General features: G+C 33.7%; 51 protein-coding genes, 2 tRNA genes and 5 pseudogenes (1 of these 58 running past the window's edge). 35 read left to right on the top strand and 23 right to left on the bottom strand.

All coding sequences use genetic code 11. The features are described 5' to 3' along the window. From BBB02_RS02365 to BBB02_RS02375, 3 genes are all read right to left on the bottom strand, one after another. Positions 1 to 614, bottom strand: a 614-nt coding sequence (locus BBB02_RS02365; protein ID WP_127464294.1) for an Rpn family recombination-promoting nuclease/putative transposase, incomplete at its 3' end; no start/stop codon positions are given. Next, positions 611 to 1,345, bottom strand: a complete 735-nt coding sequence (locus BBB02_RS02370; protein WP_245970175.1) for a group II intron maturase-specific domain-containing protein — start codon at positions 1,343 to 1,345, stop codon at positions 611 to 613. The genes BBB02_RS02365 and BBB02_RS02370, both read right to left, overlap by 4 nt. Positions 1,346 to 1,398: 53 nt before the next feature. Beyond that, on the bottom strand, positions 1,399 to 1,683 hold the full coding sequence (locus BBB02_RS02375) for a group II intron maturase-specific domain-containing protein (protein WP_245970176.1): 285 nt from the start codon (positions 1,681 to 1,683) through the stop codon (positions 1,399 to 1,401). Here BBB02_RS02375 and BBB02_RS02380 point away from each other — a divergent pair. Continuing rightward, positions 1,660 to 3,192, top strand: coding sequence for an ankyrin repeat domain-containing protein (locus BBB02_RS02380; protein ID WP_245970177.1), 1,533 nt, complete (start codon positions 1,660 to 1,662; stop codon positions 3,190 to 3,192). The genes BBB02_RS02375 and BBB02_RS02380 overlap by 24 nt on opposite strands. A 64-nt stretch (positions 3,193 to 3,256) precedes the next feature. After that, positions 3,257 to 4,456, top strand: coding sequence for a 5-aminolevulinate synthase (gene hemA, locus BBB02_RS02385; protein WP_179948522.1), 1,200 nt, complete (start codon positions 3,257 to 3,259; stop codon positions 4,454 to 4,456). Between the two features lie 281 nt (positions 4,457 to 4,737). On the opposite strand, the gene BBB02_RS02390 is transcribed toward hemA, so the two are convergent. The 3 genes from BBB02_RS02390 to rimM are packed head-to-tail and all read right to left on the bottom strand — an operon-like array spanning position 4,738 to position 6,557. Then, on the bottom strand, positions 4,738 to 5,430 hold the full coding sequence (locus BBB02_RS02390) for an inositol monophosphatase family protein (protein WP_127463858.1): 693 nt from the start codon (positions 5,428 to 5,430) through the stop codon (positions 4,738 to 4,740). Then, the gene (gene efp / locus BBB02_RS02395; RefSeq protein ID WP_127463859.1) at positions 5,431 to 5,997 is read right to left on the bottom strand and encodes an elongation factor P; all 567 of its coding nucleotides are present in this window, start codon (positions 5,995 to 5,997) and stop codon (positions 5,431 to 5,433) included. A gap of 59 nt (positions 5,998 to 6,056) precedes the next feature. Beyond that, positions 6,057 to 6,557, bottom strand: coding sequence for a ribosome maturation factor RimM (gene rimM, locus BBB02_RS02400; RefSeq protein WP_108784258.1), 501 nt, complete (start codon positions 6,555 to 6,557; stop codon positions 6,057 to 6,059). A gap of 97 nt (positions 6,558 to 6,654) precedes the next feature. Here rimM and BBB02_RS02405 point away from each other — a divergent pair, with 97 nt between their 5' ends. Then, on the top strand, positions 6,655 to 9,054 hold the full coding sequence (locus BBB02_RS02405) for a DEAD/DEAH box helicase (protein WP_245970178.1): 2,400 nt from the start codon (positions 6,655 to 6,657) through the stop codon (positions 9,052 to 9,054). 72 nt (positions 9,055 to 9,126) lie between these two features. After that, entirely contained in the window at positions 9,127 to 10,311 is a 1,185-nt protein-coding gene (locus BBB02_RS06375) for an ECF transporter S component family protein (RefSeq protein WP_245970179.1), read from the top strand. On the opposite strand, the gene BBB02_RS02410 is transcribed toward BBB02_RS06375, so the two are convergent. Beyond that, positions 10,308 to 11,477, bottom strand: a complete 1,170-nt coding sequence (locus BBB02_RS02410) for an aspartate aminotransferase family protein (protein WP_127463860.1) — start codon at positions 11,475 to 11,477, stop codon at positions 10,308 to 10,310. The two genes, BBB02_RS06375 and BBB02_RS02410, sit on opposite strands and share 4 nt — an antisense overlap. Before the next feature lie 64 nt (positions 11,478 to 11,541). On the opposite strand from BBB02_RS02410, the gene BBB02_RS02415 reads away from it, so the two are divergent. The 5 genes and pseudogenes from BBB02_RS02415 to BBB02_RS02435 all read left to right on the top strand — a co-directional run bounded on the left by BBB02_RS02415 (position 11,542) and on the right by BBB02_RS02435 (position 20,728). After that, the gene (locus tag BBB02_RS02415) at positions 11,542 to 12,969 is read left to right on the top strand and encodes a sensor histidine kinase (RefSeq protein WP_127463861.1); all 1,428 of its coding nucleotides are present in this window, start codon (positions 11,542 to 11,544) and stop codon (positions 12,967 to 12,969) included. Between the two features lie 176 nt (positions 12,970 to 13,145). Further along, entirely contained in the window at positions 13,146 to 13,889 is a 744-nt protein-coding gene (locus tag BBB02_RS02420; RefSeq protein WP_127463862.1) for a WD_0702 family putative metalloprotease, read from the top strand. A 71-nt stretch (positions 13,890 to 13,960) separates the two neighbouring features. Beyond that, on the top strand, positions 13,961 to 14,971 hold the full coding sequence (gene tsaD / locus BBB02_RS02425; protein WP_127463863.1) for a tRNA (adenosine(37)-N6)-threonylcarbamoyltransferase complex transferase subunit TsaD: 1,011 nt from the start codon (positions 13,961 to 13,963) through the stop codon (positions 14,969 to 14,971). 110 nt (positions 14,972 to 15,081) lie between these two features. Next, positions 15,082 to 18,701: pseudogene (locus BBB02_RS02430) on the top strand (ankyrin repeat domain-containing protein). Between the two features lie 281 nt (positions 18,702 to 18,982). After that, positions 18,983 to 20,728: a type I secretion system permease/ATPase gene (locus BBB02_RS02435; RefSeq protein WP_015588031.1), complete on the top strand. Its 1,746-nt coding sequence runs from the start codon at positions 18,983 to 18,985 to the stop codon at positions 20,726 to 20,728. A gap of 99 nt (positions 20,729 to 20,827) precedes the next feature. On the opposite strand, the gene BBB02_RS02440 is transcribed toward BBB02_RS02435, so the two are convergent. From BBB02_RS02440 to BBB02_RS02450, 3 genes are all read right to left on the bottom strand, one after another. Next, entirely contained in the window at positions 20,828 to 21,589 is a 762-nt protein-coding gene (locus BBB02_RS02440) for a hypothetical protein (RefSeq protein WP_127463864.1), read from the bottom strand. Positions 21,590 to 21,646: 57 nt separating this feature from the next. Next, positions 21,647 to 22,909 carry a pyruvate dehydrogenase complex dihydrolipoamide acetyltransferase gene (locus BBB02_RS02445; protein ID WP_127463865.1) on the bottom strand — a complete coding sequence of 421 codons (1,263 nt, stop codon included), beginning with the start codon at positions 22,907 to 22,909 and terminating at the stop codon, positions 21,647 to 21,649. 276 nt (positions 22,910 to 23,185) lie between these two features. Then, positions 23,186 to 23,680, bottom strand: a complete 495-nt coding sequence (locus tag BBB02_RS02450) for a WBM0748 family T4SS-associated protein (RefSeq protein WP_127463866.1) — start codon at positions 23,678 to 23,680, stop codon at positions 23,186 to 23,188. Between the two features lie 236 nt (positions 23,681 to 23,916). Here BBB02_RS02450 and BBB02_RS02455 point away from each other — a divergent pair. Further along, positions 23,917 to 24,922 (top strand): annotated as a pseudogene (locus BBB02_RS02455) (hypothetical protein). A 124-nt stretch (positions 24,923 to 25,046) separates the two neighbouring features. On the opposite strand, the gene ftsH reads toward BBB02_RS02455, so the two are convergent. The 4 genes and pseudogenes from ftsH to BBB02_RS02475 form a co-directional block, all read right to left on the bottom strand. Further along, on the bottom strand, positions 25,047 to 26,876 hold the full coding sequence (gene ftsH / locus BBB02_RS02460; RefSeq protein WP_127463867.1) for an ATP-dependent zinc metalloprotease FtsH: 1,830 nt from the start codon (positions 26,874 to 26,876) through the stop codon (positions 25,047 to 25,049). A gap of 12 nt (positions 26,877 to 26,888) precedes the next feature. Then, a pseudogene (locus tag BBB02_RS02465) lies at positions 26,889 to 27,389 on the bottom strand (tRNA lysidine(34) synthetase TilS); the annotation flags it as partial. Continuing rightward, a pseudogene (gene tilS / locus BBB02_RS02470) lies at positions 27,383 to 28,393 on the bottom strand (tRNA lysidine(34) synthetase TilS); the annotation flags it as partial. The pseudogenes BBB02_RS02465 and tilS, both read right to left, overlap by 7 nt. 138 nt (positions 28,394 to 28,531) lie before the next feature. Then, entirely contained in the window at positions 28,532 to 29,011 is a 480-nt protein-coding gene (locus BBB02_RS02475) for an OmpA family protein (RefSeq protein WP_127463869.1), read from the bottom strand. A 273-nt stretch (positions 29,012 to 29,284) separates the two neighbouring features. On the opposite strand from BBB02_RS02475, the gene BBB02_RS02480 reads away from it, so the two are divergent. The 9 genes from BBB02_RS02480 to BBB02_RS02520 all read left to right on the top strand — a co-directional run bounded on the left by BBB02_RS02480 (position 29,285) and on the right by BBB02_RS02520 (position 37,891). Further along, positions 29,285 to 30,703, top strand: a complete 1,419-nt coding sequence (locus tag BBB02_RS02480; protein ID WP_127463870.1) for a gluzincin family metallopeptidase — start codon at positions 29,285 to 29,287, stop codon at positions 30,701 to 30,703. A gap of 20 nt (positions 30,704 to 30,723) precedes the next feature. Beyond that, entirely contained in the window at positions 30,724 to 31,794 is a 1,071-nt protein-coding gene (locus tag BBB02_RS02485; protein WP_127463871.1) for a rod shape-determining protein, read from the top strand. A 240-nt stretch (positions 31,795 to 32,034) separates the two neighbouring features. Next, entirely contained in the window at positions 32,035 to 33,147 is a 1,113-nt protein-coding gene (gene mnmA / locus BBB02_RS02490; RefSeq protein ID WP_127463872.1) for a tRNA 2-thiouridine(34) synthase MnmA, read from the top strand. A 107-nt stretch (positions 33,148 to 33,254) separates the two neighbouring features. Further along, positions 33,255 to 34,445 (top strand): WD1261 family protein, encoded by a 1,191-nt coding sequence (locus tag BBB02_RS02495; RefSeq protein ID WP_127463873.1) that lies wholly within the window; start codon positions 33,255 to 33,257, stop codon positions 34,443 to 34,445. Positions 34,446 to 34,525: 80 nt separating this feature from the next. Beyond that, the gene (ppa, locus tag BBB02_RS02500; protein WP_127463874.1) at positions 34,526 to 35,032 is read left to right on the top strand and encodes an inorganic diphosphatase; all 507 of its coding nucleotides are present in this window, start codon (positions 34,526 to 34,528) and stop codon (positions 35,030 to 35,032) included. Positions 35,033 to 35,371: 339 nt separating this feature from the next. After that, positions 35,372 to 35,462: transfer RNA gene (locus BBB02_RS02505), tRNA-Ser, on the top strand. A gap of 118 nt (positions 35,463 to 35,580) precedes the next feature. Next, positions 35,581 to 36,708, top strand: a complete 1,128-nt coding sequence (locus BBB02_RS02510; RefSeq protein ID WP_127463875.1) for a SurA N-terminal domain-containing protein — start codon at positions 35,581 to 35,583, stop codon at positions 36,706 to 36,708. Between the two features lie 33 nt (positions 36,709 to 36,741). Continuing rightward, positions 36,742 to 37,362: a ferredoxin reductase domain-containing protein gene (locus tag BBB02_RS02515; protein WP_127463876.1), complete on the top strand. Its 621-nt coding sequence runs from the start codon at positions 36,742 to 36,744 to the stop codon at positions 37,360 to 37,362. Continuing rightward, positions 37,346 to 37,891 (top strand): 5-formyltetrahydrofolate cyclo-ligase, encoded by a 546-nt coding sequence (locus BBB02_RS02520; protein WP_127463877.1) that lies wholly within the window; start codon positions 37,346 to 37,348, stop codon positions 37,889 to 37,891. The genes BBB02_RS02515 and BBB02_RS02520 overlap by 17 nt, the downstream gene beginning before the upstream one ends. 580 nt (positions 37,892 to 38,471) lie before the next feature. Here BBB02_RS02520 and BBB02_RS06385 read toward each other — a convergent pair. Beyond that, complete coding sequence (locus BBB02_RS06385) at positions 38,472 to 38,651, bottom strand: hypothetical protein (protein WP_245970182.1); 180 nt, start codon at positions 38,649 to 38,651, stop codon at positions 38,472 to 38,474. Positions 38,652 to 38,753: 102 nt separating this feature from the next. Then, the gene (locus tag BBB02_RS02530) at positions 38,754 to 39,503 is read right to left on the bottom strand and encodes a hypothetical protein (RefSeq protein WP_245970183.1); all 750 of its coding nucleotides are present in this window, start codon (positions 39,501 to 39,503) and stop codon (positions 38,754 to 38,756) included. Positions 39,504 to 39,643: 140 nt separating this feature from the next. Here BBB02_RS02530 and elbB point away from each other — a divergent pair, with 140 nt between their 5' ends. The 9 genes from elbB (at position 39,644) to dapA (ending at position 46,430) form a co-directional block, all read left to right on the top strand. Next, positions 39,644 to 40,342: an isoprenoid biosynthesis glyoxalase ElbB gene (elbB, locus tag BBB02_RS02535; protein ID WP_127463878.1), complete on the top strand. Its 699-nt coding sequence runs from the start codon at positions 39,644 to 39,646 to the stop codon at positions 40,340 to 40,342. A 137-nt stretch (positions 40,343 to 40,479) separates the two neighbouring features. Next, positions 40,480 to 40,800, top strand: a complete 321-nt coding sequence (locus BBB02_RS02540; protein WP_127463879.1) for a hypothetical protein — start codon at positions 40,480 to 40,482, stop codon at positions 40,798 to 40,800. Positions 40,801 to 40,854: 54 nt separating this feature from the next. Beyond that, complete coding sequence (gene ispH / locus BBB02_RS02545) at positions 40,855 to 41,784, top strand: 4-hydroxy-3-methylbut-2-enyl diphosphate reductase (protein ID WP_127463880.1); 930 nt, start codon at positions 40,855 to 40,857, stop codon at positions 41,782 to 41,784. Between the two features lie 280 nt (positions 41,785 to 42,064). Continuing rightward, positions 42,065 to 43,504, top strand: coding sequence for a hypothetical protein (locus BBB02_RS02550; protein WP_179948515.1), 1,440 nt, complete (start codon positions 42,065 to 42,067; stop codon positions 43,502 to 43,504). 4 nt (positions 43,505 to 43,508) lie between these two features. Further along, a complete protein-coding gene (locus tag BBB02_RS02555; RefSeq protein ID WP_127463882.1) occupies positions 43,509 to 44,117 on the top strand; it encodes a hypothetical protein in 609 nt (202 codons plus the stop codon). Continuing rightward, positions 44,114 to 44,902: a hypothetical protein gene (locus BBB02_RS02560; protein WP_127463883.1), complete on the top strand. Its 789-nt coding sequence runs from the start codon at positions 44,114 to 44,116 to the stop codon at positions 44,900 to 44,902. Before BBB02_RS02555 ends, BBB02_RS02560 begins: the two co-directional genes overlap by 4 nt. Before the next feature lie 12 nt (positions 44,903 to 44,914). After that, positions 44,915 to 44,988 (top strand) — tRNA-Arg (locus BBB02_RS02565). Positions 44,989 to 45,056: 68 nt separating this feature from the next. Next, positions 45,057 to 45,539: a single-stranded DNA-binding protein gene (gene ssb / locus BBB02_RS02570; protein WP_006014313.1), complete on the top strand. Its 483-nt coding sequence runs from the start codon at positions 45,057 to 45,059 to the stop codon at positions 45,537 to 45,539. Positions 45,540 to 45,548: 9 nt separating this feature from the next. Continuing rightward, the gene (dapA, locus tag BBB02_RS02575) at positions 45,549 to 46,430 is read left to right on the top strand and encodes a 4-hydroxy-tetrahydrodipicolinate synthase (protein WP_127463884.1); all 882 of its coding nucleotides are present in this window, start codon (positions 45,549 to 45,551) and stop codon (positions 46,428 to 46,430) included. A 127-nt stretch (positions 46,431 to 46,557) separates the two neighbouring features. Here dapA and BBB02_RS02580 read toward each other — a convergent pair whose 3' ends face one another. Continuing rightward, a complete protein-coding gene (locus BBB02_RS02580) occupies positions 46,558 to 47,535 on the bottom strand; it encodes a quinone oxidoreductase family protein (RefSeq protein ID WP_127463885.1) in 978 nt (325 codons plus the stop codon). Between the two features lie 274 nt (positions 47,536 to 47,809). On the opposite strand from BBB02_RS02580, the gene BBB02_RS02585 reads away from it, so the two are divergent. After that, the gene (locus BBB02_RS02585) at positions 47,810 to 48,340 is read left to right on the top strand and encodes an ankyrin repeat domain-containing protein (protein ID WP_127463886.1); all 531 of its coding nucleotides are present in this window, start codon (positions 47,810 to 47,812) and stop codon (positions 48,338 to 48,340) included. A 44-nt stretch (positions 48,341 to 48,384) separates the two neighbouring features. Here BBB02_RS02585 and BBB02_RS02590 read toward each other — a convergent pair whose 3' ends face one another. The 3 genes from BBB02_RS02590 to BBB02_RS02600 form a co-directional block, all read right to left on the bottom strand. Further along, a complete protein-coding gene (locus BBB02_RS02590; protein WP_410543503.1) occupies positions 48,385 to 48,852 on the bottom strand; it encodes a cytochrome c oxidase assembly protein in 468 nt (155 codons plus the stop codon). 69 nt (positions 48,853 to 48,921) lie between these two features. After that, positions 48,922 to 49,644 carry a Bax inhibitor-1/YccA family protein gene (locus tag BBB02_RS02595; RefSeq protein WP_127463888.1) on the bottom strand — a complete coding sequence of 241 codons (723 nt, stop codon included), beginning with the start codon at positions 49,642 to 49,644 and terminating at the stop codon, positions 48,922 to 48,924. Positions 49,645 to 49,845: 201 nt separating this feature from the next. Beyond that, complete coding sequence (locus BBB02_RS02600; protein WP_127463889.1) at positions 49,846 to 51,033, bottom strand: cysteine desulfurase family protein; 1,188 nt, start codon at positions 51,031 to 51,033, stop codon at positions 49,846 to 49,848. 134 nt (positions 51,034 to 51,167) lie between these two features. Between BBB02_RS02600 and BBB02_RS02605 the strand changes: the two genes are divergently transcribed. After that, the gene (locus BBB02_RS02605) at positions 51,168 to 51,866 is read left to right on the top strand and encodes an alpha/beta hydrolase (RefSeq protein ID WP_127463890.1); all 699 of its coding nucleotides are present in this window, start codon (positions 51,168 to 51,170) and stop codon (positions 51,864 to 51,866) included. A 246-nt stretch (positions 51,867 to 52,112) separates the two neighbouring features. On the opposite strand, the gene BBB02_RS02615 is transcribed toward BBB02_RS02605, so the two are convergent. Together BBB02_RS02615 and BBB02_RS02620 are read right to left on the bottom strand one after the other, a co-directional pair. Further along, the gene (locus BBB02_RS02615) at positions 52,113 to 52,787 is read right to left on the bottom strand and encodes an ABC transporter ATP-binding protein (protein WP_127463891.1); all 675 of its coding nucleotides are present in this window, start codon (positions 52,785 to 52,787) and stop codon (positions 52,113 to 52,115) included. A gap of 26 nt (positions 52,788 to 52,813) precedes the next feature. Further along, positions 52,814 to 53,263, bottom strand: coding sequence for a HesB/IscA family protein (locus BBB02_RS02620; RefSeq protein WP_127463892.1), 450 nt, complete (start codon positions 53,261 to 53,263; stop codon positions 52,814 to 52,816). Between the two features lie 47 nt (positions 53,264 to 53,310). Here BBB02_RS02620 and BBB02_RS02625 point away from each other — a divergent pair. Then, positions 53,311 to 54,495, top strand: a pseudogene (locus BBB02_RS02625) (deoxyguanosinetriphosphate triphosphohydrolase). Then, positions 54,495 to 55,736 carry a bifunctional diaminohydroxyphosphoribosylaminopyrimidine deaminase/5-amino-6-(5-phosphoribosylamino)uracil reductase RibD gene (ribD, locus tag BBB02_RS02630; RefSeq protein WP_127463893.1) on the top strand — a complete coding sequence of 414 codons (1,242 nt, stop codon included), beginning with the start codon at positions 54,495 to 54,497 and terminating at the stop codon, positions 55,734 to 55,736. The pseudogene BBB02_RS02625 and the gene ribD overlap by 1 nt, the downstream one beginning before the upstream one ends. A 63-nt stretch (positions 55,737 to 55,799) precedes the next feature. Here the strand turns inward: ribD and BBB02_RS02635 are convergent, their stop codons facing one another. Further along, the gene (locus BBB02_RS02635) at positions 55,800 to 56,219 is read right to left on the bottom strand and encodes a collagen-like triple helix repeat-containing protein (RefSeq protein ID WP_127463894.1); all 420 of its coding nucleotides are present in this window, start codon (positions 56,217 to 56,219) and stop codon (positions 55,800 to 55,802) included. A gap of 134 nt (positions 56,220 to 56,353) precedes the next feature. Between BBB02_RS02635 and truB the strand changes: the two genes are divergently transcribed. The 3 genes in view from truB to pnp are tightly spaced (at most 14 nt apart) and all read left to right on the top strand, a layout consistent with a single transcriptional unit that may run on beyond the window. Beyond that, a complete protein-coding gene (truB, locus tag BBB02_RS02640; protein WP_063630827.1) occupies positions 56,354 to 57,358 on the top strand; it encodes a tRNA pseudouridine(55) synthase TruB in 1,005 nt (334 codons plus the stop codon). Between the two features lie 7 nt (positions 57,359 to 57,365). Further along, positions 57,366 to 57,638, top strand: a complete 273-nt coding sequence (gene rpsO, locus BBB02_RS02645; RefSeq protein WP_015588069.1) for a 30S ribosomal protein S15 — start codon at positions 57,366 to 57,368, stop codon at positions 57,636 to 57,638. A gap of 14 nt (positions 57,639 to 57,652) precedes the next feature. Next, a protein-coding gene (pnp, locus tag BBB02_RS02650; protein ID WP_179948516.1) for a polyribonucleotide nucleotidyltransferase crosses the window boundary here: on the top strand, positions 57,653 to 57,671 show its start. Its footprint extends 2,258 nt past the window's final position; the window shows 19 of its 2,277 coding nt (coding positions 1-19); the start codon lies at positions 57,653 to 57,655; the stop codon falls past the right edge of the window.

Consider the following 57,671-nt stretch of genomic DNA (forward strand, 5'->3'; position numbering starts at 1 on the left):
GTAGCATTATCGAGTTTTTGAGCAAGGACAGCCTGTTCATCACGAATACGTTTGATCTCTTGTTCGTAGGCTATAAATTCTTTTTCTGACCAGTTGAACCTATTTAGTTCTTCATATGCTCTTTCAATTATTAGATCACTTCCTATTATTCTCTCTAGCTCTTCTTCACTAGTTTCATCTGCATATCTAAAGAAGTAGACCCATTTTTCAACTATACTTGAAAGCTGATCTTCTTTGGTTTTTGGAAATTTAGGTAACTCAATAAATATAAAGTAAAAATCTTTTAGATCATGCTCATTAGTATCTTCATCGCGAATAGTATGCTTTGATTTGTACTCAGACTTATCAGGAAATAAAATACAGTCTGCTATAGCAATAAAGATAATTTCCTTAAGGTCATGATATTGATCGCCTTTATCAGCCTGTCTTGAATAGGCTTTAGCAGCATAGTATTGAGCACGTTTTTCAAAGCCCTTAGTTTTAGCGACCTGGTCAGGTAAGGAAGCAGTATTACTACTACCCCCTCCCTTAGAAACGCAGCATGCAGGTTTCCCCACACTACGCTTGAGCCCCTTATCTAAGTTCTTCTTTTCTAGAACCGGCTTGTCCTTCATGATTCCTCAGGAAACATCATTCTTAATGGTGACACCAACAGTAGAGAACCTTCTCTTGAGAAAGAGCTTGCTAACATTCTTGTTCGTTTCACTCTCTCATCAAAATACTTTTTCCATTTTAAGTCAAGGGGATTTGCATCCGCTCTGATTTTAACATGTCGTCTGATAGGTATATCAATCAGCTTAAGCAGTCTTAAATACCGTATCTCTTTTGGTTTGTTCTTGCATATGGGTGCAGCAAAGACCCATTGGCGTTGACCCATTACTTTGAAGTAACGATTCTTTATCCAACGTAATCCTTTACGAGGATGTCTTTTCTTTGCCCATTTCCATAAACTATGCCAAATTTCATTGTCGATTTTTCTAAACGCTTTTTTAGCACACACATGGTGATAGTAATTTCCCCATCCTCTCAGTAGAGAGTTAAGTGACTTAATTACTATAGCCTGAGTGTTTGCTATATTTGCTTTTATCAATGTACGTGCTTTATTAAGAAGTCTTTTAATACTTTCTTTCGAAGGTTTAATAATTAACTTCTTATTATATCTACGTACATTACAACCAAGAAAGTCAAACCCTGTTGTAATAAATGTAATCTTTGTCTTCTCTTCTGACAGAGCTAAACCTCTCTCATGAAGGAAAGATGATACTAATGGCTTAACTTCATTTTCCAGTAGTTCACATGTAAAACCTGAAATAATAAGGAGAGTAGACCAGCGGAACTTCCCCACCAGTCTCTCGCAGAACTGTACGGAAACCTCTCGGTTTATACAGCTCCCATTATTTAGCCCTTTGATCCTAACCCAAGTGTCCAATGATAGAAAATATTTGGAGACCTCTTTCTCACTTTTCCTAGAAATTGCTTTGCTAGTCTTCCATGATCTCGAAGTTTCTTATATTTGGTTCTGACCCATCTTATGAGGTATCTCTCTATATTTCTGAGAGATGTATACATCTCCGATTTATAAAACCTGCCATAGTACTGAAACCAGCCTCTGACTATTGGATCTATTTTCTTCGATATTTCCTCTAATGTGTACCTAGAATGGATTTTGTAATCAATGGTCAAGAGATAGATCAGAATTTTATCAACAAATTATATATTAAAAATGATAAAGACAAAAAAAACTATCGCCTGTTTGCTAAGCAAATTTTCGCAGGAATGTTTGAACATGCTAAAGCAGAGGTTCCGAATGATTCCCTCATAGAGGAATTAACCACAAGTTGTAATCAAGCGGGGTATATGGCTTTCTTTGCTATCCGAATACATAGTATATTAATAAAATATCAGGTACTTTCTAGCGATTCTGACAAGAAGATCATGTACATCGATTGTTCTGATGAGAATTATGTACGCATTAACTATAAGTCATCAATGGTGGCACGCAATCCTGATGAACCAGAGAAGGAGATATGTGAATTAGACAGTTTACTTAGATTCACACTTAAATTTCATAACGGTGAAGTAGAGTATGAAAATGGTAAAGTAACACTTATCATTCCTGAGGAATTAAAAGCTGGTAGGGAAAGTTTACTAGACGATATTAATGAACGTTTCACAGATTATGATAATGATGGATTTATTCGTTTACACGTTGCAGCACAAAAAGGTAATGTTGAGCTTGGCAGGCGTTTACTAGAATGTGGTGCAAATATTGAGATTAAATCAAAAACAAAAGTAGGTGGTGACACTGCACTTCATTTAGCTGCTAGAAATGGTCATAAAGATTTTGTGAAGCTTTTACTTGATAATGACGCAAATGTTAACTCGGTGAGCAGTACAGGCAGCAGAGTAACTCCTTTACATGAAGCAGCATATAGTGGACATTTAGATGTTGCAGAATTGCTAATAGAGTGTAGTGCAACAGTTGATGCTAAAGATCGGCATAACTTTACTCCTTTGATGTACGCTTCTGCAGAAGGTAATTCGGCAATGGTGGAATTACTTTTACAAAAAAAGGCAGATCTTTATTTACAGGATAATAATGGTGAAACTGCATTGCATAGCGCTGCTGATAATGGTCTTTCTGATGTAGTTGCCATTTTGATAGGTGCAGCAGAAGATAAAGAAAAGTATGTTAATACACAAAGTAGGGGTATTGGTACTGCATTACACGTTATAGCTTATAATCGAAAAATAAACGAAGGGCATAAAAAAGTTGCAAAACTGCTAATAGACAACGGTGCAAGTCCATATTTAGAAAATGATCCAATTATTAATAATCCACTAGATGCTTTTTGGAAAGGAAGCTCTTTAGATATGGCAAAAAAACGAGGAAATAAGGGATTTTTGGAATTTATGTCATCTTTAGGCTATTCAGTAACCGTACCAAGCAATTCAAAGAATGATCCACAAAACACAAAAAAGTATGTCGTAGCTGCTTCTGCGCTTGCAATAACTGGTATTGCCTTAGGAGTAGCTGTTGCAGTTTACTTAGAGATGTTAGCAGTAGGAGTAGCAGTTGCAGTTTGTTGTCTTATTGCAGCTACAATTACGTACTGCTATAGGCCTAAAAGCTTAGTTGAGGATAATCAGGTCAAAAAGGTTATGCAGACAGAAGAATGTCAGTCTAAGTAATAAATATAGTAGTCTATCATTTAATAATTTATTATAATTATATTGGTTGTTAATAGATAAAAACTTGGTAAACTACGAAGAAATATTCTTAAATAAAATCAAAGATATAAAAGATGAGGGGCGCTACCGTGAATTTACGCATTTTGCGTCATTGCCAGGTAGGCTCCCCCACATTATGGACTATGAAAGAAATAGGGAAGTTATTGTCTGGTGCAGTAATAATTATCTGGGAATGTCACAAAACGATAGTGTTATTGCTGCTATTCAAAATTCATCTGTTGGTGCTGGAGGAACAAGAAATATATCCGGCACAACAAAAGAAGTTGTTGAGCTTGAGAAGTCTTTAGCTGATCTGCATCAAAAAGAAGCTGCTTTAACTTTTGCTTGTGGCTACCTTGCTAACCAAACTACACTTAGCACTTTATCATCTGTTATTCCGAATGTGGTAATTTTTTCAGATGAGAAAAATCACTCTTCAATGATAGAAGGTATAAAGTCAGGCAAAAGACCGAAGCACATATTTAGGCATAATGACACTGATCACTTAGAGCAGTTGCTAAAGTCTATAGATATAAAAACGCCGAAAATAATAGCACTTGAATCTGTATACTCAATGGATGGTGATGTAGCACCGCTTGAAGCGATATGTGATCTAGCAGGTCAGTATAATGCAATTACCTATTTGGATGAGGTACACGCAGTTGGCATGTATGGACCGCGCGGTGGCGGAATTGCAGAAAGAGAAGGTTTGATGGATAGAATAACTGTTATTCAGGGTACATTATCAAAGGCTTTTGGAGTGATGGGTGGATATATAGCGTCTTCAAAGAGCTTGGTGGATGTAATAAGAAGTTCAGCCCCAGGATTTATTTTTACTACTGCTATGTCACCCGTTTTAGCAGCAGCAGCAAAGGCAAGCGTTGAGCATTTAAAATCGAGCAATGTTGAAAGAGAGAAGCAAAAACAGTCTGTTGAAAAGGTAAAAGACTCACTGAGAAACGCAGGAGTGAATTTTATGCAAACAGAAACTCATATAATTCCAATCATAATTGGCGATCCTGAGTTGTCCAAAAAAGCATCAAAATTGTTATTTGATAAGTATGGAATATATGTACAACATATAAATTACCCAACAGTTTCAAAGGGGACTGAGCGCTTCCGTATTACCCCTACACCTTACCATACAAATGAAATGATAGAGCATTTATTAACAGAGTCTCTTGTGAAAGTTTTTGAGAAATTGTCTGTTTGTGTCTGTTGTTGAGTTTAAAGTTGCCAAGAATAAGGTATCTATTTAAAAGCATGGTTAATGTACAAAATCAGTGCTTTATTTCTTGTCATGAAAGTAGCTAACACTGGGTATCCAACTAAGTTACTTTACAACGTTTTTTGTGCAAAAGGACTAGATGCCATTGTCACACACTGACTATTTGTTCCTATAGTTGTCTTTTCTCGTCTATCTTATTTTGCCACCCTGCTGCAATGAGGGGTAGGTAAGACCATTTATTATTTTCACTACGTGACTTTTGCTCTTTTGAATGAACTTTAGTTTATATCTCCAGCAATGACAAGCGCGTTATCTTCTTTTAATCTCCCACCGCTTTCTTGCAGAAAAAGCCTACCGAGTGAAGTTTTATATTTATTAATTCCAGAGTAAATTATTCCATTGTATCTTCCGGCAGCAAGATATGCAAAACCTAGTACCGTTGAGCCAAGGGAGCGCAGATTATTATTGTCAAGTGGTAATTTATTTAACAAATTACCACTTATGTCTATTATTCCCCCTTCACGAGCTTTCATCCGCATTTTTACATGGCGAGATTTGAAATCTTCAAGAAAAGCTCCTTTCTTTTCCTCTGCCCAGAAAGTTTCTCTAAGTGCTGGAGCATCAATCACAGCTGCTACAACTCTGTTTTTATGAATGAGACAAACTGATACTGCAAAATAAACCATACAACTAAAAAGGTTTTCCTTGCCTTCTATAGGCATAATAAACCAAGTATAACCGCCGTCTTTTAGATTTTGGCCCACATCGTCTTCAAAAATAAAGTCATAGTTCTGGTTGTAGTTTTTTAAGCAATCGTATATAAGTTGCTTGGATTTTGAATAAGTTTTATTGATAAAGTCTGCTGACTTAACGCTTGAAATTTGCAATTCATTAAAATCACGTATAAGCTGCTTGGAGGCACTGCGTACAGAATCAAGCATCACATTGATTCGTGGTGATGAAATGGCCATTTACTCTTTTACTCTTTCGTAATAGCTGTTATCAGGAGTATGTACTACAATTTTATCCCCTTCTTTTATAAATTGAGGCACGTTAACACGTATTCCGTTTTCCAAAATTGCAGGCTTATAAGAAGCAGTAACAGTCTGCCCTTTGATAACAGACTCTGTTTCTTTTATAGTTAGTGTAACGTGATCAGGCACATGTGCAGAAATTATTTTATCTTGATAAGTTACTACTTTAATTTTCATATTATCTTGCAAATAAGCCTTCTTTTCCCCTAATAAGTCTAAATTTATAACAATCTGCTCGTAACTACTTGGATGCATAAGATTTACGATATTCCCTTCAGTAAAAAGATAAACATATTCCTCTTCATCTAAAATTGCCCTTCTGATTGTTGCATCAGAGCGAAACCTCTCATAGTACTTTGCTCCTGTTTGGATATTTTTCATTTCAGCTTGTATATATGCACCACCTTTACCAGGTTGAGTATGCATAATATTTACAACCAAAAACAATCCACCGTTATGTTCTAGTACCTGACCTGGCCTGATATCATTAGCCCTTTCTGCCATAATTACACTTTTAATTTGGTCTGGTTATTATAAATAACTTTATACAAATATCAAAATTTTTATTGGCCAATGAATTCTGGCATGTTGATTACTATATACCTTTCCTTCATGTTAATGTATGGAAATACTTCTTTAGTAAAAGATAACATAATGTTTTTTTTTGTGCTGATAACCAAAATTTCTAATATATCCCCCGAGCCGAAATTATGCACAGACTTCACATAGCCATATAATTCATTACTCTCTAGTCTTACTTCCATATTCACAAGATCATCTTGGTAAAATTCATCCTCATCATTTAACTGTGGTAGCTTATCTCTTTCTATATATAACTTTTTATTTCTTAAAAGTTCTGCTTCATTACGGGAATTCACACCGCTAATTGTTGCTATTACTAAATTATTACTGACAACAGACACCAAGCTTATTTTATAATTTTCACTTCCGATTATTAGTTCACCATATAGGAAAATATTTTCGGGCTTTTCAGTAAAGGTTTTTATTTTGACAGCTCCTTTGATTCCATGAGGAGAAGTAATTATTCCGAGGCATATATTCATATTAATATGATAGTTGAAATCAGCTTTTTGTCCATAGAATTGACAATTTACTGAATTAACATACAATTAATATTGTGATAATTATAGTGGGTAATGTGTGAGTTCTATCAGTAATCAAGAAAAGCAAAGTATTATAAGTAGCTTAGAAGAAATCAACTGCAAGCTAAAAGGTGAATCTATAAAACTTGATGATACAAAGGAATCTATAATAGTAGCACGTCGTAAACCTGTTGTTGAAGAGGTATTAGAACATCTACGCAACTCTTGCACTACTAACTGTAATGTTATGATCGATGCAGAAACTGGATTTGGTAAGACTTACGACATTGGAATACTGAGTTATGTACTAGCCCAAGCAGGGTTTCATCATCTGGTTGCAGTACCAAGCAGTGACCTAGTGAATCAAGCTAAAAAAATGATGAGTAGTGCATTTACTGTAAACATTAGGACACCTAAAACTGCTGAGGAAATTAAAAATGCACTGAAGGCAACTAAACCTACAACAATTATAGTGACACATGACCTGTTATTGCAGCAAGAAAATAATCGTAAATTTAAAGACCAAAATACCAAGTTGTGGATTAGTGTTGATGAAGCAGACAGTATTAACAAGCAGCAGGATTTTGAGAATATGTGCAAGCTTGATGAGGAGTATCCTACAACTTACCTAACTGCAACACCAAAGAGAAGGATTTTAAATAGATGCGGAAAAGTTATCAGCCCGACAAGATTGAGTAGACGTTGTATTGGAAACGCCATCGAAACAGCAAGTGTTATTACAAAAACCAATAGGATAACAAATTTCACTCTAGCATTAGTCGTGAATATTGCTACCTCCATAATATCTTTAGCTATATTGTTTCCTATTATAAATAGTAACGTTGCTGCTGTAATTGGTCTAACTTCAGATTATTGGCTGTATTCTGCTTTGATTGGAAACTTATATTATACAATTTCTATGTTTATATTTGGTATAGTAATGTTGCCAATTTGGTGGGTACTAACTAAAGCAACTGGTGTAGAGTCAAAAGAACTGCTTTCTAGATTTCTTGCTAACGTGCGTAGCTTATTTACTAGAGAAAAATCGAGCCCAGCTCATGAGTATGTTGAAGAGAGCGAAGAAGTTTTTAATTACAATAAGCTTGTTGATACCGATGATTTATTAACTTCTATAAGATGGAATGTGCAAAGCCCAATTGGAGAAAGTGCTCTGCTTTTAGCTGATGATGTAAATAGTATAGTTAATCTTAACTTTGCGTTGCAGGGTAAGGATAATCTAGTAGTATATGAAGGTAGTACACGTTATGAAGTGTATAATAAATTTCAGCCTGAAGGGATATCTTATCAAGACTATAGGCTCAAGTTACGCGAAGCGAACTTTATAAACTGCGTTAAAAAGCAACATCCTAGTCTGACAGAAGAGCAGATATCTGAATTAAAAGAAAAGGTGGATTTCAGTAGTACTGCTGAATATCTAAAATATAGAGTAATGCATTCAATGATCGATCTTACTCTCTCATATTTAATGAAGTGTGATAATATTACTTTAGATAAAAAAAGAAGAGAAGGTTTGAGTGAATTGATAGAAGATGTTAAAAAGAATGTTAGCACCACTAATGATAACAATATTATAAGCTACCTAGAGAGAAAAGGCTTTAGTGAGCAATTTGCTAGAGATGAGCTCTTACTGCAAATAAAGACAGTAATTGAAGCACTGAGTAAAAGTGATAATGAGCAATGCAGCTTAATAGTTGATAATTGGCGCTTAAGCAAAGAGCTCCATGACCTCATGGAAAGAGAGGAAGGTATACTACATAGTCTCATTGATTTCTGCAAACAAAATAAATGTATCTTTGCAGGAATTGGGAAAAATGATCTTGGTATTGGAGAAAACAGACTCTTTTCAGCGATAATACGTAATCAGATAGGTGGATATCGAACTCTTTATTGTGATTATGAAAAAAGAGATTTTGATTCATTGGCTAAATATGCGTTGACAACGGTTATAGATGGATCGAAAGGTCGTGGATTTGATAGTGAATATAATCATGTTGCATCAATATTTGCAGATTCGGTTAGTCAGTTCAATAATCCATCTGAAGCCCTACAGAATCTTGGAAGAAATAGAGAGCGTAATGAGAGCAGACAATCATGGTTTTTCGCTGCTGCAGGTGAAGAAGTTGAGCTATTTGTGAATAAGATCTTAGCAAATTTTAAAAACGAACCACAGAAATTTTGTCAGAAAGTTTTGTTTCCAGCTACTAATAAATACAATAAGTTGCTAAAAAATAGAATGGGAGAAGAACTTGGAAGAAAAATAGAAATCTATATTAGTAAAAATATTGATGCATTAGGAAATATTGATGATTCAGCTCTGAAGAAGTTTTCTAGTGATTTGATAAAAGAAACGTATGAAAAAGTTCATGATATAAATGATTTTGATGTCAAAAAGACAGAACAAGATTTACATAGGATTTTAAAAAGTACAGAGGCATAATACCTTCGTTCATATGAAGATAGAATTAAAAACAACGGTAAATTATCTTGCACACGCTCAGCTTTATTTTCTGTGGGGAGTGCTATAACAAAGGTAATGTATTATCTTTGGGCAGGGTTTGACTATTTAGTCTTTTTGGCTAAAGCGTACAATATAGATAAATCTGGAGATACCAGTGCAAGAGCGTATGTACACATAATCAGAAACTGTCACTGTGAAAGTAGTGTGAAGGCGCAAAATGTATTGGTTCATGCATTAGAAATTGCCAAAGAACATGACAGCAGTTTCAAAAGAAATAGTTTGTACGAAGGCAATGAGGATAGATGTAAAGAAAAAATCATCTCATATTTTCAATCCAAGCAATATATACGTGCATTAGATAGAACAATTGCTCAAATTGAAAATAAACACTTGGTAACAATTTTGAAAGCTGTAGGCTACAAAGATGATGCTAATAAAATGGCACAAGAAATTAAAGATTTTTTATGTGATTTAAAGAATTTAAACTGCGTGGAATTTAGAGAAAAGTATTATCAAGGCAACTTATATCAAGAAAGCAAATTATACAAAATCAATAATCAAGTTAGTACTATAATTGATGAAATTGTAAGGTGTCATAAATGGCATCATGGAATAGAGGACTTAGAGCTAAAATTAAAAATCAACCATAATATTTTTGAAGTCAGAGTTAACAATGATTTTTCTAAGTTACGTGAGAAAAACTTTAACAAACGCTCTAAAGAAAGGACATATCTAGGTAGATCTATGTTACTTATTGGGTTTATAATTTCAATTGAGCTTATAGGTAGAATATCATCAGGTCAGACCATGCCATTGCCTTTACTTTGCGGTTTTATAGTATTTGGACCATTGGCACTCTTGTGTGGTGCATTGTTATATGAAATAACAACCTATTTAGTGAGAGGAGCATTTTTTACTTTTGGAGTGCCAATTCTTTTAGGAGAACTGTCTAAATGTGTTTTGAGAAACGGCTTAATGAAAAGTTTGTTAGATATGACATTATCGCTTGGTAACTCGGCTTTTTTCAATATTCCGAAAGACATCGTGCAATCGTTTATATTTGAGGATATAACAAAATTTGACTCACTAAGTGATATAAATGAGCTTACACTGATAAGAGAACAGAAAAAGGCAAAGTGTACAAATGAAGTAGCTGATAAAGTTGTAGCTACTGCTTTATCTGCAATTTTGATACAGCCAACAACTAGTGAGCAGGAAGGTTTAGTTTTTAACTAGAACTTTTCAGATAAATATTGAGTGAGGATTTCAATGCCTTCATCAATCTCTTTTTCAGTGATAATGAGTGGAGGCAAGATTCTTACAACGTTATCTGATGTTACTCCAATAGTGAGTAAACCACGGTGACTTAGCTCTTCTGCAAATTTTTGGTTATTCATTTTTACTTTTATTCCTAGCATCAACCCTTTTCCTCTCACTTCTTCTATCATTGGAAACTTGCTTGCTAAGTCCTCTAGTTTGTTTTTTAAAGACTTACCTCTAACTTCAACATTTTCTAAGAAGCCAGGGCTGAGCAATTCATCCAATACAGCATTACCTACTGAAGTTGCAAGTGGATTACCACCAAAAGTAGAACCATGCATACCGACCGCCATGTACTTAGCAACCTTTTCAGTTGCAAGACAAGCCCCCAGAGGGAAACCTCCTCCTATTCCTTTTGCAAGAGCACATATGTCAGGCTTAACTCCTATGTGTTCGTACGCAAATAATTTTCCCGTTCTGCCAGCACCGCACTGAACGCAATCAAAAAATAGCAGTATGTCGTTTTCGTTACATAGTTCTCTTAGCTCTTTCATGAAGACTTCACTCATTACTTTAATACCACCTTGTCCCTGTATTGGTTCTATTAATATAACACCTATGCCATTAGAAATTGCTTTCTTTACACTCTCAATATTGGGCTTTATGTTATCACACCAGTCAATATAAGGATTCAGTAATTCAGAAAATTTCTGTCTATCGTTTGTTGCACAAGTTAAAAATGTCCTTCCATGAAATGCACCATGAAATGTTAGAATTCTATAGCGATTTTTATTACCTTTTCCATTTTGATAGGCCCTAGCGATTTTAAGTCCACATTCCACTGCTTCTGATCCAGAATTTGCAAAAAATACAGTATTAGCAAAGCTGTTGTTTATTAAATTTTCTGCAAATTTATTGGCAGTAGATATATTATAGGTATTTGATATATGCCATAGTTTTTCTCCTTGTAATTTTAGGACATTAGTTAATCGTGGGTTGGAATGACCTAAACTGCTAACTCCTATTCCAGAGTGAAAATCTATATAGCGCTTATTATCGATATCATACAAGTAAATACCTTTGCCATAAGAAAAATTTATGTTAATAGGAGAATAAACTGGCAAGATAGGAGAAATTGTCATAAAAGTATGATATGCTAATTTTTTATTAATATCATAAAAGACGTTATTTCACAATGAGAAGAATATGTATAAATTAAGTAAATTAATGTTTACTACACTAAAAACAAATAGATATACAAAAATTATCTCGCTATTCTTATTAATTTGTATGGTTTTATTGGGCACAATATACCGCAATTATTCATTAAAGAATAATTTTCTTTCTTTTTACCGTAATTCAAATGCAAACTTAAAAGATCTATTGGAAAATAGTATAATAAAAAAATATCATTATTTACTAATAGAAAAACATCATATTAAATATAACAGTTTTGATTACATAAACCAGTTGGTAAAATTGCGTGCTGAATTGTTACAATCAGTAAGCAAAGTAAGAAATTTTAGCTTAATACTGTATGATCAAAATGCCAGAGTAATTTTCAGTAATTTTAATACTCAAGGTCATGACTATGAGCAGTTGCTTACAAATGATGAAATTGATAAATTGCTAAGCAATCAAGAAATATTTTACGCTACAGGAAATACATTAACTTCTACTTTCCCTATATTTCATGAAGATGACATTAAGCCTTCATTTTTTTTGAAGATCATTCAAAGCTATAATGACTCTTATATTATGGTATATAGTCTATTTTCAATATTAATAGGCTTATTACTAGTTATCTTAATACTAATAATGCTTTATTTGCACCTTTCCAACACCCAAATGCTAGCCAAGCAGCATAAAACTAATATTGAATTACAAAGGGTTAAAGAGGCATTAGAGCAAGAAAATGCAAATAAGATAAAATTTTTTGCAAGTGTTACACATGAGTTGCGTACACCTCTTAATGCTATTATTGGATTTGCAAAGTTGATCAAAAATGAAACTTTAGGTTCGGTAGATCACTCTGAATACAAGGAATACGTAGACGATATATATAATGCTGGTACACATTTACTTGCTTTGATTAATGATGTGCTCGATTTTTCTAAAGCTGAATCAAGTAGTTTAACAGTAGAGAAAGTGAAGTTTAATCTGAATAAGATAATAGATTCGTGCTTAAAAATGTTATCACCTAAACTAAAAGAAACAGGCATTAGTTTAAAGAAAGAGATATCTGATAAACAATTATTAGTTATCGCCGATCCCAAAAGAATGAAGCAAGTTATAATAAATTTGTTATCAAATGCAATCAAGTTCACTCCTCAAGGTGGTTTAATAAGAATGATTATTAAAGAGAATATAGAAAAAAATTTATTAACTATTGAGTTTCATGATAATGGAATAGGGATAATGCAGCAGGACATATATAAAGTTATGTCCGTTTTTGGCCAAGCAGATTCGGGATATAGAAACGAAGGCACAGGTATCGGATTACCTCTAAGCAAGAAATTAGTAGAGTTAATGGGTGGGACTTTCAACATTCAAAGTGAAGCAAAACTTGGTACTACGATAATATTGAGCTTCTTTTATGAAGAGCAAACATGTGAAAAGTTGATAGATTTTTAGTAAAATATATTTGATATTGCACTTTTATATCTAGTACATTCCTAAGTCATACTGACGTGATACCTCTTGGCTAATAATAAGTAGCGGAATGTAAGTAAATTAAACTTTTTTAGCTATACTTCCTGAAAACACTTTATAATTCTTGAGCATAAAGAAAATTCCTTTAATAATGAAGCATGCTAATCAGGAACTTAATAAAACAAGCAACTCAAGTAGGAAATAGTGAAAACGTAATACAATATGTCAAATATCTCTATCAATTTGAGAAGTTTAGAAATACATTAAACCTCACTTTGTCACTAATAAAGCAAAATAGACTCTCGTTTGAAATATATCAAGAAGGATTAGTGGATATGGAAGAGGGAGTGTGTAAGACAATTCGTTCTTCTGGTTTAAATAAGTATGTTATTGTGCTAAGAAGGTCAAATCCTTACATCATAGTACATGAACTTTCACATATGGTTGAAAATGAACTGAACTTAAGCTTAGAGCAAGAGTTTCTCTATAAAGTTTATCAGGATATTGAGCAGAACTTAAAGCAGTCAAATATTCTTGTACAGAAAATTATCGGTCAAATTATATTTGAAGAGATACAAGCAGCTTATCAAACTGCAAAATCACGCGCATCTGAATTATTTGCACGCTATTTTGAGCTGTTTGCTTGGGCTCAGGAAGTTTATCCTAAAGATAAAGAATATCTAATTCGCACTCAAGATTTAAACAAAGTATTTCTTGCTACTAACCAATGGAAAAAGAGATGCCTGGATCCACAAATAATGGAGAGAATAGTAGATAAAGAAGTAAAGGAATATAGCGATAAAACTGCTTTTAAAGATATAAACAAAGTACAAAGCAGTTGGACTAATAAATTTTCCTCTGGGAGTAAAAAAATTGGTTCTATATTTGGAGATGATAATTAGCTTAACAGAACAAAGTTCACTTCTTCAACATTTCAAGTTATAGTTCTCACAATTAAAGAGTTCAAATATATATGAAAACTATATTAGCTGTTGAAACAAGCTGTGATGAAACTGCAGCAGCAATTGTAAATAGTAATAAGCAAGTTCTTGCTCACGAAATTCTTTCTCAGGCAGAGCATAAAAAGCGCGGTGGAGTGATTCCTGAAATAGCATCACGTGCTCATATGAAGCATTTAAGTGATCTAATAAAAAGTGCTATGGAAAAATCTAACCTTAACTTTTGTGATCTAGATGCAATTGCAGCAACATCAGGACCAGGACTCATAGGTGGATTAATAGTTGGTACAATGATGGCTAAAGCAATTGCACACGTAACACAAAAGCCGTTTATTGCAGTTAATCACTTAGAAGCACATGCGTTAGTTGTTAGGCTACTGTATGAGGTTGAATTTCCGTTTTTAGTCCTGCTGATATCAGGTGGTCACTGCCAATTTTTAATTGCACAGGATGTAGGTAAATACATCAAACTTGGAGAAACGCTTGATGACTCATTAGGAGAAGCATTTGACAAAGTCGCTAAGACACTGGGTCTAAGCTATCCGGGAGGTCCATTAATTGAAGAGTTAGCTAAAAAAGGTGATGGTATGAGATTTAAGCTGCCAAGAGCAATGATAAAACGTTCTGGATGTGACTTTTCATTTTCTGGAATTAAAACAGCAGTAAAAAACTTAGTGCGAGAACTTATAATGAGCAAGCAAGATATTTGTGATGTTTGCGCTTCATTTCAAGAGTGTATTAGTGACATATTGCTCGATAGGGTCAAAAATGCGATCATTATATCTAAATCTTTAAATATTAAAATCAATGATTTTGTTATTACCGGTGGAGTTGCAGCAAATAATTTTCTGAAAGAGCAGTTGAAAAAGCACATAGACTTGAACGTGCTTTCTCCTCCAAGCAATTTATGTACAGACAATGCAGTGATGGTTGGATGGACAGGAATTGAAAGGTTACAGAGACACTATGTAGACTCTCTTGACTTTGCACCAAGGCCAAAGTGGGAATTAGAAAAATATTACTAGCACAAAAAATTATCTACTATATAATGCGGCCGCTGGTGAATTTTTGTAGGCTTAAAAATTACAGTGGAAAGCCTTATTCACTACCGGCATTATTATTTATGAGGTATAATATGTTAAATAAACTTAACAATGTTATTAGTTGTATTAAATCTAAATCCAGCGCAAGTCCAAATATAATAAGTGAAGTTTTGTTAGATGCAGGGAGCATTGGTATAGCCAGGGCATTTAGTAAAGTAAATATTTCTGAGTTAAAAAGCTCACAAGGCAATTCAGAAGATGGGATAAGTGAGCAAGACCTAATAATCATATATGATTGTATTAATAAAGTAATTCAAGAAAAAAACTATAATATATGTACTAATAATCTTGATTATATAAAAAGCAGGATTTTAGAAGAAAATATAAGTGATTCATTAGCTGAAAAATTTCGTCAAGATGGATGGAATATAATAAGTGATGATGGTTTTTCGCTATTAACAGTGGCTATTGAAAGAATTGGGAAAGAACAAGAGGAAAATAGGAATTATGATATTCATGTTGAAATAGCTGTATCTCTAATTCTTAGTATGAGCAGAGAATTGATTATAAAATTGGAGAATTTTGCAGATAGTAATGATAAAACACTTCTACATTATTTAGCTGAGTTGGGTAAAGAAGATATTTTACGTTTTGTGATAGAAAATTCTAATTTTGACATTGAAAAAGCATTAAGGAATAAAGATAGAGATGGCAAAACACTACTACACTATGCGGCTAAATCTGGCAATAAAGAATGCTTGAAAATTCTCATAGAAAATGAAGCAGATTTTAGTTGCACTACCAATAATAAAACTGAGTTACACTATGCTGCCAGAAGCGGAAGTCCTAACCTCCTAGAGTATTTAAAAGGAATATTGACAGCAAAAGGAATTTTTGATAAGGAGAAAATTAAAACAGATAAATATGGAAATAACGCATTACACTATGCTGCGCAATCTGGAAATGCTGAGTGCATGAAATTCTTCATTGATAATCAAGTACAATTTTAAAAAAATAAATATAATGAGAATCCCCTTCATAAGATTGCAGGTACTCAAAAACTCAATATAATGCTACAAATCTTCTTATAGAGTATCTAAAATCGTTAGGTAAACTAAAAAGTGAAATTAATCGAGAAGATGTAGATGGTAACACCCCATTGCATATAGCTGCAAAACATGGAAATAAACAGCTAATAAAATTGTTTATTAAATCAGGTGCAAAAATTGTTCAGAATAAACAAGGTAACACCCCCTTACATATTGCTATTATACATGGTAATGCATATTGTATAGAGCTATTTTATGAAAATATAGGAAATAGCATACTTCAATCCAAAGGTGAGTATGGAAGAGATCTTGTACATTTAGCTGCAATGTACGGGAAGTATGATTGTCTAATATTTCTACTCAATAAATTTCCTGATTACGATTTAAGCACAAAAACAAGCAAAGGAAATACAGCACTACACTTAGTTTTATCGAAAAGTACAGAGCTAGAGTCAAGAAAAAAATGTGTAAACCTGTTAATAGATAGAGGCATGCAAATAAATGAGAGCAATAACGAAAAAAACACCCCTTTACATTTTGCTGCCCAACTTGATTTATCGTTTTTAAGCATGATAGAAAAAAAGTTGGAAGAGAAGAAATTTGACGTTTATCAAGAGGTTTTGCGTAAGAATAGCAACGATGACACCGTCTTTCATATGGCAGCACGTGTTGGTAATAAATCATGCCTTGAGCACCTTTTTAAAAAAGAGAGAGTGGGAGAAATATTAAGTAAGAAAAATAAGGATGGACAAACTTTACTACACTTATCTATTCTCAGTGGAAGAGTAGAATGCGTTAAGTATTTGGTAAAAAAAATCCCAATTAGTATTTTTTCAGAAGAAAATACACAAAAAAAGTTGTTATTTGCAGCTATTTTGAGCGGCAATAAGGAATGTCTTGAATTTGTGTCAAAAGAACTTGTAGATAAAAAGGTGGCTGCTAGCATCAAAGTGTTATATGATGAAGATGACAATACACCGTTACACATGGCTGCTCTTGCCGACGGCATAGGATGCTCTCAGTATGTTATTGAAAGTACTGCTAAGTCAACTATTAGGAACACAGCATCACTTTTTCACACAAACAGTCAAGGGCTTATACCTCTACATTTAGCTGCCATGATCCTTAATGCCGAGGTAATAGAATATTTTATGACAGATCATCATGATCCCTATACTGAGGAAATGTTTAATGTTGTATCTCAATCTGGAAGAACACCATTACACTATCTTGTAATGAATGATAATGATTTTGCAAGAATTGTAAATGAAGATTTTAAGCAAGATCAATTCTTGAAAAGTTTAGTTTTAGAAAAGCGTAAACAAAATGAACACTTAAGGGAAAAAGCTACTAAAGCCTTATTATATCCAAGAATCAGCAACGGAAAGAAAATTGTAAATAAGAAACTAAATTTTGACATAAAAGACAATGAAGGAAAAACATCTTTAGACTATGCTCTTGAACATAGTGATGCAAATATCTTAAGGTTATTTTTAGATGCTTTTTATGAAATAAAGGAAGACAGAAAAAGGAAATATGATAAATTTGAAATAGATTATCAAGAAAAAAGGGAAATAGTTTTATGTATCACTAATGTGCTTACACCAATAGTAGGCATCATTACTTCATCTTACATGCTATCTGATCAATCAGGATCTACAGTGGAGAAAATTTTTACCTTTATCTCCATTTTCTGTTCTTTAATATCACTTATATCTTTCTTGTCTAATTTTTTGGTTGGCCTTCGAAAAAAACCACTTAAAAGTGAAATAGAAAACTATACTGAGAAAATAAAAACAATTGAAAAGATAACAGGCAAATCAATCGAGGCAGAAGTAGAAGTTCATAATTTGGAAGAATACAACACAATGTTGGAACTAGTAGTAAAGAGTGAAAGAGATATTGCACGATTGAAAAATGAACTTTACAAATTTATGCATGAAACTAGATTAGAGAGTAAAGACAAACTCAATATTTCTCCTCAGAGAATGAGTAGGCGTGGTAGTACAGTGTTAGCAGAAAGAAGAAGTTCTTCTTTTTGGGGCAATTTAGGAGAAAAGCTTGATCAGCATGTAAGACCCACCATTAGAGCACAAGATACAATGGACAAGTTAGACAATGAATCATGTTTTATAACTATAAATGAGCATTCAGAAAGTAACCCAAAAGCTCCGAAAAACAAATTCAAGAATGTTGTAACCAAGCTAAAAATAGTCAATATCTTTAGTAAGACAAAAGAAGATTTTATTGCTTCATCAAGCTCATCAGAAGGTGCTAATTACGAGAATATTACAAAAATGAATGAAGAAAACTGTGGATTGATAAAACGATTTGGTGATACCAATAGGTATTCAATATTTTCGACTCCTTTTAATCCAGGCGGTTCAACCTCAAGAGAAGAGTGTGGTAACAATCATAGTGCAGCGAGTCATGTGAGTTATGATAGTGCAAATAACCCTGTGAGTGATAAGGAAGTTAGTGAATCTCCATCTCTAATACTTTCTAACTTTGAGGAGGGAATTACTGTTGACTGTTTTAAATTCGAAAGATATAGACCAAGGGTATATTCAAGTCCATCTTGTTTGAGAAAAAGAGCAATTACAGCTAGATCATTGGAATATGTAATACTTCCTGATCATATAGAAAGAGGAAAAGAGATGTAGATTGTAGTCACTGACTCTGATAACATCAACTTTCAGAGGAGTGATAGTAAGCATTCTACTAAACTGTCATTGAGTAGTAGATAAGAAAAACGTAGAACAATTGGCAAGGCTATCGTATAAGGTTATAGTAGAGAAGAAATTAGATAGCCTTGCTATGAAAAAGTTTATATTCACATATCATTAATATTTTATTACATTAATGATATGGTAAGGCAATAACTGTTAATACTTTTGAAATAAAAACTATATATGGTACATGTAATTAAATAAAAAGGAAGATTGTGGAAATCACTCCGTCAATAAAAAAGGAATTAAAGCAAAGTATACTATATACTTGTCTAGAGAAGTGCAAGAGTGCGTTTTGGTTCATTTTCTGGTTTAGCTCAGGGATTAATGCGTTAATGTTATTCTTGCCACTTTATACTTCTCAGGTACTTGATCGAGTGATATCGAGCGAGAGTGTGTCAACACTAGTTATGCTGACGATTATTACTTTATCTGCGTTTGCATGTTCTGCAATGCTTGAAACTTGCCGATATTTAGCCATGGCAAAAATTGGCGACTGGATTGATAAAACTGCAACACCAGATCTAATAGTAAGGTCAATCAGGTTAACATCAGTGCAGAGCTCAACTTCAAGTGGTGAAGCAATACGAGATCTTGGAGTAATAAAAAATTTCATTACAGGAAATGGTATATTTTCACTGTTCGATACTCCATGGTCGCTAATTTACCTTGTTGTGATCTTTATGATACATACCTCTACAGGGTTTATAGCTATTGCCGGGATCATTATATTAGTTTCAATGGCAGTATGGAATGAACTTGCCACTAAGCGTATATTGCGAGAAACCAATGAAGAAACTATACGTAATATTAATGCTATAGATGTTGCAACAAGAAATGCAGAGGTGGTTGAAGCTATGGGCATGTCAGAATTTATAGTTTCTGATTGGTGTAAACGGAATGATCAAAATCGTGCAATGCAAGTTACAGCGCAGAATCGTTCTAATGTGATTACTGGGATTACTAAGTTTCTACGCTCAACTCTGCAAATATCAGTAATTGGAACAGGCGCATTACTTGCAATTACAGCTCACAAAACTGCCGGTAGTATCATTGCTGCCTCGATTTTGATGGGTAGAGTATTGGCTCCATTTGATGCAGCAGTTCATACTTGGAAATTTTTAAATCAAGCCAGAATGTCATATGAGAGGCTGCAAAGACTTATCCTAACATCCCCAAAAAGAGAGCAAACTATGGCTCTACCAGAGCCTGAAGGGAAGTTGGAATTTGATAGGGTATTTTTTACTCCTTATGGGAGCAATAAGCCAACAGTAAAAGGAATCTCATTTGTAATAGAACCAGGGGATGTTGTTGGTGTTATTGGTGCAAGTGCTTCTGGTAAATCGACCATTGCAAAACTAACCGTTGGTGTTTGGAAACCCATATCAGGTGTAGTCAGACTAGATGGTGCTGATGTATATACTTGGAATCGAGAGAATTTTGGTAATTATGTTGGTTACTTACCTCAAGATATTGAGTTATTTAACACGAGCGTTAAAGCTAATATTGCCCGCATGAGACCAGATCCAAATCCTGAAGAAATAATCAAAGCAGCAAAAATTGCAGGAATACATGAATTAATACTGAGCTTACCAAATGGGTATGATACAACAATAGGAGGACCTGGAGGAGTAATACTCTCTGGTGGCCAAAAACAGCTTCTTGGACTTGCAAGGGCTTTCTATGGTAATACTAAGCTTTTAGTTCTTGATGAACCGAATGCTAACTTAGACAGTAATGGAGAGGCGCGCTTGATTAATGCAATCAATGTTGCAAGAGAGCAAAATACTACCACTGTTATCATCACTCATAAGCTACAGCTACTATCTGTAGTCAATACAGTGATCGTCATGTCAGATGGGGTTATTTATGCTATGGGACCAAAAGATGAGATTTTGAGTAGATTAGTTGCTCCATCACCAGATGCCACAGAAGATAAACGTTCTTCAGCAAGTGGTTAAGAAAGAGAGAAGTTGTCACACTTCTCTTTCTCTTATAGAGTACTATATGCACAGTTTATAAAATCTTAAGCAATTGTTATTCGAAAAATCCAATAATGATTAGCCACGGAACCTATTTGCTAATTCTCTCACATTAACCTTAGACATTTCTGATGTAGGCTCTTGTGTATATGAGACATCAGATTTAATGCCTTTTTTGTCATGACCTTTAGTAATAGAACATACTACAGTATCAGCCTTTACATGCTTAACACTTGGATCTGATTGAAACCCATGCTTTCTTTCCATTTGTGCTTCAAGCTTACTGCTATCATGTGTAACCCTACACCTTTCTAGATTACGGTCACGTTTGTCAGGAGCTACATATCCATCTATATCACTACATAAGAACGGGCGCACTTTGAACCTGTCTGAACTAACACCATTTTCAACACTTGCAGAATTATGAGCTTTTCTATTATTGCGCATTTTATTTAAAGCTTCCTTTATTTTTTCTTTTGATGGTTTTGGCAGCAGTGCTGGCTTATATGCACATGCTGGTAGTTCTGGAAATGAGTCCTCCTGAAACAGCAAATGACTTTGGTTTCTCTTACTATCTGATTCTTCAATATTCTTTATTGGTGTCTTGAAAGAGTTTTCGTTTTTCTTTCTTAGATCTAACTCATTTAATCCGCTTCCAACATTATTTTTTCTTGTTGTAGTGTGAATAACACCTGGAAGTTTCACTTCATACTTAAATTTTTTACCAATGGTATCTATTGACTCATTAGATGAGGAATCTATTTGAAACCTATCGTTTGAAAATTTTGATTTTGCAGCATCAAAAGATATACTACGTTTTTCTATCTTTTTATCAGTCATATTTTACCTCTAAACCTATCAATTAATAAAAGTATAAATTAAGAGGTATTAATTTTATTATAATAATAAAGGCTCAAGAAGCATCACCGTAGGGTTTTCTATATAGTACTTAAAGGCATTTAAAAATTTTGCTCCGAGTGCTCCATCAACTGCTCTGTGGTCAACAGAGAGAGTAACTGTCATTATCTCTGCTATCTCTATTTTTTCACCTATGACAACCGGCTGTTTTTTAGATTCACCAACAGCCATAATGCAAGATTGCGGTGGATTGATTATAGCGCTGAAAGTTTTTATACCAAACATGCCTAAGTTGGAGATAGTAAATCCTCCTCCTTGAAATTCTTCAGGCTTTAGTTTTCCAGATCTTGCTCTACTTACTAAATCTTTCACTTCCTTTGATATAGATAAAATACTTTTTTCATCAGCATTTTTTACTATAGGAGTAATCAGCCCATCCTCAAGTGCTACAGCAATTGAGATATCTATATTTGAGTACCTTACTATCTTATTATCTGTCCACGATGAATTTATATCAGGAAATTTTTTCATGCTGAAAGCCACAGCTTTTATAATCAAGTCATTGATTATTGTTACTTTATTGTTTTCATTTGCTGAATTAACTTCATTTTTCAGCGATATTAGCTTATCAACGTGGCAGTCTACAGTTAAATAAAAGTGTGGAATATTTTGCTTAGATTCAACTAGCCGCTGCGCTATCACTTGGCGCATATTACTTACTTCAACTGTTGTATTTTCCTCAAATCTCTCATAGCTTTTAGTTTGATCTAAAAATTCTAATACATCATCTTTGATAATACGACCATATGGGCCTGTACCTTTTAGTTGTTTTATGTCCACATTTTCATTTTGAGCTATTTTCTTAGCTAGAGGGCTTATTTTTGTTCTACCTTCTGCTCCTTCTTCTTTTCTAGATCCCAGTGTCACGCACTGGGATGACATTGAAGAGCTAGATGAAATTGAAGGGTTGGATGATACTGAAAAATCGGCTTCAACCTCCTTCTCAACCTTGGTATTGATGGTAGAAGCTAAATCAAGTGCGCTTTTATCTTCCCCTTCCTCTAACATTAGAGCTATCAGTTGATTTACAGGCACGCCACTTGTTCCTTCCGACACTAAAATTTTTGCCAAAACTCCTTCATCGACAGATTCAAACTCCATTATGGCTTTATCAGTCTCAATTTCAGCGATTACATCACCTATTTCAACTTTATCTTGTTCTTTTTTACACCACTTTACAATTTTTCCTCCAGTTTTACTCATTGTCGGGGAAAGAGCAGGCATCAATATTTCTATAGGCATTTATTCTGCATTAAAAGATCTATTTAATTTTTAATTTACTCTTTACCCTATGTCAATCTAATCGTAAATTATGATACTTATATCATCCTAGTACGTGATCTTGGTTGACTACTGTTATCCTACTATTTCTATTGCTTAGTCCTAGACAGAGTACAAATAGTAAGATCATCATGAAAATAGACGAATCTGTTATAATGGAAATAGAAGAATGTAGTGCTTACTATCCTCTCACAAACATATAGCTTGGGTACAGAAAAAATTTATATGAGGAGCTGGTTAAATTGATAAAAGATCAGAATTAACAGTAGTTTCCAAATCTTCTGTAGCAGGCTCTTCATGTGAAGCAGAGGACAGACTAACTTCTTTATCCTCTGTTCTCTGTATAGAACTACCACAAAAACTCCTTAACATCTCTTCAGCAGATGAATTTAAAATCTGTATAATAGACTTTTCACTTTGTTCTTTCAGCGATTGATTCATTTTAGAAATCAACTCGGAAAATTCACTACCTTCTTTTCTAGCTTCACTTTCTATCTTATTTTTTATGCTTTCTATATTACTTTGGTTAATTTCTTCTTTCGTTATGTTAAATGAATTAGCAATACCTTGATACTTAATCTCACAATCGCCACAACCAATTATACACAGAGCGACAGATCTAGATATTTCACTTGCAGCCCAATTGTGTATAGTGTAAGCCAAGTAATTGTCATGGTATTTTATATCAAGCTGTTCCTCTATAAACTCAGAAATTTTCTTTTTTAAAGACATAAAGTACCTCCTTCTTACATTACTGTACCTTCTGATTAAAGTACAACAGCTGCTCCTAAATAGCAATCCATATATGGTTTACTTTAATAAATTATTAAAGTAAGAAGCTTTTACATCCTAAAACATAACTTAGATAGGCCAATGTAAAAAAATTTTTAAACGAGAATTATTGCATATATATTACTTATTTGGTAAAATTATTTTGGCAAAATAGCATATAAAAGTTGAGGCTAATTATGAATATTAAAGAACGAAAGGATTTACAACAGGAGTTGTTAGGAATTGTTTTCAATATACTGGTAGAAAGTGAAGATAGTACCATAGAAACTATGGAGCTAAGAGCAGTAGAGATAATTAAAAAACTAAAAGAACACATTAATGATGATATAGAACATGGTACAGGATTTGATAGTCAAAAAATGCCAATTTTAGACTGGATCGTTACTTGTGATTCTCAGAATCATGTTAGACTAAACAACAAGTCGCTATTAAAATTTGAAAAGACAATTAAGGATATTGGAGGAAGATCAAAGCGAAATTCAAGAGGTTATGTTGGAAGTGAAAGAGAGATATTTCTGAATTTCCACTTCTTTGAAAACGTGAATGAAAGAAGGGCAAGGAACTATGAGAGATTAGATCATGTTCTAAATCAACCTCAGAGAGTTCGCCTTAGCGACAGGGGTGAAAATATAGTAAGGCAAAGAACACAAGAGATATTAAATAACATCAGAGATCTTGATAGAGCAGATGACAGAGAACTATTCTCTGAAAACAGGAGTGAAAATATAAGAAGACCAGGAGAACAAATGCAGCCAAGTGAAATACCACTGAATCTCTTTGGAAACAGGGATGAAAATGTGATAATAAGAAAACGAATAAGTTCAAGAGAACAAATGCGGCCAAGTTGGCGTATTAGACTTGAAAGAGAAGTAACAACCCCATCACTTAGTTCAAAAATAGAACAATTAATTGTTGTAGTTTCGTCCATAATTGTAGGTGCTTTCATTGGTATAATGGTTGGTATGGTCATTGCTGGTTTATGTATTGAGCTTTGTGTAATCACCACTGCAGAAACGATTCTTCTCATCATGGGTGCTACTGCTGTTATAGGAGCTATTGTAGCAGGAACTGCTCCTGTATTAAAGCTAATAGAGATGTTTAAAGGTCAAGCTTTCTCCTAGTAGCGGTCTGGAAAGCTCTAATACTGAACATACTTATTTAAATAGGCAAAGAGTTATTTAGAAAAAAATTGGAAGAATGTTCAAAAAAGTCCATTTATAAAATACATCGGCTTAACTATGATCTTATAACTTAAGCTAATTAATTAAAAATTTTTGTTTTAGCGGTTAAATAAAGCCAGATCTTATTAGAGAGAGGATCTTCTTATCTCTTCTTTACCTTCATTTTCATTTCTAACAATTTTTTTTCCACTTAATATGTCTTTTATTTCATCTCCTGTTAAAGTTTCAAACTCCAGTAGATTTTCAGCAATGAGCTCCAAGTCTTTCCTACGCTTGGTTAAAATGTCTTTTGCTTTTTCATAGCAAGAAAATACAACTTTCTTTATTTCCTCATCTATAAGTCTTAACGTATCTTCAGAAATTGTCTCAGAATCATGTGTGATTTGTTCACAATTGTGGTATATTGGCCCTATTTTGTCGCTCATTCCCCATTTTGTCACCATAGCACGTGATAAATCTGATGCTAGTTTTATATCTGAAGATGCGCCGCTTGTGACTTTATCATAGCCAAAAATTAGCTCTTCTGCCACACGTCCACCCATTGCAACAGTTATATCTGCTAGCATCTTTTCTCTTGTGAGGGACACTCTATCTGTTTCTGGTAGTCTCATAACTAAACCAAGTGCTCTACCACGTGGAATAATTGTTGCTTTGTGTATAGGATCAGAAGCAGGCATATTAACTGAAACTACTGCATGACCAGCTTCATGGTAAGCAGTAAGCTTTTTTTCTTCTTCTGTAATGACTAAGGACCTTCTTTCCATGCCCATCATCACTTTATCACGTGCATACTCAAAATCATCCATGGTAACAATTTTCTTATTTCTTCTTGCAGCAATAAGCGCAGACTCATTCACTAAATTTGCTAGATCAGCCCCTGAAAAACCTGGCGTTCCCCTCGCAACTGTTTTTACGTTTACATCTGGTGCTATCGATATTTTCTTTATATGCGTATTTAATATTCTCTCACGCCCATTTATATCAGGTAAAGAAATAGTAATCTGTCGGTCAAAACGACCAGGTCTAAGTAGTGCTGGATCTAGGACGTCTGGACGGTTAGTTGCAGCAACTATTATCACACCTTCATTAGACTCGAAACCATCCATCTCAACCAGTAACTGGTTTAATGTTTGTTCCCTTTCGTCGTTACCGCCACCAAGACCGATGCCGCGATGCCTACCTACTGCATCTATTTCGTCTATGAAAATTATACAAGGAGCATTTTTCTTGCCTTGATCAAACATATCCCGGACACGGCTTGCACCAACACCGACAAACATTTCAACGAAATCAGATCCAGAAATACTAAAAAACGGTACATTAGCTTCACCTGCAATTGCACGAGCAAGTAGAGTTTTACCAGTTCCAGGAGAACCAATTAAAAGACATCCTTTTGGTATCTTTCCACCCAAAACTTGAAATTTTTGCCTTTGTTTAAGAAAATCAACAATTTCAACCAATTCTTCTTTTGCTTCATCAATCCCAGCAACATCATCAAATGTCACTTTTTTTCCAGTAGTCATAAGCCTAGCTTTTGATTTGCCAAAGCTTATAGTTCTATTACCTCCTGCTTGCGTTTGTTTAAAAAGGAAAAGTAATAAACCGATAAAGATAAGCGTCGGAACCCATTGAATAAGTAATCCACCAATTATACCTATTGCAGAGTCTCCAATTGAAAAGGAGAACTTCACTTTCCTATCATGCAAACTTTTTATTAAGTCACTATATATAACACCACTTGAGTTAAAGGCTGACCCATCCCTAAACTTCCCTTCGATGCTTTGGTTTCTTATTGTAATATTTTCTATATCATTATCTTCTAGTCTAGTTAAAAATTCTGAAAAAGGTATGGTTGTTTTACTCTTACCTATACTTCCGCTAAATTGAATATAAGCAACTGAAATAAGAACAATAATCACTAACCAGATCAATAAGCCTTCTAAAAATTTTTTCATTTACATTTCTAATTAAATACTAATCAAGCTTACCAAATTTTGTTTTATCGTGCTATTAATAATGCATCGAATCTTATCATCATCGGTACTTTTCCCGTTATAACTCACATCAGGATAAGCAATCATTTTTCCATCTTTTTGTACTGTAGGTAAAGAATAGTAAACTTCAGAGCAATAACCATAATTTTTTAGAAATTCAGGGATTTTTTGTGTTTTCTTTAGCGGAGCAATAGTTACTGAACACTCCTGATCTCCAAATATTGTGCAGCTAAACCTGTTATCCCATTCAATAGAACCATTTAATGGTAAGTGTACATTAATTTCCTGTATATTTGACGATTCTCTCATTATCAAGATGCTCCCTCCATATTTTCTTATTTTGCACCCAGAGAGTGTACAGTTAATATCACTATCTTTTTGCAATATTTTGTTAAATATTGCGATAAGGCTACGGTACCTTGGTTTATAGTGCTTGTTGACAATTGCCATTATAGAATAAAGAAGACATTTAATGTTAGGTGTACAGTAATTTCCTGTATCTTTGATGATTCTCTCATTATCAAGATGCTCCCTCCATATTTTCTTATTTTGCACCCAGAGAGTGTACAGTTAATATCACTATCTTTTTGCAATATTTTGTTAAATATTGCGATAAGGCTACGGTACCTTGGTTTATAGTGCTTGTTGACAATTGCCATTATAGAATAAAGAAGAAGCCTTAAAGCTATTTCCTCTGGCAGTTTATAAAGTTCATCTAGTTTAATTTCAATATAACCAAGATCATGAATATTAACGCAGTCATTAAGTGCAAGGCGTGTGTAGTGCATCAACGCTTTTGCAGCTCTTTTCATGTGAAGTGCTGTCAGGCATATTCGCTCTGTTAGAACATCTTGATTATCACTTGCTTTAAGTAAGTTACGGTATAAAGTTCGTCTGTATTTTAAGTCATAATTGCTTCTATCTTTGATCCATCTTAATTGGTGAAGTTTAGCATACTTTTCTATTTCACTACGACTAAAATTTAACAACGGCCTAAATATATAAATACCATTTAAGAAAGATTTGTAATCCATTGATGATAATCCATCTACTCCACTACCCCGCTCTAATCTCAACAAGAACGTTTCTGCTTGATCATTTTTGTGGTGAGCAACAAATAAATATTTAACATTATTATTTTTACACCATTTTGTTAATAAGTTATACCGTGCTTTTCGCGCCTGCAACTGAATATTGCCTTTAATATTTTTCTTCTCCCAATTTAATATGAACGATTCCTTTACCCCAAGTTCTTTTGCATAGCTTACAGCAAAATCAGCTTCTTTTTGAGATTCTAAACGTAACCCGTGATTTACTGTTAATGCTATAGGAAGTGAAGGTTTATTTTTTTTTGCCCAATTAATCATTAAGTGCAATAAAACTACACTGTCTACACCACCTGATACTGCAATCGCAACTTGATTATCATGAAAAGCAAACTTATTAACTATATTTTGAAATGACAGCTCCAATCGCATTATGTTTCTTGACGGTTAGGTAGTTTATGTCTCTCTACATTATATCGCTACGGAACTTCAATACAAGCAAACTAACAATCTGTGCAAAGGATTTGTACACTGTATCATCCCAGTGCTCAGCACTGGGATCGGAGGAGATTAACTTTTGATCCCAGAGAATGAAAATTCTACTCTACGATTTTTAGCATGCTCTCTCTCATACTTGGAATTTCTAGAATCATCTTTTACATTAACCAAAGGCTCAGTTTCACCTTTAGAAGCAGTTTTTATTCTATTTTCTAGATAAGGTGTACAGCTGACCATAAATTTTTTAGCTGCATCTGCTCTTCTAGCTCCTAGTGCAAGATTATACTCGTGAGAACCACGATTGTCAGTATGACCAGTTAAAGTGACCTTTGCGTCAGGATTATTTTGTAACACTTCCATCACGTCAAGCAATACATCTGCACTCACTTCACTGATACTAGATTCATCATAATCAAAGAAAACTCTTTTATCACCTATCTGCTTAACAACAGCATTCATTTTATTTGTCGTATTTACTCCTTTTTTAGGGCAAGAACTTACACCAGTAAGCAGTAAACAAAAACAACACATTATAATCAGTCTACTCCACATCACTAAACCTCCATAAATTTAAAATATAGTGCGTAATTTTAATTTAGTACTAATAATCCCTCTATACTAGAATAGAGTCAAGGAAAATAAAAACTAAATGTTTTCTTTACAATCTTATAATTAATTTTCTGATAAGATGCTCAATTCTTAGCAATGAAGTACAATAAAAGAATAAAAATACAATTTTTTATTGTACTTTAAAGCAAATATACTTTTAACTTTATTATTAATCTATTACGATATTAAGCAGATGTTTCAAAGCAATGAATAAAAATGAGATCTTATAAGTTTTTAGAGGAAGTATTACATAAGGTAAGGAATATTGAAAACACATTAAAACTACTAAGCAAAAGCCAATTGAATGTAGAGGACAAAGTTGAACAAATGTGTCTTCTAGAGGAAATCAGACATGAAATTATCTCTCATGATGCAATAAAGGAATCATTAGCAAATGCTCTTAAGAATAAAAAGAGTGCTAATATTCAGCAGCTAAAGTTAATAGAGGGGATACACAAAAGCAGCAGTGCTATTCCTATTGATTTAGTAAAATCTTTGTCCAAAGCTAAGATTGAATGCCAAAACTTATGGAGGCTAACTAATTCTGAAATTAGTAACTTAGAAAAGCTGAAAGAATGCTTTACTAACCTAATTAAGCTTACTCGTGAAGCAGCTTCTATAAAATCGCAGCAATTAAAGCGCTCAAACTATGAGTCATTGCTTGCTGACTATGACTCTAATATCACAGAAAAGAACATAAAGGAAATATTTCCTAAGCTAGGTAAATTTTTTAGTGAAAATGTAGAGAAAGTAACTCAAAAGCAGAAGAAGGATAAGGTTACTAATATACAAAAAGTTACGGTTCAGAGACAGATTGAACTTGGTTCCTTATTCTTACAGCAAATGAGTGTTACACCAAATGAGATTTCCATTTCTTATTACGATCCTATCGATTATGATGAATCTGACCTTTGTTATGGTTTATTTTTACTTTTACGGCATACTGGTTATGCAATTCATCAAAAATGTTTAGCGCAAAATTCTATAAAGAGCTCAATTACTAAACATATTATGTATGAAACTCAAGGATTATTCATGGAAAGGATCATTGGAACATCCAGAGAATTTATTGAGTTCATTCAACCACACATAAAGGAGAAACTTTCTACAAAAGGCAAAATTAATAGTAGCGTTGAAAATTTGTATTTGATTTTCAATAAAGTAAATCTTTCATCTTTTTTGAAGAATGCAGATGAATTTAGTTTATTGGCTCACATTATGCTAAGAACTAAATTAGAACAAGATTTAATAAATGGTACGTTAGAAGTTAAAGATCTACACGATAAATGGTTGGAAGGTATGAAGCATTACAAGATTTCAGTAAAAGCTAAAAATGAGCTAGACACTTATTTTCAAGATGAGTATTGGATAAGTGGTGTTATAGGCTACTTTCCTATTAAAGTCATAGCGTTAATCGCTGCTGTGCAGTTTTTTTCTTTTATTAAGAAAAATCATTACGAATTTTTAGATTCTATAGTAAAAGGAGATTTCAGTTTACTTATCGATTGGTTCTCTAAAAATGTATATAGTGCAAATTATGGTTTTTTGGAACAGCTAAAAAAGGTAACAGGTGGGGATTTAGATATTGAGTGCTACACTAGTTACTTATCTAAAAAGTATAATTTGTCTCAATAAATGGTTTTCTTGAGTTGTGTATGAGTTTTGTTCAGAATTTAATCAGAAATTTTTTTACTTTCAAAGGTTTATTTGCTAGCGATATTGCTATAGATCTTGGTACTGCAAATACTTTAGTTTATCAGAAAAGTCAGGGGATAGTGCTTGATGAACCCTCAGTTGTAGCAAGAGTAAAAGAAAAAGGAAGTTACGTTCCTTATGCTTTTGGCAAAAAAGCTAAGATGATGCTCGGAAAAACACCTGGAGAAATAGAAGCGATAAGGCCCTTGAAAGATGGAGTTATTGCTGATTTTAAAAGTGCGGAAGAAATGTTAAAATATTTCATACGTAATGCAAACACAAAATTCACTGTAAATAAACCTAATATTATAATATGTGTTCCATCTGGGTCCACTCCAGTTGAAAGGCGTGCTATACAAGATGCAGCAGAAAGTGCTGGTGCAAATGAAGTATTCTTAATTGAAGAACCAATGGCTGCAGCAATTGGGGCTGGACTTCCAGTTACCGAACCTGAAGGCTCTATGATTGTTGACATAGGAGGTGGTACAACTGAAGTTGCAATTATTTCTTTAGGTGGAATTGTTTATTCACGTTCTGCCAGAGTAGGTGGTGATATTATGGATGAGGCAATAAAGTCATACATTCGCGAAAATCATAAGTTATTAATTGGTGAAACAACTGCTGAAAAAATTAAGAAAAATGTAGGTTCAGCCAGTCTGCCAAATGAAAACAACAAAGAGGGAATGATAATTAAAGGCAGGGATTTAGTGAGTGGCATGATGCCAAAAGAAATGTTTTTATCAGAATATCAAGTTGCAGAGAGCCTAATAGAGCCTGTACATCAGATAATTTCTGCTATTAGAACTGCACTGGAGAGTACTCCACCTGAACTTTCTTCTGATATAGTTGATAGAGGAATAATTTTATCTGGTGGTGGTGGATTATTGCGTAACTTGGGTAAAGTTATTAGTGACACAACAAGATTACCAGTTCGTGTCGCAGATGACCCACTTTGTTGTGTTGCCCTAGGTAGCGGAAAAGTACTTGAAAACATGGACTATTTTGGCCATGTTTTATTCAAGCAAGATTGATCACGATTTTGGTTGTTGAAATCTTTCAATTTTAAGATTCTCAAGAAACATTTCTTATAATGAAATCGTGCATAAATTGCGTTAACTCTTTCAATTCTCATATTGTTCTGTACAATACCTATAGTTAAAGTAATGAGGCTTACCTGCAATTTGATAAGCCGTCATTTCACTACTTGTTAGCCGGCTGAAGATGCCGCAGCAGTATGACGTAGGGCTTATATTTAATAAACTCGGATAACCATGCTAAAAGAATTTGAAATTGAACCTTTATTAAAAGATAAAGCTCCGCATCAAACTAAGGCTATTGTTGCAATGTCCGGGGGAGTTGATAGCTCCGTTGCTGCAGCACTGCTGTATAATCTTGGGTACGAAGTGATAGGTGTGACTCTTCAGCTATATGGCACTGATGGCAATGCTAATGCAAGAAAAGGTGCATGCTGCGCTGGACAAGATATTTATGACGCCAAACGCGTAGCTGAAAGTGTTGGCTTTCCTCATTATATTTTAAATTACGAAGAAACATTTAAAAAGGAAGTAATAGAAGATTTTGCGAATACTTACATGCGTGGGGAAACCCCCATACCATGTGTAAGATGTAACCAAACAGTAAAATTCCGTGATCTATTGCAAGTCACAAAAAATCTTGGTGCGGATGTGCTCGTAACAGGACATTACGTAAGAAGATTAGAAGAAAATGGTGAGGTAAAGTTGTGCAGAAGTATTGATAAAAGTAAAGATCAAAGTTATTTTTTGTTTGCTACAACTGAGGAGCAGTTAAAGCTTTTGCGATTTCCACTAGGTGGGTTCTATAAAAGTGATATAAGAAAATTAGCAAAATATTTTAGCTTACAAATCTCTGAAAAGCCAGACAGCCAAGATATATGCTTTGTTTCCGAAAGCTATAGTAAAACAATAGCTAAATTAGCTCCACAATCTGTACAGAAAGGTAAAATAGTAGATATTCATGGAAAAGTGTTAGGTGAGCACAGCGGCATAGTAAATTTTACAGTGGGGCAGAGAAGAGGTCTCTGCATTGCACAAAGTGAACCTCTTTATGTAGTAAGAATTAATACAGAAAATAATGAAGTTGTAGTAGGCCCGATCAATGCTCTAATGCAAAAAAAGATATTGGTCAAAGAGTTAAATTGGTTAGAACAACCAAAAGAAGGCATGGAAGTAACTGTGAAGCTCAGGTCATCACATGCAGGAAGCTTAGCAACAATATATTCAACTGACGAAAAAAACAAAGCCTGTGTAATTTTAAACGACGATTACTTTGGCATCAGTCCAGGTCAAGCCTGTGTAGCGTATAAAGATGAGCAAGTAATTGGCGGTGGATGGATATGCTCTTAACTAAAGGGCTTAATTCTTTGATACAGAGTGTAAACGTACAATAATATTTATAGCTATTTTGCCATGTATCCCTTATACTATAAAGTAGAACATTATAGGTTTTAGCAATGGTTAAGGAAGTTGAAGAACTAATAAAAATTGTTGGTAAAGGCAATTTATTAGAGGCCTTGTTTATTTTTTTAGGCAATTTTCAACATGCTAACTTAACTGGTAAAATAGACCATAGAAACCATATTGGTTTGTCTTCATTCGTTAGAAAAAAAGAGGAATCATTAGATAAATATTTTAACTTACAATTTAGTCTACAAGGGTTGTTCTTAATTTATACTCAAGCTTATAAAATTTTAAGCGGAAGTAATAATCTGAGCACTCAAGATATCATAGATGAAATATATAAAGTTATTAAGGAGTCTGAGTTAGGTAAAGACATACACGAAATAGTAGATGGAAGAAAATTAGATTTACTTAACGTTTTGGCAAATCCAAAGAGAGAATCAATATTTAAAACAGCAGAAGATTTTGAAAATAAGGTGCTTATTGATGTTAGAAGGTTGTTAAGTGAAGAAAATGCATTAAACGAATATGATAGAGAATTTACCTTAAATAAATGCATTATTAACTTCTATTATTCTATTCACAACATAAAAGTAGATAAAGATATAGCATTGTTCTTTTCTTTAGGTAGTCATTATAAAAAACTTTCGTCATCTAACAAAACAGTAAAAAGAGAAGTATTAGAGATATGTGAAGATCCATTAATAGAGGGCTATATAATGCTCTTAGCTGGCTCACTACACAAGATCGAGCTATCAAGTAGAGATAAATATACAGTCGACTATGAGAATGTGGATTGGCAAGAGAAGAAACAATCGAAAGTGAATGGATTAATATATCCTATAAATAAAAAAAACACCCTAGAGCGATTGTTAAACAACCAAAATAGTGATGAATTTGAACAATTAGTAACAAGCTCTGAGAATATACACTACTTAGTGCCACAAAAAGAAAAAGATCGTAAAAACACGTCCTATAAATTAGCTTTAGGTATGTTTATATTGTCTATTGGATTATATACTGCTGATTATTTCTTTATGGAGCAAAAATTATTCAACTCAATAACAAATATTTTGCCACAAAATAATCTCATCAATTTCATAGTTGCTGCAGTACTTACTATCGTAATAGTATATGCTTTATTTCAACTACTAAAATCACCTCAAGAACCGCCACATTCAGCAGTCAATGGTGCAATTATTAATGATCTTACAAATGGTCCTACACAGTCCAGGCGTTCATGAATCTCTACTTATAAATGATAAATGTAGCACTCTTAAAGTGTATGCTATATAATATCTTCTCTTGAATAACGAGGTAATCCATGGATTTAAGTAAAATAACAGCGGGACCAAATGCGGTGAATGTGGTAATTGAAATAGGCGCAAATGCTGAACCCGTAAAGTATGAATTTAATAAAGAGCTTGGGTTGTTACAAGTTGACAGATTTTTGTCTACCTCAATGACTTATCCTTGCAATTATGGGTTTATACCAAATACCTGCGCAGGTGATGGTGACCCTGCGGATGTTTTGGTGCTAACTCAATTTCCTTTAGCGTCTGGAGTTTTGATATCAGTGCGTCCAGTAGGTGCATTACTTACCAAAGACGAGAAAGGAGAGGATGAAAAAATATTAGCCGTACCTATCTCTAGTGTTGATAGCTATTATGACAATATAAACAACTATTCTGACCTACCTAAAAGCTTACTAGATAAAATAGCTCATTTCTTTTCTCATTATAAAGATTTAGAAAAGGGAAAAACGGTGACAGTTGGAGAATGGGCTGATGTAGAAGAAGCAAAAAAAATCATTGAAAAAAGTAGAAATTAGTTTGCGTTGATTTAGCCTTAAATTACAGTTATTCGGAAAAATATTGTTGTTTTTAATGGGTAAATATTGGTATCCGTTCAGGATAGCGGTAAGGTAGTATAACCATAGAGTAAAAGTGAGTTTACAACAAATGGTGTCATCCCAGTGCTTGACACTGGGATCCAGTCCCTTCGCACAAAAAACGTTGTAAAGTAACTTAGTTGGATCCCAGTGTCAGCTAATCTGATGACAAGAAAGGGAGTACAGGTTTCAATATTTGCATGCATCTGAACAGATACAAATATTGCAATTAAAAGCATTAGACAGGCAGTAAAGGTCTTGATATTATAGTAATAATTTGGAAGGGTGGCCGAGCGGCTGAAGGCGGCGGTTTGCTAAACCGTTATACGATTGAAAAGTCGTATCGAGGGTTCGAATCCCTCTCCTTCCGTATATTATTGTTTAGGTATTCATTACAGTAATTTTACCCTCTTTTTTAATTATTAAAAAGTTAGCTAGCGTTTATTCAGTATTTATTATAGAATTAGTTATTAGCTAAATAATTTTATATGCATAAAATACTAATTTTGATATTAATAATACTGCCGATTAGGTTACTTGCAACCGAGATTGAAATTGTTGCAGATGTAAATGGTGAGCCAATTTCAAATTTAGATATCGAAAGACGCATCAACTTTATAAATTCATTGCTTGGTAATCAGAGTGTTAATCGCGAAGAAGTAAAACCTCAAATCCTAAGACAGCTCATAGATGAAATCATCATTGTTAGCGAAGCACAGAAGATGAATATAGAATTGAGCAACGAGGAGTTAAATAATTCTATCACGTTATTCTTAACTCAAAGTTTAAAACTTAAGGCTGATGAAGTTGATCTATATATAAAGAAGCATAACATAGATCTCAACACTCTAAGAAAACAAATAAAGTGTCAACTACTGTGGAACAAGATTATTGAAGTAGGAGTTGTACCGCTTATCAATATCAGCGATCAAGAAGTGGATGATGCAAGAAAGCAAAAAGAGAAGCCTGATTACATTATTACGTTTCAGGAGTTTGTAATTCCTGATCAGAAGATGGCTGAAGGCTTAATAAAAAAATTACGTACCAGTAATAATCCAGAATCTTCAATAAAGATGCGCAAAGCAACAGTTAATTTAAGTCAGCTAAAAGGTACTCTCAAGGACGTTTTGGAAAGATTAGAAATCAGTGATGTAGCAGGTCCGATTAGTTTAAGCGAAGGTTACTCTGTTATAAAAGTCATAGATAAGGTACAGCTCGATCATACACTGCTGGAAAGTATTTTAAAAGTAAAACAAGTTATGGTTAAAGATTCAGAAAATTTACTCTCTAATTTTAAGGAGCAAAAGGTCAGTTGTCTAAATGTTGACAAATTAGCAGACGATTTCAAGTTGCCAAGCGTAAAAGAATTTAAAGTAAAAATGCGAGATTTAAATCCTGATTTACAGATTTTATTTAGCAAAACAAGTACGAATGAAATAGTAGAATTAAGAGAAAATAGTACTGCAAAATTGATGATGTTATGTGACATCAAGAGTAATGCAGTGGATATAGAAGCAATCAAACAGGAAATGTATCAACAAAAGATTATGATACAAAGCAACCTGTTATTGGATAATATGCGTAAAAATGCAGCTGTTAGTTATCAGTTTAATTGAAGTTAGAGAGGTTTTCTACTCCATAAAAAGTTTATGAAGAATATAATGCTCATTGGCGGTGGAGTTGGAAATGCAGTGTTATTTTCGATAGGCAAAGCTTGTCTTGAAAACAATCATAAGGTTTTATATTTCGCTGGCTATAAGAAATTAAGTGATGTATTTAAACGAGCACTGATAGAACGTGCATCAAACGTGACAGTTTGGGCATGTGAAGAAAGATTGATAGAAACAAGCAGAGAACAGGATAAATCCTTTCATGGTAATATAGTTGATGCAATAGTTTCTTATCAACGAGAAAAGGTAGATATTAATTTGAACACTATAGATAAAATCATCACTATTGGTTCTGATAAAATGATGAAAGCTATAAATGAAGCTAGAAAAACAATTTTAAAACCATACCTAAAACCAAATCACGTAGCAATATCATCTGTTAACTCTCCTATGCAGTGCATGATGAAAGAAATCTGCGCTCAATGTATTCAGCAACACATAAATAAGGAAACAGGAGAAATAAGTTTTGTTTATAGTTGCAGTAATCAAGACCAGGATATGGAGCTTGTTGACTTTGATTTTTTAAGTGAGCGCTTGAAGCAAAATAGTTTACAAGAAAAGCTCACTGCAAAATGGATAGAACATGTTCAAAGACACTAAACAGCACAAAGAGGAACTAAGGAAGCAATATAGAACCATAAGAAGAGATATTGATGAAAGTTATGCAGCAAATTCTCTTATTAATCTTTTTAGTCAGAGCTTAAGTTACGTTAAAGGTAAAACAATTGCAGCTTATATTCCAATTGATGGAGGAGAAATTAATGTTGTGCCTTTGATGCATCATTTACTCGATTTAGATTATAAAGTAGCAGTTCCTAATAAAAATAAGTTATTAAAATTCGAGGAATGGAATAAAGCAGATGAAGATATAATTCCCGATACAATCATTACCCCTATTGTTGCTTTTGATGATCATTTTAATAGATTAGGTTTTGGCGGCGGTTGGTATGATACAATGATAAAAAAATTACGGCCACTTGGAAAAATATTTATAGGTGTAGCCTATGAGAAGCAATATTGTAAAAATTTACCTGTAGAAAAGCATGATCAAAAATTGGATATTATAATCACTGAAATGTGTGTTAGGTGTAGAAGTGGATTGCTCAAAAAAGTGGATAGAAAGGAGTAGCATAGTCTCCCTCTTTCTGATAGTAATTGCTTATCTGTTCAGATGCATGCAAATATTGAAACCTGCACTCCCTTTCTTGTCATCAGAGTAGCTGACACTGAGATCCAACTAAGCTACTTTACAACGTTTTTTGCACAAAAGGACTGGATTCTAGCGTCACGCGCTAGAATGACATCAACTTTTGAATTCCAGTTATGCAAGAAATCTATTCATTTGAAACTTGTTTGAGAAACGTAGCTATAAAAACCGCAGGTACCAGTTGGTTTTTATTAGCTAAAGTAAAGGTCAAATATCTGGAATTCTGGACATAAAATCCCCCTGTAAAAAAGATTAGAAAAAAATGCAGCGCACATATGACAGAAATTAAGTATACACTGAAGAGGATACGCTACATTTTTTTTATGAGTTTAATAAAAAGGTCTGCTGCAGACGGAGATAGATTTTTGAGCTCAATAAATATCTCTAATTGTTATTATAATCAGATTTAAAATATGCGGAAGTAATTTTTTGTGTCCGCTTAGCAGGGTGGCAAAATAAGATAGACAGATACATTTTTGCATCAAAACGCTCTTCAAATGTATCAACCCATTTCTTTCCCTTCTTCACTAACTCGTTCAGCACTTGAACTATCTAATTTAGGACTTGGTTCTATTTTCTGAACTTTCTCATTAACCTTTTTTTCCACCTTCTCTATTTTATTATTACCAATTGCCATAATTGCAGGTAGAAAATCTTTCATCAAATCTAGCAATTTCTGCATATCTTCCTCATGAGTACTAAGACCTTTGTTCAGAAGTCTGATCATATCAGCTTCTGAAAATTTTTGAATATTTCCATTCTTTACTAACTCTTGTATAGCAGATCATTGCTCTTGATTCTGAAGCATTTCTATTACTATATCCTCATCCCGAGCATTCTTTACTTCACCTTTTTCCTCTGACTCAAGATTATCCCTAATAAATTTAGACAATTTCTCATGTAGCTTATCAAAATTATTTTCTCTTGCTTGAATTGTAGGGAATTTATCTACAGTATTCTTATATGAACTTTCTACTGCTTTTCCTACTGCAATCGCACCTTCTTTTATTTTTTCCCCTGCCTTTCCTATACCTATTCCTACATAACGTCCTCCAATAGCCACAAGCGCTATTAATGTGGCAAGCACAATAAGCGGAGAAAATGCTGCTCCTAATACCATTACAGCAGAAGCCATTCCAATTTTTTCATTTGCAGATGCTGATTTAAAATAATTGACTAGATTGTCCAGCGGACCTTTATTATTATTTATAATATTACTTATTGCTTGCTGATTAACAGATTTTAATGCATCTTCTATTATTTTTGAGTTAACACTTTCAGGAGTTAAACCTTTAAGCCCTTCTTCAATGAATCTTATAAATAATTCTTTGTTGACCTCCTTTTGCAAGCCTTGGTCATTAATCGCTAAACCTAAATCTTTGAGGTTCATCTCTCTAACTTGTGCTGATAGGGCTTCAAACAACTTCCTTTTTTCTTCCTGTGAGAACTGTACAATGCTTTCTATTATATCTGAAATAGCTTTTTTTAGTTCTGGGTAGTCAATGTCAAAAAACGTACTGTCTGTAGGTGCCATATTCAATTTCATCAACTATCAATATGTCTAATTATACATACTAATTATTAATTATATTATAACTAGCATAAAATAATTACTCCTTTCCAAATATGGAATTTGTATTACAATACCTAGATTATATGAAATCAAGGTATTTTATGGGTGAGAAAAAATTAAGAGCCGCTGTGGTTTTATCAGGATGCGGCCACCTCGACGGCACAGAAGTGAGAGAAGCGGTCTTAACTCTGCTTGTGCTTGATCAGCAGGAAGTTGAAGTCACATGTTTTGCTCCTGACATTGATATTACACAAGTTATGAATCACAAAACAAAAGAAGCAGTAAAAGAAAAAAGGAATGTACTTGTAGAAGCAGCAAGAGTTGCAAGAGGTGAGATAAATGATTTAAGAGAAGCTAAAGCTGAAAATTTTGACATGCTAGTCGTACCTGGTGGATATGGAGTTGCAAAAAATTTATCTGACTTAGCTGAAAATAAAACAGTAATGCCTGAGTTTGAAAGATTAGTCTCAGAGTTCTTTGTTGCAAAAAAGCCAATAGGAACTATATGTATATCTCCAGCCATTATTGTTTTAATTTTAAGTAGCAAGATAGGTAAAGAAGAAAGTAAGATTAAGGTAACTATAGGAGACGACAAAGACCAGTTGATAGAGAAGCTCGGCGGCGAACATATAACATGCGATACAAAGCTATCAATAGAAGACGAAAAGCATAGTATATTTTCCTGCTCTGCTTATATGCGTAGTGATGAAAGTACACACTCTGTATATCAAGGAATAAAACACATGATTGACAGTATGGTGAAAAAAATTAATAAAAAAACCAAACAACCATTTCTCTAAAGTGTAGTTTCTTATACAATTAATTATGTTATACTTCCAGTTGCATTATTGTTGTAGCCAAAGTAATCTGTAATTGCTTATTAATGATAAGCTATATTTAGTATGTAAGTTTAGTTCTTTTTTTTATAGATGTAAATATGTTAGACCTTTTTTATATTGAAAGTGAGTGTTGTGTAGATGGTCAGTGTGATACTTATGCAGGAGAAGTGAGCATTAATGATGTCATGTTGGGCAAGTTTAGTCTAAATTCATACAGTGGGAAAAAAGCTATAATAAATCTAGACATCGTTACATTCAATATCCATATTGCCATGGATGACCAAGATGGAAGGACAATAACAAGAGACCTCAAGGGTCCTGAATTTGTAATTAAAGATGACGGTTCCTGGTATATTAATAAGAATCTTGGTAATGATAAATTTGAAATTATAGTAAAGCAGTCATTATATGAAACATAGTGAGCGGAGCTTGCTTTTTAGCAATGCTTGCATACTTACTTGATTTGAAAAAAAATGGAGATTATCTTAGCTGCTGAACCACGCGGTTTCTGTGCGGGAGTCAAAAGAGCTGTAGACATATTAGCAATGACTTTAGAGAAATACAAAAACGAACGCCAAGTTTATGTACTACACGAAATCGTTCATAATAAATATATAATAGAGGGCTTTAAGAAACAAGGAGTGGTTTTTGTAAGCAGCATAGAAGACATTAAAGACAATGGAGGAATATTGATCTTCAGTGCACATGGAGTGTCAAAAAGTATAGAGGATGAGGCAAAAAGAAAGGGTATTCAAATTATTGATGCAACATGTCCCCTAGTTAGCAAAGTACATAAAGAGGCAAAAAGGTATGAGGATAGTGGTAAAGAATTAATTCTAATTGGACATGAAAATCATCCAGAAGTTAAAGGAACTACAGGAAGAGTAAGTAATCCTATATCTCTAGTGCAAACTATGCAAGACGTATACAATTTACAAATCAAAGATCCAGATAATTTATCTTATGTAACACAAACCACGTTAAGTATTGACGATACCAAAGAAATTATTGCTACACTGAAGCTCAGATTTCCAAGCATTACAGGCCCCGACTTAAAAGATATATGCTATGCAACACAAAATAGGCAGAACGCTGTTAAAAAATTGGCTAAAATTACAGACGTAGTGTTAATTGTAGGAAGCAAAAACAGTTCAAATTCAAACCGTTTATTAGACCTGTGTATTTCCAGAGGAAAAAGAGCCTATTTGATTGATAATTATAAATGTATGAACAAAAATTGGTTGCAGGGCGCAGAAAAAATAGGAATTACTGCAGGTGCTTCTGCTCCTGATATATTAGTTGATGAGCTAGTAAATTACTTAAAAATAAATATGAATACAAAAGTTTCAGTCATGCCAGATGGATTCACTGAAAATGTTCAGTTCAAGTATACTAAATGGTAATGTGCAACAAAGTGCGTCAAATCAAGTCTTTAGCTCAATTCAATTTTCAGTCTGTTGGAGAATAAAATATCAAGCTGAGATATAATTAATCCTCGTTTGTCAGGTTAAGTTGTGTCTAGCACAGAAACATTAAAATATAAAAAACCTTCACCATACAAAAGGGTTAATATTACTACTAATTTTATCAAAAACTTATAATATAAGTCATATTGTCATCTAATGTTTAATGAATTTCAATAAATTACCTTTTTAATTCTAGATGAGTATACACTTTGTTAATATGTTTGGGTCAAAACCCAAAAGTAAGTTTATGCTTTCTATAGGAAAAGAAGGCACAATGTTACTATATTTTAAAAATGATACTTTAAATAAAAGATATTTTGCTAAGGACAAAAATAATAAAGTTGTTTCTGACTTAATTTCATGTCTCTCATCAGATAAAAAAGCACCCTTATATCTGGTTCTCAATCACACTGATCAGAACTATTTGCTACAGTCTATCCCAAGAGTAAATAGGATTAGTGCTTATCTATCAGCAAAAACAAAAGTAGAGCATTTTGCTCATAATAATGATATAAATTCTATTCTCTTGGTCGAAAAGCCGAATAAATTTAATCAAAACTGGCGGTATCTATTTGTTTCATCAAAAGCAAATCATTTAATAGAATATTGGTTGGACGTGTTTGTTGAAATAGGCTCTAACTTTAAAGGAATATTAATGTTTCCTATAGAACTAGTCAGTATAGCAAAAAAGATTCTACACAAAGATCCTAGTAACTGGAAAATTATAGTTGCTGCAACTAAAACAGGTGGCTATAGACAAGTGGTTCTTAAAGAGAACAAAATGATATTTACACGTTTAATACCATTTACTGATGATAATTTACCAGGAATCATTGCTGGTGAAATATATCAAGAAGTGAAAAATACAATTCAATCTTTAACTAAGTTTGGATTTGAAAAAAATGACCCTATCGACCTTTGCATCATAGTATCAGAAGCTATTAAATCTAGTTTATCAGTTATAAATTTTTCAGAGAATAGTGTGAACATATTGACTCCATATGAGCTAGGTAAAATATTGGTAGCAGAATTAGCTATAAGCGAAAAAGATAGCTTTTGTGATACTACAATTTTGTTCCATAGCTTTAAGAATAAGCCAACAGATGTTTTTAATACAAAAGAAACTAAAGAATTTTATCTATTCAATTACCTTTATTTAAACTCTCCTCGGATTTTTCTATACCTCCTTTTGACTTTAGTTGTAATTAACACCTTTTGTTTGCGGAATTTGTATTCGAATTTTAATATTGCTGATAATTTATCTGCAAAGCGGAGTGCTTTAAATAACAAACTAATAAAACTTAGCCAAAGCTATAATGTAAAAAAGATAGATGAAGTTTACGATTTTATTAATATCAATAATATTTTATCAAAAATAGAGTACTCTCCTCTCACACAAGTTAAGTATGTAGAAAAGCTAAAAGTACCAGATGTAGAGCTTCAATTATTTAAGTGGAATTATAATGAGGCAAAAAGTTATATTACCACAACTTTAAGGTTTAATTTTCAATCTGGTAAAGACATTTCTTATCAATATGAGAAACTACAGAAAAATTTAAACGATAATTTCCGTACTCATGATATTAGTATTTCCAGCTTACCTACTACTAAAGAGAAAAATCTATCTATTGATGTTGAAATAGGAGAGGCAATGTAGATTGATGACTATCTCTCAACTAAAAAGAAAAGCTACAATTCAGTGCATATATTACTTATTGTTATCTATTGTATTAATAGGGTTATCAACGTGTTTTATTATCTATAACAAAAAGGTTTATAATAAAAATCAAACTGCAGCTGAGGAAATACACTCTATTAATTTACAGATCATTGAAATTCAAAATAAAGAAGTCGTTCTAAATAAAAACCTAGACTTATGGAAAAGAATTTCTTCTTCAAACTTACATAGTAGCAGATACATTACAAATTTAAATTTTGAGCTTAACAAGCTATATAAAAAACACTACATGTTAGAACCTGAAATATCAATTTCTATACCTGAAGAAGCTGAACTCCACAATAAAAGTGAACATACAAAAGTAATAAGAAGTGAAGTGGTTCTAAGTTTAAGCTCAATTAGCGATAAGCATATTTTTTTATTTCTACAGTCTATTCCAAATCTTCCTGGTTATGTTATGATCAGATCTCTTACCTTGAATAAGCAGAGAAATATAGATTCTGCAGCTATAAACCAGATTTTAAGTGGTAATATGATAGAGATAGTGAGAGCTAGTATAGTTTTTGATTGGTATACCATATTAAGTAGATGAATATAAAGTTGTTTTTTATTTTTACGCTGCTATTTTTTAATTTTAGTGCATATTGCAATTGCGAAGATCTTGTAGAAAATATAGGGATTTGTAAAAAATATTCTTGCCAACAGCATATTAGTAATGAAGATTTTATTGAGCATAAAATATTAGGGTTAAATAGTGAAAATTTATGTGTATATATAGAAAGACAAGGCAATGATGAAATGGTCTGTCATCATTCTAATGATGGAATGATTATAGAAAAGAAGTACTTAAAAAGTATTTTAAAAGTTGGAAATCAAGAAATAAATGACTTCATTGATATAGCAAATTTGCGTGCGAAGGAGTGTTTTTTTATCAACAATTATTATATAGATCGAGACGATATAATAAAAGAGGCAGCAGAGAGTACTTTATCGCAATATGGTAGCATAAAAAGCATTTTTTTTGATGAAGAGCAGGTTAATAGAATAGTTAGTGAGATGGAAAAGTTTAACTTACAGTCTTCAGGAGTTACAGAGGAAGAAAATTTCAATTGTAAAGTAGTCAGTTTAGATTCAATTTTATACTTTTCCCCCGATACATGGAAAATATGGGTAAATGGAAAGTTGTTTATAAATACTAAGGATTTAAAAGTGCACTCAGTAACTGAAAATTATGTAACTTTTTCATGGGCTGTAAACCAAAAGATAACAAAAGAACGGATAAGCAATTCTAAAAATGTACATTTTAGACATGGAGGTATTATGTTTACGCTTTATCCAGAACAAAAATTTGATTTAGATAGTTTATCTATTAAATAATCTAATACATCTGCGCTTGTAGCTCAGTTGGATAGAGCGTTGCCCTCCGGAGGCAAAGGTCGTGGGTTCGAATCCCTCCAAGCGCGTTTTTAATTAAATTTGACAATAATACTCTCACGTAAGATAATAAAGGGATTTATTTTAAAGCATAATTATGTCTAGTGGTACTATAAATAAAGTCATATTAGTTGGTAATTTAGGAAAAGATCCTGAAATTAGGACTACACAAAATGGAAAAGAGATGGCAAGTTTTTCGATAGCCACATCTGAAAGTTGGACTGACAAATTTTCTGGTACGCGCTCTGAAAAGACAGAATGGCATAATATTGTAATTTTTAGTGAAGGATTAGTAAAAATTGTTAAGGATTTTGCGCGCAAAGGTAGTAAAGTTTACGTTGAAGGTTCTCTGAGAACTAGAAAATGGACTGACCAAAATGGTAGCGAAAGGTACACAACAGAGGTGGTGCTGTATAACTTTAATAGTGCCCTTACCCTTTTAGATTCACGAAACAGTATGTCAAACTCTGATTACAAGCCAAGTGAATACAAACAAAATGAAACAGAACAAAAAGATAAACACGGAAGTTTTGACAACGATATAAAAGACGAACTAATCGATGATGAAATACCATTTTAATAACTTCAATTGAAATCTACATTTTTATGGACTGCTTGTGTTACTCCTTTTAATTCCAGTGGAGATAGTATAGATTACCAAAGCTTGCAGCGTTTACTAACAATGCAAGCTGAAGCTGAAAATGGTGTAGTGTTGCTAGGTAGCACAGGTGAAAGCTTATCACTTACTGATTCTGAAAAGCGCACATTAGTTGAATTTGTATGTGAGCTAAAATTAAATACGAAAATTATAATTGGTGTACCAGGAGTGAATCTATATCAGACTCTTGAATGGCTTGATTTTTGCAAGGGTATGCCTATTCATGGCTATCTAATGACAACTCCCATTTATGCAAAGCCTGGAATCATGGGGCAAACTTTATGGTTTGAAAAGCTGCTTGAAAAAGCACATGTGCCAGCCATGCTTTACAATATTCCATCAAGAGCAGGAGTGAGTCTTCACGCTGAAACTGTACGCAACTTATTCAGCCACGAAAAATTTTGGGCTATCAAAGATTCAAGTGGCACCGTTGATACTTTAACTCAGTATAAGAAAGTTGCACCAAATATTGAGGTCTTTTGTGGAGATGATAATATGATACCCGATATGGCTGCTAAGGGTGCGGCTGGTCTGGTTTCTGTTGCTGCCAATGTTTGGCCACGTGTAGTACATGAATATGTTAAGCAATGTATGAGTGGCGAGAACCCTCAGGCAGACAGTTGGCAACAAGCTTGCAAAACTCTATTTACTGCCAGCAATCCAATACCTACTAAAGCACTCTTACATGACATTGGGCTTATAGAACACAAAACTGTTCGTCTACCACTAAGCACAGAAGACTTGCCTTCTATTGAAACATTGAGGCAAGCTAATAAAATGATTCTTGGATGGAAAGAATTGACTAATAGCTAAAGCTAGGAACACACATCATCAACTTCTACACCTGCATCAAATAAACTAACTTGTTATAAGAAAACTAACCATGTGAAATTCTTGTTGATATGACTTAATGAATAATTATTTTAGGTTACTAAGTTATTTAAGAAACTTTGATAATATTTAGCCCACTTACTTTCCTATTTTCCATGTCACAATGAGCCTCTATTATTTCATCAAATTTATATTTTTTATTAATTCGTACAATTAAAAGTTTTTTTCTTATCATTTCAAAAATTTCCATTGCAGTAAGCACTAACGTAAGTCTATTGTGCTTGTAGTGATATATCGAAGTTCCAGCTGCAAATAACGAACGCGAACTAAGTAAAGAGAAATTAATAGGAGCATTACCTGATATCTGCCCATAGGAAACATATATGCCAAACTTACCTAAAGATTCAAAAGAGAGCTTGCTTGTAGCGTAACCTATAGGGTCATACACCGCACCTACTCCTCTATTTTTCGTAATCTCCATGATTTTAGAAACGAAGTCTTTATCATTGTAGTTTATTGCGTATGTGCAGCCACTTTGTAAAGCTATCTTCATTTTTTCGTCAGAGCTTATAGAACCTATCACTACACCTTTTTTATCCTTTGCCCATTGGCATATTATTTGTCCCAAACCACCATTAGCTCCATGAACTAGTACAAAAGCACCAGGCTTGATTCTATAAGATTGATTAACTAAATAGTGAGCTGTCATACCTTTAAACAATACTGCAGCAGCAACTTCATCAGGTATATCATTCGGAATTTTTATCAAATATTTCTGGTGTACAATGCGCTTTTCACAATATGCCCCTGGAGGAGCTGTGCAATATCCAACTCTATCTCCAACCTTAAGTCCATCACTAATTTTTTTACCAAGCTTTTCAACAACTCCTACTGCCTCTACTCCAAGTACTGATGACAGATCTTTAATTTTGCGTGTACCTTTTCTGTGTTCTAAATCATAACGATTTAAGCCGATAGTTGTATGACGTATTAAGACTTCCTCATCTTTTGGCTCACCTATGCTCTTATCTACAAATTCTAATACTTCTGGCCCCCCAGTTTTTTTAATTTGTATAGCTCTAACCATGATAAATGTAAGACAAAAACTTTAATTATGTTATCTAGCAATTAATATTTTGCAAAATGTTATTTAGAGTTTATACACTACATAAGCGTATTGTTAATAGTTTTGAGGCACAAATTATGACAAACAGAGAAACTTGGCTTTATGGTGTTTTATTCAATGTGTTGTGTGAAGTGGATGAAGATGACGATTTAGATACTAATAATAAAAATAAAAGAAAGGTTAAAATGTAAAAATCAGATAAAAAAGGAGACTATTGTAAATATTTATATACTTCTTGGGAAAAAAAGGATTTGATATTAATCACAGATTTGACTTGAAAGATTATGATGGCTTTCCAATAGATAGTCTTTTTTCCATCGCCATTAACTATAAACCGTACACTTTAACAAATCTAGCGCAAGTTTTAATAAAAGCAGGAACTAATGTGCAAAACGAAAAAGGATATTTACATACCTGTGTTTTGACCCATTCTCCGGATATATTAAAGGCTCTCATAAAAGCGGGAGTGAATGATAGCCCAGATGAAAACTACAATGGAAACACTGCTTTAGAGTGTGTTGCTGAATTATATTGTAAGGATAAGTCAATTGAACGCAAAAATTGCTGTGAGATTCTAATTAAGCATACATTAGAAAAAAATCCCAACATAGAAATACCAGATTCTGTAAAAAATAATAAGGAGTTGGCTCAATGTTGGAATGCTTGTGAAGCAAATAATGAAGGATGGGAATTAGCAACAACGAACACTGAAACACAAGTAGTCAGTGTGCAAAAAGCAAATAAGAGCTCCTGCTCAATTCAATAGATGTATCGTACAACCTTGTTCGGATTACAATAGGAAAAGGTTTGTTATTTAAGCTTAAAAAACGTATATGATAGTGTTATTTCACTTAAATCTTTTGTACTATTGTCACGCATTATTTCAGGGTCTACGTAAAAGGATACGGGCATAGCCGCTTTTTGTTTTGGTAGCAGCATTTGCTCTTCAAAACAAAAGCATGCAACTTTATTGAAATATTTACCTGCTTTAAAAGGTGTGACATTATATACTGCCATTCCAAATGAAGATTGATCAGATAAATTTTCTGCATAATAAAATACTAAACTTTTTTGCCCTATATTCGTATCAATGTAGTTAGTTTCTGATTTAAATTTCCAAGGCAGACCGGACATTACATCAGCATTGAAGTAAACCCTGATTTTTTGGTCAGTTGCATTTATTGTTGTATTAGTTGCTTTTCTCGTTGTGCCACCATATCCAGTAGCTTTGCAAAAGATGCTATACAATGGCACCGAAGCATATGCAAGACACAGCATCAATACCACTAAAGATATTAGAAAGAAAGCTATAGAACCCTTACTATCCCTCCTTACAAAGGGGAACACCTAATCCCTATTATTAAACAAGTTAAGTAACCTAAGTAAATTGAGGAATATGTTGATAAAGTCAAAATAAAGGTTAGTTGCACCAAGTATAGCTAGTTTAGTCATTGCGACTTCTGAACCATCATTATATCTATAATAAACATCTTTAATTCTCTGAGCATCGTACGCGGTCATTAAAGTAAACACTATTACTGACACAAATGATATTGCAAAATAGAGTGGACTACTCCCAAGGAACAGATTAACTATAGATGCAATGATTAATCCCCAGATTCCCATAATCAAAAAAGAACCCATACTGGTCAGATCTTTTTTTGTAGTATTACCATACAAAGCCATAGAACCAAACATGATCGATGTAATGAAAAATGCTCTCGCTATATTTTCTGCAGTATAAATTATAAAGATATGAGATAAAGAAATTCCCATTAAAACTGAGAATAGAAAAAATACAGTAAGTGTTGACTGAGCACTTAGGTGTTGAAGCCTAAAAGACATATAAAACACCAATGCAACTGGGGATAGCATTACCACAAGCGATAGAACAGGATTGGAATAAATCACCTGGAAAAGACCAGAAAACACTGTTAAAAACGCAACAAGCCCTGTAACACCTAAAGCTAAAGCCATATAATTGTATACTTTAGTTAGGTAACTCCTGAGTCCAGCACTATAATAAATGCCCTGAGAGCGAATATCCTGTTCGTTTTTCATATAAGACATATGTAACTCCTTATTATCTCTTGATGATATATTATAATACAATACAGCGTTTTTATCAAGTATAAAATGACATACTACAATTGAATGGTGTGGTATGCAATTAGAGAATTTCTTCCATAACTATAAGCAAATCGGTTTTCAGCAGCATTTAACTATTATAACAACCTCTGGCAATAGAAATTACTTTCACCATTCCCTCTATCATGATTTAAGGGGAATGGTGAAAGTAGTTTTTACATTTACTAAAGCATTCTTCTTATAGATACTATACCAACAATCCACTATTTTTTCTATGTCTCGCGGTTTAACCTCCGGACCTATACTGATTCTAATTGAACATTCTGCTTGCTCTTTTGTTGCTCCCATTGCAAGCAAAACATGAGAAGGCCCAACTTTTCCAGAAGAACATGCAGAACCATTGCTGACTGCAATATTATTTAAGTCAAAGCACATGAGCTGCAGATCATTCTTCACTCTCGGCATATAAATGAAACTTGTATTTGGCAATCTTTTAGAATTTCTGCCAAAGATCTTGATATCACTGACAAGACTTAATAACCCATACTCCAATTGATCACGCAGCTTCTCTACTTCATCCATCTTTGATAGAAGATCTGGAATGTTTTGCAATGCAGCAGAAAGACCTACTATTGCAATAATGTTTTCTGTACCACCACGCAATCCTTTTTCTTGCCCACCACCTATTATAGTAGGTTCTATTACAAGCTTTTTGTCAAAAATTAAAACTCCACTACCTGCTATACCACCAAATTTGTGAGCAGATAAAGTAAGTAAATCCACTCCTAAATCTTCCATGTTTAATTCGATTTTCCCAACACTTTGAGCAGCGTCAGTGTGACAGATTGCCCCGAATTTATGTGCCATTTTAGCTATTTCCTTAACAGGCTGGATAACTCCAGTTTCATTATTAGCCATCATCACTGAAATTATTACTTTATTCCCTTCAAGTTCGCTTAGAATTTTTTCTAGCTCTAAAAAGTCAATAATACCCTCTTGATTAACGGGTATTATATGTGGATTACATGCAGAATTAAGAATTGAAGGATGCTCTATAGCTGAAATTACATGCAGATAGCCTTTCATTCCTCTCATGACGAGGTTGTTTGCTTCAGTTGCACCAGACGTAAAAACTATTTCTTTATCATATGGAATGCTAAGAGCATCACGTACGTTATCTCTTACCTCTTTAAGAATCTTCCTCGCTTCTTGTCCTCTTTTATGCAGCGATGATGGATTTAGTGTTTGTTTCGACAAAATCTCAAGTATACTTTTTTTTACATTTTTACTCACTGGAGCAGTTGCATTATAATCAGCATACACGTAATTACTATCTTCCAGGGAGAATAAACTCACAGGCTTATTTGTCACTTACCATCAACCAATTATGTATGTTAACTTTAACACGATAAAAATTTATTGCAAAAACAGGGAAATTAATACATAATTAATAAACAATTTACATTATCAACACCTGTCGAAACAGGTTTTTATTAGGAGTCATCATGGTAGAAGTCTTTTTAAATAATTCAACAAAAAAAATAGAAGGTAGATACCATCAAAGCAAAGATACCAATGCACCGGTTGTGCTAATTTTACATCACCATCCCCAATATGGTGGTAGTATGGATAGTAAGATTATACATACTATATATGAATCTTTTATCGATAATAACTTTTCTGCATTGACAATTAATTTTCGTGGTGTCGGAAAATCTACCGGAACTTTTGATAAGGGTATAGGAGAATTAACTGATGCTGCAGTAGCTATTGATTGGCTTCAGGAGCATAACTCTAACAACGTTCCAATTTGGATAGTCGGTTTTTCTTTTGGAGCATGGGTAGCTATGCAGTTAACAATGCGCCGTCCAGAGATAGTAAGTTTTGTTGCCCTTTCTCTTCCAGCAACTAAATACGATTTCTCTTTTCTCTCTCCTTGCCCAGTTCCTGGACTTATAATACAAAGTAATAATGATACAATTTCAGAAGAAAGCGATGTAACAGAATTAGCACAAAGGTTAATAAATTCGGTAAAAAATAACCATATGGAATACCATATAGTAGACGATACTAACCACTTTTTAAGGGATAAAGAAGAGGAAGTAGCTCAAACTATAGATAATTATATAAAACTACGCTTAAACAGTGCAGTCACTTCCTCCAAAAAAGTTAAAAAAGAGATAAGGGTAAAAGAATATGCCTAACTTTACAAATGAGAGAAATGAACGTATTAATATAAATAAAAAAAGTCTTGTTATGTTTAGGCAATTATTATTTCTCGTTTTAGCAATGTTTATGCTGTCAGGATGCTTTCTAAGTAAACAGCGTAAGTTAAAGAGTCCGTGTATAAAAAACAATGAAAGCATTTCATGCGAATTACACTCTGTTAATGACCATTGGTTAAATAAGTACAAGTTATAGGTAGCTTTGTATTGTACTGTTTCTTCCATTTACAGCTTTACTAATGATCGGTTTTTTAACTGAAAAATGTGATCTGCTTTTTCTGCAAGGATATAGTTGTGTGTTACTATAAGCATAGAGCTGTTATTTTCCTTTACATATGAATGTAACAGCAAAAATACATTCAAAGAATTTGTTGGGTCTAAATTTCCCGTTGGCTCATCTGCAAGTAAAAGCTTTGGAGAGTTTACAATGCTTCTTGCAATTGCAACCCTCTGCCTTTCTCCACCAGAAATTTCAGATACCATACTACTTGCTTTACTTTCCAAACCAAATTTTTCCAATATTGCTTGCGATTTTTTTTTTGCTTCAGCTTTGCTTTTTCCTGCAATGAGCTGAGGAAGCATAACGTTTTCCAACACTGATAACTCTTGTAATAAATAGTGAAATTGATAAACAAAGCTAAGAAAATTTCTTCTTACATGAGTTTTATGCTTATTACTGGCTTGCGTGCAATTTATTCCATCTATCGTCACTATACCTAAAGTTGGCTCATCCAATAGACCTGCAATTTGCAATATAGTTGTTTTTCCTGATCCTGAACTACCAATCAATGCAACTACTTGCCCTCTTGTAATCTTCAGGTTGATATCTTTTACAATGGCAGGACTTTTTTTGAAGCTCTTACTCACAGAAGCTAGCTCTAGTGCTACATCACTGTCCATATTATAAAAAGATCCAGGAGGGAGAATTAGACCGAGAAACTGTTACCACACCCACATCGAGACTTAGCGAGAGCATTCTTGATTTGAAAACCAGAACCACTTAGATCTTCAGTATAATCTATAGTTGAATTATTTAAAAATTTCGCTGAACAATTATCAACCATTAACACAGGGTTTCCATTCTCATCATTAATTACTATATCTTTACCTTTTTCACTAAAACTGGAGTGGCTTCTATAATCCTCGCTATCTTCGTCATCGTCAAAATCGTCGTCTTCATCATCGTCAAAATCGTCATCCAAAGACATCTTCTTATTTATTTGATCCATAAGAAAATTATACTTGAAGCCAGAGCATCCACCACCTGAAACTGCAACCCGCAAAATAGAACTCTCATCTCCTCCTTCTTGTTCTACAAGGGAGTGGATTTTTCTTAATGCATTGTCAGTTAAGTTAATATTGTAATCTGTTGACATAACAACCACCGTTCATTATTGATAACCTATTATAGTAGAAATTTTACATGTCAAACAATAATTTTCTATTAAGTTACGCGTGCTTTCCAAATAAAACAAAAGGAAGAAATTTTAAAGAGCCAGAAGATGAAAATCGCAGCTGCTTTCAGCGTGATAGGGACCGAATTATTCACTCTAATGCGTTTAGGAAACTAGGATACAAAACACAAGTTTTTATCAATTATGAGCATGACTACTATCGCACTCGGCTAACTCATAGCCTTGAAGTTGCACAAATTGCAAGATCCATCGCACGCAGGCTCAGATTAGATGAGGACATCACTGAATGCATAGCGCTTGCACATGACCTTGGTCATCCTCCATTTGGTCACACAGGTGAGAATGCTCTAGTTCAAATTGATAACGAGAAGTATAAGTTTGATCATAACGTTCAAGCTATAAGGATTTTAACTTATCTTGAACAAAAACATGCTGACTTTAATGGTATGAATCTAAGTTGGGAAGTGATTGAAGGCGTTGCAAAGCATAACGGTCCTTTACTCGGTCAAAATGCAGCATCTCACACAAATAATCAGCTATTATTAGAATACAATGAAAAATAATATGATCTAAAGCTTGAAGAATTTTCAAGTCTTGAAGCACAAGTTGCTTCGATTGCTGATGACATTGCTTATAGTGTTCATGATCTTGATGATGCACTCAGAGCAAATTTAGTAATAACCGAAGATTTGCTCGATGTTCCTTTAATTGGCAAAATGTTCAAAGAAGTAAAAAGCGAATATTCAGAATTGGCTCAAAGCAAACTCATACATGAATCACTGAGTAGAACTATAGGGATTATGATAAATGATGTCGTTTTTCAGACTGAAAGAAATATTAAAGACTACAAAATAAAAAGCGTAGAAGATGTAAGAGGTCTAAATACAATGCTAGTCACATTTTCACCAGAAATTGCAAATGCCACAAAAGAGATGAAAAAATTTAACATGGAAAAAATATACAGAAGCTATAAATTGAATAGAACAATGAACAAAGCAAAACGTATAGTACAGGAGCTTTTTCAATGTTTTTATGAAAACCCAAGGTTATTACCTATAGAGTGGAACAAGCTTGCTTGTGAATCTCAGCGTTCAGTAATAATATGTGATTATATCTCAGGTATGACAGATAGATTTGCCATACATGAGCACAGAAGAATTTTTGATACCTCATACGAAATGACTTCTTTCTAATGACTGATGATTATTTCATGTCGATCGCATTAAAACTTGCAGAAAAAAGTCTTGGAAGTGTTGCACCAAATCCCACTGTTGGATGTGTCATTGTAAAAGACGGTATGGTGATCGGTGAAGGCTACACAGGAATCGGTGGACGTCCACATGCAGAAGTAGTTGCTTTACAAAATGCTAAAGACTTAACTCATGGTGCAACTATGTACGTCACTCTCGAACCATGCTGCCACTTTGGAGTTACAGAACCTTGCACTGCAGAAATCATAAAATCAGGAATAAGAAAGGTAGTGATTGCAGCAATTGATCCAGATAGTAGAGTTTCAGGCGGAGGAATTAAAGCTCTGAAAGAAGCAGGAATTGAAGTGAAGCAAGGTATTATGCAGAAAGAAGCAGAGAAGCTGAATGTTGGCTTTTTTACCACCAAGAAACTCCATAGACCATTTATAGCTTGCAAAATCGCAACAACTCTTGACGGAAAAATCGCAACATTTACAGGTGATAGCAAATGGATAACAAGTGAGGATACGAGAAATTGGATACATGAGCTCAGAGCAAAATATGACGCAATTATGATTGGCAGCAATACCCTTGTTAGTGACGATCCACTCTTAACTTGCAGATTACCAGGGCTCGAAAATAGATCACCAATAAGGCTAATTATAGATAGCCAGGAAAAATTGCAGGAAGAGCATAATATTGCAAAGACTGCAGACAAAATAACAACTTGGATGATAACAAGTAAAGAAATAAAAAGAAAAATAAAAAATATTAACTACTTAGTAGTTAATTCAAGTAACAACCCCCCTGTTATTCCAGATGTCACTCCAACACACCCTCCTATTATTCCAACACCTTCTCCTGTCATCCCAGTGCCCAGACACTGGGATCCAGAAAACTTCAAGCAATTGCATAATGAAAACTGGTCACGCGCTGGAATGACATCGGAGCCTGATATTATCGATAAAGTCTGCCTAAAAGACATGGCATCAAAACTTGTTTCAGAAATTGGTATAACAAGGTTATTAGTTGAAGGTGGAGGAGTGTTAGTTACAGAATTATTAAAGCACAATTTAATCGACAGATTGATAATCTGCCGCAGTGGTAAAATTTTAGGTAACGATGCAACTCCTTTTATAGGGAATTTAGGAATTCAATTCATCAAGCACTGTCATCAGTTCAAGAAAGTAGAGCTCATAGACTTTGATGAAGATATAGTTGAATTGTGGGATAGGCTATTGTAACTTTTACACATCCAGATGAAAGGAGAAAAAAAGAGGTAGAAAATCTACCTCCTATATAAGCTATTACGCTGTTTTTTCTTGAAACTTACCTTTAAATATTTTCATAATTTCAGGTTTTTGTAGTTCAGATACAAGATCGAATGCTTCACCTTTCTCGCCTTGAGGTCCTTGGTCACCCTTATCGCCTTTTTCACCTTGGTCACCTTTCTCACCCTTATCGCCTTTTTCACCCTTAGCATTTTCTATTGCATTCATTTGCTGATATGAAGCATAAGCTGCTGCGGCAAAATATACAGCGGCAATAAATAGAACTGCAATTCCAGCAGGGCTAGCAATAAGTGCTAAAGATGCAGGTCCAGCAATTACTTTAGTAGCAATCAATAATGTTGTTATTGCTGCTGCTAAAGATGCAGTTGCAACTGTACTTTCAATACTCATTTTTGTTATGGGTGCTATATTTTTCAATTTCCATATAGTAGGCATAATAACTTCCTCCTTAATTAAGGTTTATAAAAAGTTAATTGTATATTAACAATGTACACTAGTCAAGCATTTGTATTAACAACTTAATATTTTATCTACTTTCTAAATTTTTACTAATTATGTAAGATTGATACATGGTAAATGGCTGGCTGAATCTTGATAAACCAACAGGAATGAGTTCTGCACAAGCTGTAACTCAAATTAAAAGGATTTTTGGAATAAAAAAAGCTGGTCATCTGGGAACACTTGACCCTTTGGCTTCAGGTATATTACCGATCGCTCTTGGTGAAGCAACAAAAACTATACCGTATTTATCTTGTAACTTAAAGGCATACAATTTCACAATCAAATGGGGAAAGCAAACAACTACGGACGATTTAGATGGTGATATTATTAGAACTAGCACTATAAAACCTCAGTATAATCAAATAAATTGTGCAATTAAGGATTTTATTGGGGAGATAATACAGACTCCTCCTCAATTTTCAGCAGTAAAAATTAAGGGAGCAAGAGCATATAAGTTGGCAAGAAGTGGGCAAAGGGTGAATATAAAGCCTCGACAAGTCAAAATACATGAACTGAAATTGATCTCTGTTGATACCACAAACAATAGTGCTGATTTTTCTATGACGTGTGGTAGCGGTGTATATGTGAGATCAATTGCTCGGGATCTTGGAGTAACATTAAATTGCTTTGGACACATTACAAAACTAAGAAGAAGTATGGTAGGTGATTTTAGAGAAACTGAATCAGCGACAATTGAACGGCTTATTGAAAAAAATACAACAGTCCATCCTTTGGTGTCATTCCAGCGCGTGACGCTGGAATCTAGAAAAAAAGAAGAAGAGTGGATCCCAGTGTCAAGCATTGGGATGACAGAAGATGATGTAGTGATAGGAAGTAATACAAAAAGTTTCATCATCCCCATTGAATCGGCTTTAAAATCGATGTTCAAAGTTGAAATTTCCCTAGAGGAAGCGAAGAAAATCAGAAAAGGTCAAGGAATTATATTAAATAACTTGCGTGGTTTAAAGAATTATGATATTTTTTGTACGATAGTGGGTAATGTACCTATTGCAATTTGCAGTTTTACTCATGGTTATGTGAAGCCTATTCGTGTTTTTAATATTTTGAAATGAGGTTTAGATGTCAATAACATCCCAAAAGAAAAAAAGTTTGATTAGTACATATGCAATTAAAGAAGATGATACAGGTTCATCTTTTGTACAGTGTGCAATTTTAACCGAGAGAATCAGTAATTTAACTGAGCATTTTAAAACGCATAAGCATGACCATAATTCTAAGCGCGGTTTACTTATATTGATAGGTAGAAGGCGCAAGCACTTAAATTATATAAAACGTAAATTTGGTAATGAAGCCTATCAAGAGTTAATAGAGAAGTTAGGCATTAGAAAATAATCGAGGAATTTTGTATGTTTGAAATTATAAAAA

The sequence above is a fragment of the Wolbachia endosymbiont of Bemisia tabaci genome (genome assembly GCF_003999585.1).
Lineage (GTDB): Bacteria > Pseudomonadota > Alphaproteobacteria > Rickettsiales > Anaplasmataceae > Wolbachia.

Bases quoted from the DNA above. Each gene is read 5' to 3' on its own strand.
- tsaD (WP_127463863.1), top strand. From the start codon at position 13,961: ATGAAAACTATATTAGCTGTTGAAACAAGCTGTGATGAAACTGCAGCA.
- BBB02_RS02515 (WP_127463876.1), top strand. From the start codon at position 36,742: ATGAAGAATATAATGCTCATTGGCGGTGGAGTTGGAAATGCAGTGTTA.
- BBB02_RS02450 (WP_127463866.1), bottom strand. From the start codon at position 23,680: ATGTCTTTAAAAAAGAAAATTTCTGAGTTTATAGAGGAACAGCTTGAT.
- BBB02_RS02550 (WP_179948515.1), top strand. From the start codon at position 42,065: ATGTTTGGGTCAAAACCCAAAAGTAAGTTTATGCTTTCTATAGGAAAA.
- BBB02_RS02485 (WP_127463871.1), top strand. From the start codon at position 30,724: ATGAGTTTTGTTCAGAATTTAATCAGAAATTTTTTTACTTTCAAAGGT.
- ribD (WP_127463893.1), top strand. From the start codon at position 54,495: ATGACTGATGATTATTTCATGTCGATCGCATTAAAACTTGCAGAAAAA.
- BBB02_RS02510 (WP_127463875.1), top strand. From the start codon at position 35,581: ATGCATAAAATACTAATTTTGATATTAATAATACTGCCGATTAGGTTA.
- elbB (WP_127463878.1), top strand. From the start codon at position 39,644: ATGGGTGAGAAAAAATTAAGAGCCGCTGTGGTTTTATCAGGATGCGGC.
- truB (WP_063630827.1), top strand. From the start codon at position 56,354: ATGGTAAATGGCTGGCTGAATCTTGATAAACCAACAGGAATGAGTTCT.
- BBB02_RS02440 (WP_127463864.1), bottom strand. From the start codon at position 21,589: ATGACTGATAAAAAGATAGAAAAACGTAGTATATCTTTTGATGCTGCA.
- ftsH (WP_127463867.1), bottom strand. From the start codon at position 26,876: ATGAAAAAATTTTTAGAAGGCTTATTGATCTGGTTAGTGATTATTGTT.
- BBB02_RS02540 (WP_127463879.1), top strand. From the start codon at position 40,480: ATGTTAGACCTTTTTTATATTGAAAGTGAGTGTTGTGTAGATGGTCAG.
- efp (WP_127463859.1), bottom strand. From the start codon at position 5,997: ATGGCAGAAAGGGCTAATGATATCAGGCCAGGTCAGGTACTAGAACAT.
- BBB02_RS02580 (WP_127463885.1), bottom strand. From the start codon at position 47,535: ATGGTTAGAGCTATACAAATTAAAAAAACTGGGGGGCCAGAAGTATTA.
- BBB02_RS02445 (WP_127463865.1), bottom strand. From the start codon at position 22,909: ATGCCTATAGAAATATTGATGCCTGCTCTTTCCCCGACAATGAGTAAA.
- ssb (WP_006014313.1), top strand. From the start codon at position 45,057: ATGTCTAGTGGTACTATAAATAAAGTCATATTAGTTGGTAATTTAGGA.
- ispH (WP_127463880.1), top strand. From the start codon at position 40,855: ATGGAGATTATCTTAGCTGCTGAACCACGCGGTTTCTGTGCGGGAGTC.
- BBB02_RS02635 (WP_127463894.1), bottom strand. From the start codon at position 56,219: ATGCCTACTATATGGAAATTGAAAAATATAGCACCCATAACAAAAATG.
- BBB02_RS06385 (WP_245970182.1), bottom strand. From the start codon at position 38,651: ATGCAGAAATTGCTAGATTTGATGAAAGATTTTCTACCTGCAATTATG.
- BBB02_RS02410 (WP_127463860.1), bottom strand. From the start codon at position 11,477: ATGACAATTTCTCCTATCTTGCCAGTTTATTCTCCTATTAACATAAAT.
- rimM (WP_108784258.1), bottom strand. From the start codon at position 6,557: ATGAATATATGCCTCGGAATAATTACTTCTCCTCATGGAATCAAAGGA.
- mnmA (WP_127463872.1), top strand. From the start codon at position 32,035: ATGCTAAAAGAATTTGAAATTGAACCTTTATTAAAAGATAAAGCTCCG.
- rpsO (WP_015588069.1), top strand. From the start codon at position 57,366: ATGTCAATAACATCCCAAAAGAAAAAAAGTTTGATTAGTACATATGCA.
- BBB02_RS02560 (WP_127463883.1), top strand. From the start codon at position 44,114: ATGAATATAAAGTTGTTTTTTATTTTTACGCTGCTATTTTTTAATTTT.
- BBB02_RS02590 (WP_410543503.1), bottom strand. From the start codon at position 48,852: ATGCTGTGTCTTGCATATGCTTCGGTGCCATTGTATAGCATCTTTTGC.
- BBB02_RS02475 (WP_127463869.1), bottom strand. From the start codon at position 29,011: ATGTGGAGTAGACTGATTATAATGTGTTGTTTTTGTTTACTGCTTACT.
- BBB02_RS02520 (WP_127463877.1), top strand. From the start codon at position 37,346: ATGTTCAAAGACACTAAACAGCACAAAGAGGAACTAAGGAAGCAATAT.
- ppa (WP_127463874.1), top strand. From the start codon at position 34,526: ATGGATTTAAGTAAAATAACAGCGGGACCAAATGCGGTGAATGTGGTA.
- BBB02_RS02595 (WP_127463888.1), bottom strand. From the start codon at position 49,644: ATGTCTTATATGAAAAACGAACAGGATATTCGCTCTCAGGGCATTTAT.
- BBB02_RS02380 (WP_245970177.1), top strand. From the start codon at position 1,660: ATGGATTTTGTAATCAATGGTCAAGAGATAGATCAGAATTTTATCAAC.
- BBB02_RS02530 (WP_245970183.1), bottom strand. From the start codon at position 39,503: ATGGCACCTACAGACAGTACGTTTTTTGACATTGACTACCCAGAACTA.
- BBB02_RS02480 (WP_127463870.1), top strand. From the start codon at position 29,285: ATGAGATCTTATAAGTTTTTAGAGGAAGTATTACATAAGGTAAGGAAT.
- BBB02_RS02390 (WP_127463858.1), bottom strand. From the start codon at position 5,430: ATGGCCATTTCATCACCACGAATCAATGTGATGCTTGATTCTGTACGC.
- BBB02_RS02495 (WP_127463873.1), top strand. From the start codon at position 33,255: ATGGTTAAGGAAGTTGAAGAACTAATAAAAATTGTTGGTAAAGGCAAT.
- BBB02_RS02555 (WP_127463882.1), top strand. From the start codon at position 43,509: ATGACTATCTCTCAACTAAAAAGAAAAGCTACAATTCAGTGCATATAT.
- BBB02_RS02620 (WP_127463892.1), bottom strand. From the start codon at position 53,263: ATGTCAACAGATTACAATATTAACTTAACTGACAATGCATTAAGAAAA.
- BBB02_RS02605 (WP_127463890.1), top strand. From the start codon at position 51,168: ATGGTAGAAGTCTTTTTAAATAATTCAACAAAAAAAATAGAAGGTAGA.
- BBB02_RS02420 (WP_127463862.1), top strand. From the start codon at position 13,146: ATGCTAATCAGGAACTTAATAAAACAAGCAACTCAAGTAGGAAATAGT.
- BBB02_RS02615 (WP_127463891.1), bottom strand. From the start codon at position 52,787: ATGGACAGTGATGTAGCACTAGAGCTAGCTTCTGTGAGTAAGAGCTTC.
- BBB02_RS02415 (WP_127463861.1), top strand. From the start codon at position 11,542: ATGTATAAATTAAGTAAATTAATGTTTACTACACTAAAAACAAATAGA.